A 54,686-nucleotide genomic window follows, 5' to 3' on the forward strand; every position below is an offset into this window, starting at 1 on the left:
ATGCCGCTTTCTTCGCCTCCTCTGCGGCGGCGCATCAGCATGGCGAGTAGGAGCGGGTGCTCGATGCCGCTCTCCTCTTCTTCTCCGCGGCGGCGCATCAGCGCGGCGAGTAGCAGCGGGTGCTCGATTCCGCTCTCTTCGCCTCCTCTGCGGCGGCGCATCAGCATGGCGAGCAGGAGCTGATGCTCGATGCCGCTCTCCTCCCCTTCTCCGCGGCGAGCCGCAAGCGCGGCAAGCAGCAGCGCTTCCAGGGAACGCCCTTCACCTTCGCGCTCGGAGGTCTCGGTACGCTCGGCCTCTGCGGTGGCGGTCATGGGATGTCCTTTCAAGTGCCGGGATAAGCACACCAGGTTCGTGATGGGGATACATCGTCCCGATACCCGAAGCCTTCGATTTAATTCATAAAGAAACGCCCAAGAAAAACTGGTCGAATATCTAAATAGGACCATTTCGAGCCGCTCCCGCCTGCCGTGGAGCATCGCCGTCTCGGCGAATATCTAATTCGCATACCTCGTGGTTTCCGACCTTCCCGCGCCTCGGGGCGGAAGGGTTCGATCCTCTGGCCAGCCCGCCGCGGGTGTCCCGGCCGCTGAGGTCAAATGCGGCCCGTCGTGGCGTTCAGGGCGTACACCTTGTCGTCGCTGCTGCCGATGTACACGGTCCCGTCGGCCAGCGCCGGGCTGGAGATGATGTAATCGCCGGTGGTGTAGGTCAGCCGATCGCGCGGGTCAGTGCGGTGGAAGCGCCAGGTGGGGCAGGCGTACCGCTGACGGAGCCGGCGGTGTCGGTGCCCCGCTGGTTGGGCTCAGGCAGCCCCCGGCTGTGGAGACGGTGGCGCAGATGCGGGTAGATCAGGTCCAGGGTGAGCCACTCCGGCCCGTCGGGCAGGCCGGTGCGGACCAGATCCAGAAGCTCGCCGGTGAACGAAGTACAGGCGTTGGCCTGCTGGTCCAGCGGAGGAACATGAGCGGCGTGGTCGCTGGCGGTCAGCGTGTAGGCGCCCCGGATGCCCGCGCTGTCGGCCACACCCTCGGCGGACAGCGCCTGGACGGCCCGGCCGGAGTAGCAGCAGTCCTGCCAGCGCCCGCTCGTCGGCCAGCCATTGCCACAACGCGGTGAACTCAGCTATCTCATCGCCACCCGTGAGCTGAATCTGCGCCTCCACCAGCCACCCCACACCGATGGGACCATCGCTCCAAGAAAAGCCGGAGAGCGAGCCTTTCGCCTGCTGATTGCAGCAAAGCGTGACCAACTGACAACAAGCCGTCAATAGACGCAGGCTCTCTGGCAAAGCCCGGGCCGCCCATGGAGAGGCATTGGCCGAAGCGGACGGGTGGCGGCCAAGGCCCTTCCACGCCGTACAACCACAGCGGGGCGCTCGGCGCGCAGCCGGGGAGCTTGGCCGGGGCTTGGCGAGCGAACGGCGGCGGAGGGAGCCGGTCAGCGTCGTGAAGCTCCGATCTAAGTGGCGAACACGCTGGCAAAAAACCCGATCACCGCGAATACCACTGCGAGCACGATCGCCCAAATCAAGGTGATGCCCATCAGGGACAGTACGAAGGTATGCATTCCCGCGATAGCTGCGTTGATGAGGACCACGATAAAGTCAGAGATTACTAGCTCTTCCCAGGACTTGAAGACCAGAAAGCTGGAGATCAGGCCAGTGATTATGGTTAGAGCCACCACTCCGGCCGTGCCCCAAAAGCCGGACGAAGAAGAGTCGGCCTCGGCGGTTTCTTGGCTGCCGACCTTTGGCGAGTAGTGCGTGGCCGTGGCCACCGTATTGGCCCCTTGGCCGCCATCGGCGACTTCCTTGTCGTGCTCGAACGCGAAAACGGCAACGACAACGCCGACAATCGCCACGACAAGGGCCAGGATGGCGGCGACTTCAGCGTAGACAGTGAGCCGTCGTGGCTTGGCAGGTTCGTCCGCCATGCTTGTCCTCGCATCGGGGGAGAGCGATCCGGAGCTAACACTCTAACGAGGCGCCGGGCCGAGATGCCCTGTTGGCAGGCGACGCAGGGTTGGCGGCACTCAGGCGTCCGTCGCGTACGACCGCCGTGGTGATCGCCCTGACGCCCGTCGCTCTCGCGCCTGCGTACGGCTGACTGACCGCACTGCGCCCGCCGGGCAGCTCGGCCCGACCTGCCTCGCTGTGACCATCTGGACGGTAAAACTTGTCATCCCACTAACTTTTGACAGTCATGTGACAGAATGTTCGGCATGAAGGAGAGCGTTCCACAGCTGCTGCAAGACGCACGCCGCACCAGAAGGCGCCACGAGTGGGCGACAGTCCAGCGACGGCGGCTCGCCGAGATCGTCGAGCACGCCCGCACCCACTCGCCCTACTATCGGGATCTCTACAGCGACCTGCCTCCCCGCGTCGACGACTCGGCATCGCTGCCGGTCACCGATAAGACCGCGCTGATGGCGCACTACGACCATTGGGCCACCGACCGCGAAGTAACGATGGCTCGGGCACGCGCCTTCGCCGCAGACCCGCAACTGGTAGGCGGACGGTTCCTCGACCGATACCTGGTGGTCACCACCTCGGGCACCACAGGAAACCCCGCGATCTTCGTCAAGGACGATCGGGACATCGCCGTCAACTACGCCCTCAGCATGCGGATGATGGGCTCCTGGCTGGACCTCGCCGATGCCACCCGGATCGTGGCAGGTGGCGGGCGGATGGCCATCGTGGCCGCGACGAACGGCCATTTCCTGGTCTCGGCCGGCGCCGCCCGCATGCGCGCACACCGGCTACAGCGCAAGACCATCCGCCTCTTCTCCGTGCACACCCCGCTCGACGCACTGGTCGAGGCGCTCAACGAGTTCCGCCCCGCCCTCCTGCTCGGGTACGGCAGCGTCCTCAACATGCTCGCCGCCGAGCAAGAGTCTGGACGGCTGCACATCGCGCCGGTGGTGGTCGAACCCGCCGGCGAGACGCTGACCAGCGGCGACTACGCGCGGATGGCCCGCGCCTTCGATGCCAAGGTGCGCGACACCTACGGTGCCAGCGAGTGTCCCTTCCTCACCGAGGGCTGCGCGTACGGCTGGTATCACGTCAACAGCGACTGGGCCCTGGTCGAACCGGTCGAAGCCGACCATTCCCCGACCCCGCCGGGCAGGCGATCCCACACCGTTCTGGTGACCAATCTGGCCAACCGCGTACAACCGATCCTGCGCTACGACCTCGGCGACAGCGTCTTGCAACGGCCTGACCCGTGCCCATGCGGCAACCCCCTGCCGGCCATACAGGTACAGGGACGCGTGGCCAACGTGCTCACGTTCGCCACCGGGCGGGGCGAGGTCGTCATCGCGCCGCTGATGCTCAACACGCTCGTGGATCGTACGCCTGGCGTACAGCTGTATCAGATCGTCCAAACCAGCCCGGCGAGCCTGCGCATACGACTGCGGCCCTCGCCTGGGGCGGACCCGGAAACGGTGTGGCAGGCGGTGCGTGACGGGATCGGCGGTCTGCTGGCCGACCACAAGCTGGACCATGTCATCCTGGAACGCGCTGAGGAGCCGCCGCAGCAATCCCCCGGCGGAAAGTATCGGGCGGTCATCCCGCTGAAGGATTTCGCATGATGTCAGATTCCGAGCAGCCCGGACTGCGGGAGCGCAAGAAGGCCGGCACTCGCGCCGCCATTCAGCGGCACGCGCTGCGCCTGTTCCGTGAGCAGGGTTACGACGCCACCAGCGTCGAGCAGATCGCCCAGGCGGCCGACGTCTCGCACCGGACGGTGTTCCGCTACTTCCCGACCAAGGAAGCGCTGGTCACCCTCGACGACTACGACACCCTCATCGCCGAGGCGTACGCGGCCCAGCCGCTCGAACTCGGCCCGGTGCCGGCGCTGCGTAACGCCTTCCGAGCCGTGTTCACTGACCTGACCGACGCGGACGTGACCGCGAAGCGGGAGCGCCAGGCGCTGGTGCTCAGCGTCCCCTCGCTGTGGGCGGCCAGCCTCGCCAACATCACCAGAACCAAACAGACGCTCACCGAACTGGTCGCAGCCAGGCTAGATCGTCCGCAACACGACGACCGAGTACGGGCCGTCGCAGGCGCGGTGTTCGGCATCCTGCTGTCGGTCTGGCTGGACTGGGCCAAGAACCCGGAGCTGGACGCCCCGGCGGCGTTGGACAGCGCGCTCGCCCATCTAGAGAGCTCTCGGACTCCTGACAATCGGTGAGATCAGGGCCTGGATTGGGTGTGTCCGTTAGAAGCGTGAACGCGTCCGGCTCGCGGCAGCCGACCAGGCCGGCTCGATGTGAGGATCGAGACATCCGCTCGCGGCAGTCGCCGCCCCCAATCAGGAGGTCCTCGTGATCATTGCCATTGTCGACTTCGACACCGCCGCCGCTGACCGCGCGGCAGCCCTGGCCCAGCTCGACAGCGTACGCGAGGAGGTACGCGCGATGCCGGGTAACGTTGCCTATCGGGTGTACGCCTCCCGGGAGGACGAGACCCGGGTGACCATAATCCACGAGTGGGAGGACGAGGAGTCGTTCGCCGGCTACCAGAAGTCGGACTCCTTCGCACGCTCTGGCAAGGTGATTCGCCCGATGATGACCGGGTCGCCAGTGAGCCGGCGCTTCCGCGCGGAGTTGCTGGAGACCGTCGCCTGACCGGCGTCATGGCGGCTCCCTACGATTGGTTCATGCGAGGCTGTGGATGACCCGGAAGGCGTACAGCTTCGTCCGTACGTTCCCGCGGGAGCCCGCCCGCGAGCTCAAGGTGGACCGCCACTACCTGCTCTGCGCCTCGACCGGTGCCCTCCGGCTCGAGGCGCAGGGCCAGTCGTGGCTCCTACCGCCGGCCCGGGCGGCCCTGATCGAGGCGGGCCACGCGATACAGGTGAGCATCCCGCAGCCGGTCACGACCGCGTCGGTACTGTTCGACACCAGATTCACCCCGGCCCCGCCGGCACCGTTGACCGTATTCGACCTCAGTCCCCTGGCACGCGCCTTGGTGACCGAGTGCGGCACCTGGGGCGAGAGCGACGAACCTCTAACGGCGTACGCAGAGACGCTTTTCACCGCGCTCGCCGCAGTGACCTGGCGGCTCGCCGAGCAGCCGAGCCCCGTCGTCGTGCCGGTGGGACGCTCACCGGAACTACGCCGAGCCCTGCGGCTGACCGAGCAGCGACTCGGCGTCGAGATCCGCTTCGAGGACGTGGCAGACAAGGTGGGCCTGGCACCACGATCGCTGGCCCGGCGCTTCGAGGACGAGACGGGCATGACGTGGCGGGCAGTCCTCCGCCGGATGCGGGTGCTACGCGCGATCGAAGAACTGGCTGCGGGGGATACTCCGATCACCGAGATCGCGTTCATGGTCGGCTACACATCATTGTCGGCGTTCAACGCCGCGTTCCGACAGCTGACCGCCCGCACGCCGACGGAGTACCGCGCCAGCTTCCGGCCCTGACCGGGCGGGGGCAATCCCACACGCTTTGGGGAACGTAGCACTAGTGAGGGCAGAGGGAGGATGGCGTTACATCACCACGATTGGCATACACACCACTGCCTTCTGCTCGTTGATCCACTTCGTGTATGCGTGGGCGGCTCCGGCCGCCGCATCGGCCAGGGTTGGCCATCGCGCTTCGCTCAGCTTGCGGTCGGGCAGAAATCCCACGGCTGTGAACCGATAGCACCCCAGATCAGCGACATATCCGGCAGTCGCAACCAGCTTCTTGTCGTTGATATACACCTGGGCGCCATGCTGGTCGTAGTGGATCGAGTAGGGGTTGCTCCCCAGCGTGCTGGTGACCTTGATGCCCCGCGCTACCCCTTGCGCGTCCCACCAGATCTGGACTGTCTCCACTATCCGACCCCTCCTGATCTTCACTTCATCGTGCTGAGTAACGGAACAGCTCGGATAAACGTTCCGAAAGTCACCGCCTGGGGGACCAACTGCTCGGGCCGCGCCGCCAGTGGCCAAGCAACGATCCCGTCGCGCTGGGCCAGTGGTGTCCCGCCCACTGGTGGATCAACGATCTCGTTGTGCGTTTCCACGTGGGCGAACAGGGCTGAGCGGCTCTACCCGCTGTACCACTTGGTGACCACGCGCAGCCTGCGTCACTGCGCAACCACGATCATGCCGGCGGCCGGCGTCGACATGAAGGTGATCAGGTCCCGATCGGTTCAACCTGGGCCAACGGGCGCGGCCGATGCCACCGTCCATGACGCGCCCTAGAGCTCCAGGTGTTAAACCAAACGAATGTCGCAGCCGACGGCCACCGGGAGGCTGGCGAGCTTCGCATCGCCGGTGATCAGAGTGCAACCCTCAGCCTCGGCCAGCGCCACGTAGGCAGCATCGTAGGCCTTGATGTTGCCGCGCAATTCCCAGATGCGAGGCAGGAGGGGCCGGATGTCCGCCAAATCGATCTCGGCCTGGGTGAGCGCCTCAAAGGCGCTCCACCCACGCGTTTGTGTGATCAGTTCTTGCCTGACGAGGCGGGTGACGACGTGGGCGACTTCGCTGGGCATGTGTGCGGGTGCGATCCAGGCGGGATCGGTCATGATGGCCTTGCGTGCGGCACGGCCAGCCTCTCCGTCATCGGCCAGTGCATTGATCATGACGGAGGCGTCGATCACGAGCATGGACGGTCTCCCGTGGTATCGGCGAGTTGCTCCTCCCGCTCGTTTCGTGCCTGGTGAACGAGTTCTGCGGCCTGTCCTGGAGCGCTGTGCATGCCGTCGTCACGCCCCTCGAACCGGGCGATGAGGTCGACGTTGCGGGAACGGCGTGCATCCGCCGCCAGGAGGCCCAGCATGTAGGCCTGTGCGGACTGCCCATTGGCACGGGCTCGGGCGGCGATCGCGTCGGCGATGTCGTCGGGAACATCGCGGATCTGCATGTTCCTAGGCATGCCTTCATTTTACATGCACATGCTCAGCGCCATGCGGGATTTGCTGCTGCGGCGATTCCACCGGGAGCCAGAACCATCATCACCAGCGGAATGGTCTGGCAATGGTCCGCCCAGGCATGGCTGAAGATCGAAGAGCCCCTCTCCAGATCGGCGCTTTCTAGGGGTTCGTCGCAACACGTCTGATCAATTAGTCGTTGCGAGGAGCATAGCGAGACGCTCGGCTAGGCTGCCCAAGCCGAGCGTCTTTCGCCATATGGCATGGCCAGCCTGACGATTAAGCTGACCTGTCATGTCCGAGAAGATGCGCTTCTTCTACGAAAGCGAGCTCCGGCTCGATCCCCATGCCGAATACTTCGGGTTCGTCAATCGGCCCACCATCACTCTCCATCAACGCGGTCAGCTCAGCTTGACTGTTCTCCGCAGGCCGCACCTGGGGCACGACCGACCGTGTACGGGATGAACCTTCCGTCCGATGGGTTCACTCCCGAGATCGGCGGCAAGGCCAGCTCGCGTCCCCGCGCGGTGACGTAGGGGGCCACGAGCCGGTATGGCTCGTGCAGGATGTACGGGGGGGCAAGGTCGTTCGGGTAGGTCTTGGCCCGCTGCTCGGCTGCCTCCAGAGCACGCCGGAACGGTCCGATGCCCTCGTACGACCTGAGCATCACGGGGGACACAGGTTGGTAGTAGACCTCGACCGCGTCATCCGTAGCGGGTTGCACGATCACCCGCCACTCGCCCGGCAGGAACTCGGGCGCCGCTGTGACGGCGTAGACGGCGAACAGCGCGAAGATCGTCTTCAATCGCATGCGCGATGAGTGTAAGGCACACTCCTCAACATGATCAGTTGTGGGCGGTTGGAGCGGGAGAACGCCGAACTGCGCGAGAAGCTGACTTTTTTGAGGGGATTTGAACCCCGGATGGTGTTACCACCAACCGCATCAGCGGCTCGAAGCAGAGCCGTCCCGATCGTTTAAATCTGGACCAACATGCCGGGTTGGTCTCCCCCGAACGGCATGGGACAGCGGTGAACTCCAACCCAAACCGCAACCCGGTGCGTCACGGGCGCTCGCGGTCGGGCGCATGATCATCTTTGGTGTCGCAACGGGCCTGACCAAGCAGACCGTTGCGTTCGGCGGCCATTTCGGTCCTATTTTTGGCGCTATATCTTCTGGCCGAAATTATGAAAACCTGTACCTCTTGATCATTATTTACGAAAATAATCTCGACCGTTGCGCCGTAATTCGGAAGACCGGATCATCGTGATCATCATCATCTCGCCCCGCAAGGCCAGAGAGGAGACATCATGCTCGGTCTCGTCGACCGCTTGCTGACTCGCGTCGCCCACAAGGTGACCGTGGAGGCCGGCTGCAGCAACTACTACTACTGCAAGGATGGAGTCAAGTACCTCCGTCAGTGCTGCCTGGACCAAGGTTGCCAGACGGTCAAGGTCGGCAAATGCTGATGCGGCTGAAGTAGGCGTCCCGCGGGTGGCGGCCAGCCGCCGCCCGCACGGCGCCCGTCACCTGGTCCGTAACAGCCTGCTGATCATCGCAGCCGCGCTCGGCGTACTGCTGCCGGATGGCCTACCCGCACTCGGCGGGGCGGCCCTGGCAGGTGCCGCGGGGCTCATCGGGGCGAGACTGATCGCCTCCTTCGACGACATCGTCGATCTCTTCGCAAGGAACGCCTGATGCCTTACCTGACCGCCGCCGTCGTGCTCATCGGTCTGCTTTGTGTGTTGAATCTGCTACTCACCCTCACCCTGATCCGCCGGATGAGGCAGATGGGCGGGGGAGGCGTCCAGCACGCCGGGCCTCCCATCGCGTTGCGGCCTGGCTCGCCCGTTGGCGAGTTCGCCGCCGTGACCGTCGACGGCGAGCCGATGTCCCACGATACGGTCGCCGGCCTGGTCGGGTTCTTCTCCGCCGGATGCGAACCCTGCCACAAGCTGCTTCCCCGCTTCACCGAGCATGCCCGCGCCCTCGGACGGGAGAACGTGCTCGCGGTGGTCGCCGGGGACGATGCGGAGGCGGTCGAAGCGCTCGTGCCGGTGGCCCGGGTGATCGTGGAGGATTACGACGGCCCGGTGGCAGACGCGTTCCAGAACACGTGGACCCCGGCGCTCTACCTGCTCGGGTCCGATCACCGCGTCATCGCCACGGGCGGACGCGTGGAGGACCTTTCCGTCGCATCGACGGCATGAGTGACTCGGGTACGAGCCGACGGGCCGGGATCCGGGACTTGGCCTCGTCCGCCGTGGAGGCTATGTCGCTGACCTGGCGGTCGGCGCCAGGAGGGGTCACCGGCTACGTCTTTCTGACACTCGCCGAGGCGGCGGCCCCGATCGCCACCGTATGGCTGACCAAATCGGTCATCGACCGGCTGACGACTCCCGACGGCGCGGTTGCGGGCCTCGCACTCGGGCTGGCCGCGGCCGGTCTGGCCGCCGCCGCGCTCCCGGGGATCGGCCGCTACCTGCGCGCCCAGACCGGGCGCCTCGCGCGAGCCGATGCGATCGACCGGCTGTTCGCGGCGGCCGAGCGGCAGGTCGGTCTGCGGCGTTTCGAGGATCCGGTGTTCCTCGACCGGCTGCGCCTCGCGCAGGAGGGCGCAGGGGGCACCGGCGACCTTGTCAGCGGAGTCTGCGGAAGCCTGAACGGAGTCCTGTCCCTCATCGGCTTCGTGGGCTCCCTGCTGATCCTCAGTCCCGCCATGACCGCCCTGGTACTGCTGGCCGCGGTTCCATCACTGGTCGCCGAACTGCTGCTGTCGCGGAGGCGGGCCACCATGCAGTGGGACATCGAGCAGATCCACCGCCGCGAGTTCTTCTACAGCCGGCTGCTCACCGGCGTCCAGGCCGCCACGGAGATCCGGCTGTTCGGCATCGGCGCGTTCCTTCGTGCACGGATGATGGTCGAGCGGCGCAAGGCCGACACCGCCGAAAGGCAGATGGACCGCCGGGAACTGGTGACTCAGGGCGGCCTGACCACGCTGAGCGCGGCGGTCGCGGGTGCCGGTCTGTGGTGGGCGATCACGGCCGCCCGCCAGAACTCCCTCAGCGTCGGCGACGTCGCCATGTTCGTGGCGGCCGTCGGCGGGGTGCAGGCCGCGCTCAACACGCTCGTCTCCTCGATGGCGTCCATCCACGAGCGGCTCCTCACCTTCTCGCACTTCGTCGCGGTGATCAGGACCGAGCCCGATCTGCCGAGCGTGGGTGAGGGTACGGCCCCCGCGCTGTGCCGGGGTATCGAACTGCAGGACGTCTGGTTCCGCTACAGCGACGACCATCCATGGGTGCTGCGCGGGGTCGATCTGACGATTCCGCACGGCCGTTCGGTTGCCCTTGTGGGATTGAACGGTGCCGGTAAGAGCACCCTCATCAGGTTGCTGTGCAGGATGTACGACCCGACACGCGGCCGGATCCTGTGGGATGGTGTGGATCTGCGGGACATCCCGCCCGCCGATCTTCGCGAGCGGATCAGTGCCGTCTTCCAGGACCACATGAACTACGACATGTCCGCCGCCGAGAACATCGGCCTCGGCGACCTGCCCGCCCTGGACGACCCGGCCCGGATCAAGGAGGCGGGCATCCGCGCGGGCGCGCACGAGACGCTCTCGGGGCTGCCGCGAGGCTACGACACGCTACTCACCCGCATTTTCTTCTCCGAGGCCGACAAGGGCGATCCGGAGACGGGAGTGGTGCTGTCCGGCGGACAGTGGCAACGCCTCGCGCTGGCCAGAGCCCTCGTCCGCGACGGCAGAGACCTGATGATCCTCGACGAGCCCAGCTCCGGCCTGGATCCGGAGGCCGAGCACGAGGTGCACACCAGCATCCGGGAGTATCGGGCCGGTCGTACGAGCCTGCTGATCTCCCACCGGCTCAGCGCCGTACGGGATGCCGACCTCATCGCCGTGCTCCACGACGGGCGGATCGCCGAACAGGGACCGCATGAGAGGCTGCTCGCCGCAGACGGACACTACGCCCGTCTGTTCCGGCTCCAGGCCTCGGGATACCAGGAGGTGCGATGAAAGCAGGCAATCTGCTCCTGTCGGCATCCGGCTTGCTGACATTGGGAATGTCGCTGTGGTGGATTCGTCGGCAGTACCTGGTCGCCACTGTCCGCGGGCCCAGCATGGAACCCACCCTGCACACCGGGGACAGACTGCTCGTCCGCCGGACGAGGCGAGTCCGCGCCGGCCAGATCGTGGTCGTCAGGATCCCGAATCCTCCACCGCTGGACGGTCTGCCGCCGGGCATCGAACCCGGCGATGAGGACAAGGTGCCGGAGGGATCAGATCCTGGCTGGCATTTGCTCGTCAAGCGGGCGGTCGCGGTGGCCGGCGAACCGGTGCCGAGACAGGCCTTCCCGGCGCTCCGCGACGTAACCGAGACCGTCGTGCCCCCTCGCGCCCTGGTCGTGCTGGGTGACAACCCGGACTCCAGCTGGGATTCCCGGGACTTCGGCTTCGTACGGGGCGAGCAGTTCATCGGCGTCATGATGCGCAGCCTGCCATCGCGTTGACCGCCCGCCACGATCGCCGGCTGCAAGATTCTCCTCGACCCGCCCAAGTGCGGGAGCAACTCCAGCTTGTGCTCCGGCGTGAACGGGCGCCGCTTCGGCCGATCCGATCGAGGTCTGTCACCAGGTCTCACGAGAGTCTGACAGGGGGTCTGGCGCTCGGGCTGACGGCAACTATGACCGCACAGATCGGAAAAGGCCCTTCCCGTAAAGCTGGGAAGGGCCTTCGACATGCGGAGGATCGGGGATTTGAACCCCGGATGGTGTTGCCACCAAACCGCATTAGCAGCTTGGATCTTGGCCGTTCCAGGCCGTCTCATGTGGACCGATGCGGCTGGACGGTTTTGGCGGAACGGGATGGTACGGCGGGGAACTGCAACCCAAACTGCAACCCATGGCGATCAAATGGGGGAGCATTCGAGGCGGCGGCCAGGGCCATATGATCATCTTGTGTCCGATCTCTCGCTCCCGGAAATTATCGGCTTCGTTGTGCCCGGACTCTTCATCTGCGGCCTCGTCGTGTGGATGGTGGGCGTGATCCGAGTCTTCAGACAGCGTCGCGTACTCCGATACACAGACCGGTTCAGAGCCGAGGAGCTCACCGGGCGCGTCCGTCAGCTCAAGGTCCGCGGGTATGAGGAGCAAGCAATCCAGCTTGTTCAAGTCGAACTCGGTATGCCGGCGAGAGTGGCCCGCTCCTGGGTCAGGTCCATCTAAGGCAGCCGGCTGTTAATCAGCGGATCGGACGTACAAGATCCTGGCATTTCTCATAACGAGCTTTTTTGTAAAGCTGCTTGGCCCTAGGGCAACGGCACCCGCACCTATGACGGCCAAGAGTCCGGCTGCAACCTGGTGCGCTTCAGGGAAATCGCTGTAGTTGGAGGCGATACTGCACAGTATGGTGAGCGCGGATACGGCTGCCAGAGTGAGACGGGTGCGGCGCACTGGGGTTGTTTGCTGTCGCTGCGAACGCCTCTTCACGCCTTAAGCATATGCGCCTAGGCCAGTTCGCAGGCATACGCCAGGAGCGAGCATTGCAGCGGCGCGCATCTCGACCGAAGGCATGGCAAGAGCTGAAAGCTGTAAAACCGTCGGCTCAGCCTACGCAAGTTCGAACCTTGCACCTGCCACACCAGCAGAAAGAGCCCCTTCACCAGTGGAAACGCGGTAAGAGGGCTCTCTCGTTGATCGCCTCTATGTGCCCTGGTTCTCCGTGTGTTCCCTTGACATCTGGCACGGATCTGGCACGGCGATCACGGACTGTTCCCCGTGCGGACGCACGCCTCCCTCCTGCCGGATCTTCCCGTCGCCGTCGTCCCACCCGTTAGGGGAGCGGGCCAAGGGCTGGAGGTGAAGGTGGAGCTCCCTGCCGGAAGAACGACCTTCGCCTCCAGCCCTTGGTCTGCTCGGCTTGTTCTGGACGACGGTGAGGGGAAGAGCGGGCACCTCAGCCACTGGGAACGCACGGCCTGCCGAGATCATCCCGGAGCCTGAGGCCCCCGCCGGAGGCTCTTTGGAGGTCGTATGCCAACCGTACTAGCGACCACCGTTGGACGGTTTGTGGCAGCAAGACACCAGTGATGACAGCGATCCGGAGTAGAGCCAGCTCATCATTTGCAACTGATGACAAGGCTGGCGTACGGGATGTTACGTAGTGGTGGAGTCACCATTAACCTCATTTAGCCTATCGGCCAGATCTGAACGGTCATAGCTGGTGAACATCGAGCCGAGTTGACTGAGGAGCACCTCGCGATGTTGAGGCCCTAAGGGATCGAGAAATTCCCTTATTAGGTGGGCAATACGCTCCTCTTTTGCGGTCTCCTCTGGCTCCGCGATCATTCCTGCGCCTGATTGGACCAATGCAACGATTTTCTCGAAATCGCTACCCATCCTCAGAAGCTCCGGAAGCTTACCTGACTGGCCGTCGAGCCACCAAAGGCGCGCCATCTGTGCGTCAACAAGGAGATGGTCTCGGATATATCGAGCCTGCTGGGCCCTCATCTGCCAATCTGCTTCAGTTAGAGCGTTCGTTCGCACGATGTCTTCGTAATTTTCGGCATACAGCTTTGTCTTTTCGTCAACGGACAAAATGACTCGTGCCGATACCACATTAGAATCAATTGTGCGGGCCGCCCGACGAGCGGCAAAATCCGCTTGTGCTTGGGCTTCTTCGAGCAAGAGGACGGAGAAGTTCCGAGTGGCTGATTCGATGGCCTTGCGCAGTCCGCGATGAACATCATAAGTGTCTTCACTAGGTGGTTGCCCAGGCCCATCGCTAATCCAAGTAAGTTCGAGCGAAGCCGTAAAATAGGCCTTATCGAGCGAGCTAGCAAGGGAGCGAATAAAAGAACTGGTTGTATGGTAGCTCACTGGTGGCGAGTCATATGCCGGGGCCAGTAACTCTTTAATCCACGTCAGTAGACCCATGCCTCTCCTTGATCTCGCTATAAATCGTGATAGGCGTATTTCCCCACAGGCGTGGGTTTAGTTCAGATATTCTGGCCTCTAGCTGCTCCCGAATCATCTGCCGCGGAATCTCTGTATGACCGCTCGTCTCTCGCTCCCAACGGTGAGCAAGAGGTACTATAATCCCGATGTCATAACTATTGATACATGCCTTCGCGAATACCTCAATGACTACTTGCCTTGGCGCTTGTGCCTGAGCTGTCGCCTCTAACCAGGCGCTCGCGATTTGTGCAGCTCCTAGCTCAGTTTCTTGGTTGCGAAGGGCTGTACGCCAACCCATGGCCACCGCACGAATGGTCTCATCATCTCCGGGTGATTCGGGCACGAGTAGGAACCTATTTGCATCGCGCAGATTGGCCAGAGTGGAGAAAGCAAGGACACCGGTGGTTTGCTCATCGGCACTCTTGTCGAGCCAACTCAGTACTTCAACGAGAACATCCCTAAGCAGCCCTCGATGTCTACCTAACTCGGCGATAGCTGCACATACCGTTCCACGGAGTCGTGTGGATCGCCGGCCTGCCAAGTGTCGTAGGCGTGTGAGAGCAATGCGAGGAAAGACGATGCCGAGAGGTCCTCCGCAAACTTCCGCAACAGCGATTTGGACCTCTTCAGTTGGGGCAGAAATAGACCAGTAATAAAGCTTTTGGCGTATATCGCGTCCTACCCGGTTGCTTAGAGAAGCAGCGGTAAGGAGCTCAACTGCTCTTCGTCTTCCTACTGCATTTGCAGTCCAGCTTGTGACCGCTTCAGTTACGAGCTCTTGGGCATATTGAGATGTAGCAAGATGCAAAAGGGCGCTGCTGGCCTTTTCGCTTTCTGCTCCGAGATGAATCAGCCATTGCCCGAGATGCTTGCGAAGATATATGCGGTCTGTCCACATATGGTCGATAACCGGCAATGCGCAACCCGGTCGCCGAAACGTGACCTCATTATTGCTTAGCTTCGCATCGATCAAAAGCAGCAGCTTCGCAACTCCTGGGCCGAAAATTCCGCGTCCGGGATAAGTCTCGATGTCCAGAAATTGTACGAGCTTGTCGGTGGCGGTGAAGATATCCTCAGGCCTTGAGCCCTCTAGCGTTGCCGTTGCGAAAAGCAATGCTTGGGCATATTCTGAAGCGGATGGGTCGGTGTCGCCGATAGCAGATAGTGAAGCTTCAAGATGCTCTGCAGGGTCGTAGTATGAGGAAAGTACTTCCTCCACTAGCTCAGGCGAGACTACGCCTTCTTCTACCGATTTCTCCTTGATCTTATTTGCGAGTTGTGTGGCCTCACGCGTGCTGGCCACGTCAAGCACTTTCTTAATCTTGGCATATTTAGCCCACTCGGTGGCCTTAGACCTGGAGGTCAGAAATGATAGATGACTCTGGAAGACATCTTCTGAGGCTGGACCGATCATACGCACTACGACATGGTCTTCCAAATCGAGTAGTCGACATTCATTGGGTGTCGCAATAATGATTAGCCTTGATGAGACACCCCAAAGTCGTGCCACATAGTGAGGCAAGACGTTTGAGAATTTAGAGATTGCTTGTTCCTCTATCTCGCTCAAGACGATGAAGTAGCCGCGGTTAGCGTCGGATGCCAAGGATTGATCGATATCATCTGGGTCTATGAGTAGTTCGATAGGGCGCATATTGATATCCATGGCTGCATTTATTGCAGCGATCCGTCGCCCGCTTCCAGACTCTCCGCGCAGGACAACATAAGGTTTTTCCCTAAGAAAGCGGGTTATCTCATCAGCCTTTTTTACGCCCTCTCTGTCTACTCGCACATAGACTTCTCTTAGCTTTCTCAACACGTCTTTGTGTAGTGCGCGGGATGAAACTGTCCGTCGGGTCTCCGACAGGTAGAGGTTGTCTATGCGGGAACCAACGAACGCTGCACCTACGGCCTCATTGAAGATTGCCTGAGACAGAAGAGGTTCTTCCTGCTCGCCCTCCGGTGGTACATCAGCAGGCGGATCGGCGTCCGTTGATTCAAGCCCTGGAGTCGGCTCGTCTTGTTGAGGCTCCTCGCTCAAAGGAACGATGCTGTTGCCCGGCTCTGTCATCAGTCCTCCCTTTCACGTCTGCGGGAGGTATCGAAGAAGCCTTCCGGAAGCTCGATGTGAACACCGTCGGAGATGTGGCCTGCGGTGATGTTCCCACCTACGTTGCCATGGAAAATTGCTGTTGAGCTTGGAATTGAAGGCGTAGTTTGCGTCGTAATTTTCTGATCCCTTGTGGTGGCCTGCCGGTCGTTACCAGACCGGCGTGGTATGTATAGCCATGCTGATTGAGAGAATTCTTTGTCCGGTACTTCTGCAGTGACTTGCTCGAATTCAGTCTCCTTAAGTTGCGTGTAGCCAGCGCTCACGACGTCTTCGAAAACGCGTTGCGAGATGATTGCTCCAACATAAGTGACGTCTGGGTCACTATGCTTGAGGGCGCTCTTGAGACTGGTAGAGTCAAGTAGCCGGCACGCATGAACGGTGGGCTCACTCTTTCGATCTCTTAAGCGATCTCCTGCATCGTAGATCGGGCCGATATGGATGCTTACCCTAAGACGCAGGTTTAGGTTTCGGTCCTTCGCGCGAAATCCAGGCGCCATCTGGAACAGGACGTCCTGTAAGCGCGGTAGCACGCCGTCGATAAAATGAGGAATGTGCCTCGTTTTCACTCCGAAGATGAATCCATCTCCTGTGTCTTGCGAGAAACGACGACTCTCCCAAACTTGAGGTATATCGCAAAGGGCAAGTGCCCTCTCCAGTACCTGCGGGATTGCGGCGCTGAGGTCAGGCAGATGTACGCTGCGGTTCTTGCTGAACTGTATGCAGTCCACCGCAACGAGACCACGATAGGGTGGGAGCTGGGTCGTAGTGTTCCCGGGCGCAGCATCGTGATTCACCGCAACTCCTAAGGTAGGCGTTGAGCGTGCCCTACAGGATCCAGCGGCTCATAGGGAGTCATCTCTCATGCTCCTCCGGGTCCTGCAACCTTCCTACGCCGTCATCCCCACTCTGACAACCCTGAGATTGCATGCCGAAGAGTATCGGATGAGACATATCGGGCGCGAGGACTCGTACAATCGGTATCCATTAATGAAATGCCAAGTTCAGCAGAAAGGCTGATATCGTCGCTATAATCGCAGCCAGCGCCAGCCAGAATGCGGTTCGTATCAGACGATACTTTCGATTCACTATGCTGCTCACCTGTATGAGCTGATCGCAGACTCGTGCGAGGTCGAATGTGCGCGTCCCGATTATGGCCTCACGAGCCTCGGCAACTGAGTCGAACTGCAATATGTCGCCATAGTAGGCGATCGAAGCAGGTTTGCCGACCCTCTTTCTACTTATGCGTGGATATACAGCTCCTGCTAAGCAGATGAGGGCCATGAGGGCGGCGGCTGCGCCCGTCCACCAGAGCCATTCTACTGCGTTAGACAATGAGAATGGTGACCAGCTTCCTGCAATCAAGCCTCCCGTGATGGCGCCTGTGCCAAGTCCAACAATGCCGAGGAGAATCTGAGCCTTGGCGTCCGCTCTATTCAGTTCTTCTCGCGCTTCACTGAGAAGTTGGGCGCCGTATGCATACGCATCGTCTTCGACTAGTTGCTGCTGGCCCGACTCGACTTTCGCGAGGATAGACAGTATTTTTCGGTACATGGCTCTAGGCCTTTCTAGCGAATTCCGCCGGGTCTTTTGGGTACTGTTTCCTGGTATTTCCTGTCCATCGCATGTACTTCGCGAAGTAGCGTCTAGGCATCGCTGACACTCTGCGTCCGCCTCAACGACCGCTCGTGTCCATCATTGTTACGGTTCGAGGTCGCGCCGGCCGGGACCGGCCTCCAGGCCGCATGCCCGGCCGGCGCGGAGCGCCGCCGCTTGATCTCCATAGGAGTAATTCGGCAACGATCTCGGCTGTCACTTGGAAGTGCGTGTACGTCGGGGGTGTGGGCCGGTAGCTTCGCGGTGTGGCTGATGACGCTGAGCTGACGCGCTGGGTGGTGCACGGGGAACGGCTGATCTATGACAACCGGTGGATCCGGCTGGGGATGGCCGATGTGGAGATCCCCGGCGGAGAACGGTTCGAGCATCACGTGGTGCATCTGGATCGGGCCGCCATCGCCGTTGTCGTGGACGAGCGGGAGCGGGTGTTGCTGATGTGGCGGCATCGGTTCGTGTTCGACCGGTGGGGGTGGGAGCTTCCCGGCGGCCTGATCGAGGCCGGTGAGGACCCGATGGCCACGGCTGTGCGGGAGGTGGAGGAGGAGACCGGGTATCGGCCCAAGCAGGTCGAGCAGTTGGTGAGCTATCAGCCGATGGCCGGCATGGTCGACTCCGAGCACATCCTGTTCCTGGCGCGCGGGGCTGAGCTGGTCGGTAAGCCGGAGGGTGAGGTGGAGGCCGACCGGATCGAGTGGATTCCGATGGCCGACATTCCCGCCATGATTGCCCGCGGTGACATCTGGACGTCGGGGACGTTGATCGGGCTGCTTCAGGCGCAACAGCGGCTCAACGGCCAAGGGCGCGGTTGACCGCCTGCGATAGCTCGTCGATGCGTCGCCGCTGACGACGGGAGCCAGTCATGGTGGCCAGTTGTTTGGCGCGGTGGATGTGGGGTTGGGCGGCTTCGGGGTCGCCGGCGGTGAGGAGGGCGTGGCCGAGGTCGCATCGGACGCCTGCTTCGGCGCGGTTGTAGGTGCCGTCCATTCCGGCGAGTGAGGAGCGGAGGTCTTCGACGGTGCCGGGGTCGCCGAAGCGGAGCAGACAGCTTCCGCGCCACCGGGCGAAGTGATGGACGTTGATGGACAGGTAGGGCATGTCCAGGTCGCCATCACCTTCCGGCAATACGGCTGCGGCCTGGTCGAGTGCGCGGCGGCAGGCGGCTTCGTCGCCGAGTACGGCGGCGGCTTCTGCCTCGGCTGCGGCCAGCCATGTTCTGAGGCGGGCCGGTACATGGTTGCGGTGCGTGGCGTGGATGTACTGAAGCAACTCGGCTGCCTCGGCGGGCCGGCCCAAGTCCATGAGTACGTACGCCTGTTCGCCGGCCACGTAGGCGAGCACAGCCGGGTCTTCGGCCTCGCGGGCAGCGGCTTTGGCCCGTTCGTAGTGGTTCCAGGCGTCATTGAGGGCGACAGTGTTGATGGCCTGCCATCCGGCCAGTGAAGCTGTTTCGGCAATCAGGTGGGCGAGTTGGGCGCGGATGTGTGGGCGTACGGCGTGGTGGTGGGCTCGTTCGATCTGGGTCATCTGGGCGCGCATCTTGTCGGCGATGGCGAGGCTGCCGAGTCGGCGGTCTTGGAGGCGGAGGTTGTTGATGTCGGTGCGCAGGATCATGACCAGGGTGTCGTCGACGGCTGCGGCGGCGTCCAGGCGGGCGGTGAGTTCGTCGGTCTGCTCCTGGTGCTCGTCGCCCGAGTCGCTTGTGGGGGATGCGATGTCGAGGGGGGCCAGGCCGAGCAGCATGCGGGCGTGGTCGGGCAGGGCGAGGCCGGTGGCTACGCGCTCGAATACGGCCAGTTCTTGAATGGGGCCGGCGGTGCCGTTGAGGATCTTGTTGACGCGAGGTTGGGACAGGCCGGTTGCCGTTCCGATGCGTACCTGACTGGCTCCGGCGTATTTAGCCGCGAGCCGGAACAGTCCGGCGATGTCGCGTTTCTTGAGGATTTCCCGGCTTTCGTCGCGATCCCAGATGGCGTCTGGTATTTCGATGCGGTCGAAAGCACTCGGGCGCATGCGAACCTCCGGATTTCAGCTCCGAGGTGGTGCACTGCTTTGTCGCGCACTCTATATGCCCTGGCTGCATATCACCGTGGTATATGTATAAACGGTTGGCCCGATCATGCTCTGCCGCATGACAACTCCAGTCAGGTGCACAGAATGCGATGGGCGGGGATGGAAGATCGTCACCCGGCGCGGGAATGTGGCGGCGGTCATGCTCGGCATGGCGTCGAACGCCGTCGCCGAATGTCCTCTCTGCGAAGGGCCTGAGCGCGGCACTACAGGGGGTGAGGCGTTCGAGTGGGAGGTCCGAGTCGGTGACGAGCTGAGGGCGTGCGGGTCGAGCTCGTTCCAGGCCACGGCGATGGACGAACTGCGCAAGGCGATGCGTCGCATGCCGGAGGGGTCGTCCGTCCGGGGGCGGATCACGCACAGCGTCTACGGGCTCGGGGCCGTAGCTGACGAGGCGTCTCGGCGTGAGGTCTTCCGGGCGCATCTCGACCCGGCGGGCTCGGTGCGGTTTAAGCGGGTGGCCGAATGACGCCCCCGCGCGTGGTCGCGATTGACCCGTATCATTCCGCCGAGCTGCTCCGGCAGACGTTGGGCTGGAACGGCATTGCCGCAGATGTCCACGCGGGATACGGGCTTGCCCTTGTATCTGTTTGGGTTGGCCTTGTCGTGTGGTGTGACGGTCAATACTTCTGGTGGCGAACCGGATGGAATGCCGAACGTCACCGCGTCATCTATGCGTGGCATCCGGCGATTGATCCCGAGCGGGCCGCTCGTCGTATCTCCATGTACTACGCGATCCTGCGGGCGATGCAGTCGATTTCCGAGCTGACCTGATCCGGGCGCGAGGTATGCGATGAGTGCAGATGCCTCTTGGGTGTGCGGGGTGGATCCTTCCCGGCGTGATTCCGTTCTGGTGCAGCACGCGGTGCGGACGGATGGAACGACGGCATGGTGCGGTGCGGCGGTGCGTCCGGTGGCGATCGGTGATTGGTATGTTCCGTTCGTCCCGGACGGTACGACATCATGCGAAGTGTGCGGCCGTAGGTGGCGACGCAAGTTCGGAACGGCACGGAACGCTGCCTGAAAGGGCACTGACAGGTTTTGGCTTAGCCGGTACTGTACTTATGCGGTCAAGCGCAAGAGTGAACGGACGGCTGACATGAGTATGGACTTCGCTCCGCCGAAATATGCCCAGGTCATGAGGGCGATTCAGGAGCGGATCGAGTCGGGCGAGTACGCGCCTGGCGACATGCTGCCGTCTGAGACGCAGTTGGTCCGCGAGCTGGGCGTAGGACGTACCACGGTGGTGCGGGCGCTGCAGACGTTGGCCATGCAGGGATGGATCGAGCGCGAGCACGGGCGTGGGTCGTTCGTGAAAGGCCGGCCGGACGGTGAGGCCGAGATGGTGAGGCCAGGCCTGACCGCTGCGGAGCAAGGCGAGAGCGCCGACAGCCTCATTGAGGTGACGCGCGTTCCGGCGTCTCGGCATGTGGCTCGGCTGCTCGGAGTGGCCGAGCGGACCCCGGTGATCGTCCGTAAGCGGGTGGCACGGCAGGCGGACCTCGTTTCAGCGGTGGAAACCGTGTGGATCCCGCTGGAGATCGCGGTCGGCACTGACTTGGAGAAGGCCGAGCCGCTGCGGGGCGGGATCCGGCGGCATCTCCAGGCGGTCAAGCATCTGCGCTTCGATCACATCGCTGAGCGGCTGTCTGCCCGCAAGCCGACCAAGGACGAGGTGGAACTGCTCGGCTCGTCCAACCCGGTGCTCGCTGTGACGGCGACCGTGCACGACCCTGCCGGGTCTGTACTGCTGGCCATGGGCCTGGCGCTGCCCGGAAGCCTGCATGAGCTTGAGGATGTCTACAAGGTCAGGTAGTTCTTACCGCGCCACTCCGGCTCAACCACTTGTGCGGACGAGTGGCCACGGCCTACTCTCGACTCATGCGGACAAGTGGACGAGCGAACAAAGGGCCCGTCGCCGCAGCCGAGAGGAATCACATGGCAATCCAGGGACCCATCCCGATCAGCTTCGAGCAGGTCTTCCCGCACGGCTGTTACCTCGTGGGGCAGGTCGAGCAGGTCAAGGACTTCGACGCCTCGACTAACGGCAGGACCGTCTACGCCAAGGACAAGACGACCGGTGAACTGGTCTGGCAGATCCCGGTCATGGACGGTGACCCGACCGTGAAGGCCTCCCAGAAGACGGTCGCGGTCAAGATCTTGTCCTCGACGGAGCCTCCGGTGCCGCCGGCCGTGCCTGGTCTCCCGATCACTCCGGTGGAGTTCGTCGCTATGACCGTCACGCCATACGTCGGCCAGACCGGGCGGCTGGCCTACTCCATCCGCGCCACGGGGATGCGCCCGCCGCGCACCAAGCAGGCTTCGGCCGGCAAGGAGGCGGCGGCGTGAGCCTCGGACCGTACACCTACGTCACGCTCTCGATGACTCAGGCGCAGACTCCGCGGCTCATCGTCTCCTTCCACACCAGCGGAGTACGGGTAGCCGCCCGTGTGATCGACGAGCGCCGCCCGTACCTGGCATTCAGCACATCGGAGGCGGACGTCTCGGTCTCAACCACGGGTGGCGGCCCGGTCACCGACGCCGACCTGACCCTGGCTCGCGACATCTACAGCGCCGCTGCTCGCTACCTGGCCGACTGCGAGCGCCTGCACGCCGAGCAGCCGGCCACCGGCAAGGCCACCGACCAGACGGCGGCCTGACAGGCAAGGCGGGGCCGCTGGAAGCGGCAACTTCCGGCGGCCCCTGGTTTCTCCCTGATCTCACTCACGAGAGGTTCCAAGCATATGTTCAAGCGGCTGCCTGGGGATGAGGCGCGCAACCTCGTCACCACCACGCCCGACACGGCCGTCGTCTTCCGCCCAGCCGTCATCCGGACTCCCGCCATCCTGACCCTGATCATCTTCACCTGGCGCATCCTCACCGGCTGCGTCCGGCTCGTGTGGCGCCACCCCGTCGCCACCCTCCTCACGTCGACGCCCGTCGCGCTCACCCTGGTCTACGGCTGGCAGACCGCTCTCCTGCTCCTCGCGCCCATCCCAACCGGACTCCTCGCCTGGGCCTTCACCGACCGACTGAGCTTCACCCGCATGATCGGCCTGCGGCTGCTCGCCTGGTGGCGGCTGACCTGGATCTACCGGCGGCACTGGCAACCCGTCATGATCGTCTCCGGCCTGGGACGGCACCTGTGGGGCCGCGACTACCTGCCCCGCCTCGGCAAGCTCACCTGTACGGCATGGGCCGACCTGGTCACCGTACGCATGCTCAAAGGGCAGTCGGTCAAGGACTGGGCCGACCGTCTCGACCACCTCGCTCAGGGCTTCGGCGCGGCATCCTGCCGGGTGGCGGTCACGCGGGGCGGTCACCTTCAGCTCACCTTCCCGCGAACCGATCCGCTCGCCGTACCGCTGGCTGCTTTGCCTCTGCCTGAGGCGCCGACCGTGGGGCCGGTCGAGATCGGCAAGCAGGAGGATGGGCGGCCATGGCTGCTCAAGGTGCACGGCACACACGTCCTGGTCGCGGGCGCCACCGGAGCCGGCAAAGGCTCGATCATCTGGTCCACCATCCGCGGCCTCCTCCCGGCCGTACAGGCTGGCCTGGTCGAGATCTGGGCTCTGGATCCCAAGCTGATGGAGCTGTCCTACGGCCACGCCCTGTTCGGCAACCGGTACGCCGCCACCCCCGACGAGTGCGCAGACCTACTCGACCAGGCCGTCAACGTGATGCAGAACCGCGCCGCCCGCTTCGCCGGCCTCCAGCGCTCCCACACCCCGACCGAGCAGGACCCGTTCGTCCTGGTCGTGGTCGACGAGGTCGCGTTCCTGACCGCCTACCAGTCCGACAGAGAGCTGAGACGCCGGATCTCCGCCGCCCTGGCCACCCTGACCACCCAAGGCCGCGCGGTCGGCATCGGCGTCCTGGCAGCACTTCAGGACCCACGCAAGGAAGTCATGAACATCCGCAACCTGTTCCCCGACAAGATCGCCCTCCGGTTGGACGAGTCGGAGCAGGTGGACATGGTCCTTGGCGACGGCGCGCGGGACCGGGGAGCGCTGGCCGACCACATCTCACCCGTTCCTGAGCTGGGCGCCGGTGTTGGCTACGTCCGGCTGGAGACCTCACCCGACCCGATCCGCGTCCGCTCCGCCTATGTCTCCGACAGCGACATCCGGGACATGGCCGCCACCTTCGCCGCCGGAAAGGACGCTGCCTGATGAAGGTCTGCTTCCACGGCACCGCCGAAGAACTCGAACTCGTCGCGGGCCGCCCCCTCATGGTCCTGCTCACCTCCCGCGACCTTCCCCGGCTGCGCGTCTTCGCCCTGCTCCAAGCCCGCACGCTCAAGCACCCGTACAACGGCCTGTTCCGGCTGTGCGCCGACCTGGCGGAGGAGGAGGGGAGCGCCCATGACTGACCTGCCTCGTGCCGTACGGCAGGCCATGCCGCTGGCTCGCGAGGTGGCGGTGGAGGTCGCCAAGCCGTACGGCGTGTGCATCCGGCCCGTCCCGCTCAAGCGCCTCGACACCCACACCGGCCGCTGGGAGATCGTAGACGTCCCGTGCGGAGCCACCCTGGACGCCAAATGCCCCTCGTGCGCCAAGCGCAACCGGCAGCTCCGGCGGGCTCAGTGCCGGGAGGGCTGGCACCTCGACCATGAGCCGGCCATCACCCCGGATGAGCCGACAGACGATCAGCGGTGGCTGGTCGAGTTCCGCGCCGACCTCCAGGCCCGCCGCGACCAGGCCGCATCCCTCGGCCAGGACACCGCCGACTGGGACGCCGCGATAGAGGGCCTGGACGTCGAGATCAACGAGGCGGGCATGCGTGGCAACGTGCTCGGCCGTACCGCTCCCAAGCGCACCCGTTCGACCAAGCGGCGGCAGGACGCCCCCAACCTGCCCAAACGCAGGATGGCCGCGACCACGCTCGGCCGGACGTTCACCAGCTCGGACGGCAAGGTCTACCGGCCATCGCTGTTCGTCACCCTCACCCTCCCCTCCTACGGCAAGGTGCGTGACGGCGTCCCGGCCGATCCGGAGACCTACGACTACAGGCGAGCCGCTCGGGACGCCCTGCACTTCTCCAAGCTGGTCGACCGGTTCGTGCAGAACCTCCGCCGGGTCGCGGGCTATGACGTGCAGTACTTCGCCACCGTCGAACCTCAGAAGCGGCTCGCGCCGCACCTGCACATGGCCGTGCGCGGCACCCTGGCCCGCGCGGAGGTCAAGCAGATAGCCGCCGCGACCTATCACCAGGTGTGGTGGCCACCGGCCGACGAGGTCATCTTCGACGGGGATCACCTGCCCGTCTGGGAGGACGGCGTCGGCTACCTCGACCCCGACACGGGCCTGGTCCTGCCCACCTGGGACGAGGCGCTCGACCAGCTCGACGCCGACGAGGCGGCCAAACCGCTCCACATGATCCGCTTCGGAGACCAGATCGACGTCAAAGGCGTACTCGCCGGAACCCCGGACGCCGACCAGTGCATCCGCTACCTGTCCAAGTACCTGACCAAATCGCTCTCCGACAGCCTCGACCCGGACAACCCCGCTCAGCGTGATCACGCAGCCCGGATGGTCGAGGCGCTGCGCTTCGAACCGTGCTCACCGGCCTGCCCGAACTGGCTGCGCTATGGAGTGCAGCCCAAGGGAGCCAAGCCGGGGATGACGCCTGGCCGATGCTGCGGCAAGGCCCACAAGCCCGACCACCTCGGCTACGCGGGCCGTCGCGTCCTGGTCTCGCGCAAGTGGTCCAACAAGACCCTCGCCGAACACAGGCAGGACCGCCGCACCTGGGTCCTGGAAGCCCTCGGCCAGCCCAACGAGACACCCGACCCACACCGCTACGTCTGGAAACCCGCCCCGGCCGGAGATGCCAACGTCGCGCCTCTCGCCATACGCCTGCTCCGGTCGGTCGCCGAACGACAACGCTGGCGCGCCCACATGGCCCAACTCCAAGCCCAAGCAGACGGCCAAGAACGTTCGGCAACTGAAAAGGCGGCCTGACATGGACAGACTCTTCTACCGCCCCCGGGACGCCGCCACGGTCCTCGGCATGAGCCGTACGGTCGTCTTCCGCCTCATCAAAACCGGAGAACTCCGCTCGATCAAGCGCGACGGTTACCGCCTCATCCCTACCGCCGCTCTACTCGACTTCGCCCGTGCCCTTGAGGCCAATGCCCAAAAGGAGGCGGTGTGATGGCCGCCAGGAAGCCCAACGGCCGCTCGTCCATCTACCTCGGCAAGGACGGCCTATGGCACGGCTGGGTGACGGTCGGGATCAAGCCGGACGGTTCACCGGACCGACGCCACCGCAAGGCCAAGACAGAACCGGAGGTGACCAGAAAGGTCGCAGAGTTGGAGGGCGAGCGAAAGACAGGCTCCGTCGGCAAGCCCGGTCGGCCGCCGACGGTAGGGGAGTGGATGACGGAGTTCCTCGACGTGATCTGTGAGCGACTCGTCCTCTCCGACAAGATGGCTCCCCGCACCCTGACGGACTACCGCTCCAAGTCGAGGAACTGGATCGTGCCGCTTCTGGGCAAGCATCGCCTCGACCGTCTCGCGCCTGAGCACCTGGACACGGCGTACACGCGGATGCTGGAAGCGGGCCTTTCGACGGGCTCTGTCCTCAAGGTGCATCGCATCCTGTCCCGCGCGCTCACCATCGCGGTACGGCGAGGCCGCATCACGCGCAACGTCGCGACGCTTGTTGACGCTCCCTCGGCCACCGTCACCGAGATCGAACCGCTGACCCGAGACGAGGCCCGGCGCATCCTCGACGTGGCCAAGGTGAGAAGGAACGGGGCGCGCTGGTCGGTCGCTCTGTCGCTCGGCATCCGCCAGGGCGAGGCGCTCGGGCTGCGCTGGTCGTACATCAACCTGACCACGGGCGAGATCAGGGCATGGTTCCAGATCCAGCGGTCCGAATGGTTGCACGGTTGCGCCGATCCACACGCCTGCGGAGAACGGTGGCACCGGAAGGCGTGCAAGAAGAACTGCACTGACCACAAGCACACCCGAGACTGCAAGGCGGACTGCAAGAAGCGCGCCCACACCTGCTACAGGCGTCCGTGCGCCAAGGACTGCACCGGCCACGCGGACAAGTGCCCGAAGCGGGCTGGCGGCGGCCTGGTGTTCCGAAAGCGCAAGGGAAAGGGCAAGCTGACGCTCCAGTGTCCGCCCGCGCTCCTCGCCCTCATCAAGGCGCACAAGAAGACCCAAGCCGCGGAACGCCTGAAGGCGGGGGATCGGTGGACCGATCACGACCTGGTGTTCACCACGCAGACCGGCGGCCCGATCGAACGCACAGAGGACTGGAAGCAGTGGAAGTCCATCCTCAAGCAGGCAGGCGTACGAGACGCCCGAGTCCACGACGCCCGGCACACCGCAGCAACCCTGCTGATCGAGCAAGGCGTCCACATCCGGGTGGTTCAGGAGATCCTCGGCCACACCCGAGTCACCACCACAGAGCGCTACACCCACGTAGCAACCATGCAGATGAGAGACGCGAGCGACCGCATGGACGAGGCGCTCTGGGGCCCTGGCTAGAAGCCAACTGCAACCCAAACTGCAACCCTGAGCCACCCAGAGATCGAAAAAGGCCCTTCCCCAGAAACTGGGAAGGGCCTTCGCCGTGCGGAGGATCGGGGATTTGAACCCCGGATGGTGTTGCCACCAAACCGCATTAGCAGTGCGGCGCCATAGACCTGACTAGGCGAATCCTCCTGGTAGCCACGCGGCTCAGGACAGCGTACCGGCCTTCTGCCAAGGCAGCAAAGCGGTTCCCCGTCCCGGCCTGTCCAAAGGTTATCCACTGCCTGTGAATAACCTCCTGTGGACAACGGGCCGGACAGCAAGCCCGCCCCAAGGCGCGGCCGGGGGCGGGCTCGGCGCACGGACCCGCCACGCGGGTCCGCCGTACAAAACGCGACGTCAAGCGGGTCAGGCCGCTGGGCAAAACGAGCGGTCAGGCGCTGGGCACAGCAAAGACGTCAAGCGGGTCAGGCGGCCGGGTTGGCTTCGCCCTCGATCTCGACCTTGATCTTCTTGCCCACCAGAACGCCGCCCGTCTCCAGGGCCTGGTTCCAGGTCAGCCCGAAGTCCTCGCGGTCGAACTCGCTGCTGATCGAGAAGCCCCATACCGCCTGGCCCCAGGGGTTCGTGCCGGCGCCGCCGTACTCGACCGTGAGCTCGATCTCCTTGGTGACGTCGCGGATGGTCAGGTCGCCCACGACGGTGAACTCGTCGCCCGAGTGGCTCACCACGCGGGTGCTCTTGAAGGTGAGCGTCGGGAACTTCTCGACCGACAGGAAGTCGTCGCCGCGCAGGTGGCCGTCACGATCGGCGACGCCGGTGGTGAGGCTTTCGGTCTTGATCGTGAGCTCGGCCGACGACTCGAGAGGGTTGTCGGCGATCGTCACGGAGCCGGTGAAGTCGCCGAAGCTGCCGCGCACCTTGCTGACCATCATGTGCTTGACCACGAAGCCGATCGTGGTGTGGGCGGCGTCGAGGTTGTAGGTGCCGGCGGCGGGGACGGTCAGGCCTTCCCAGGTGCGGGTCGTCATGGGGTTCTCCTCGGAGGATGATTGCTGTGCGGATGTTTGCGGCAACAAATGTCTACACGAGGAATATTCCTCTCGTCAACAATCGTCGGCTAAGCTATGAACGTGGTCAACATTGATGACCCCCGGTTGACGGCCATGGGCCTGCTGTCGGAGGTGCAAGCAGGTCTCGCGGCCAGGATGCAGCCGGTGTTCGGCGCTGCCGGGCTGTCCGAGATCGATTTCGAGACGTTGCTCCGGCTAGGGCGCTCGCCGCGGCAGAGCCTGCGGATGAGTGATCTGGCCGCGCAGACGGGCCTGTCCACCAGCGGTGTGACCAGGGTCGTCGACCGGCTCGAACGCGACGGTCTGGTGGCCAGGGTGGCCTGCGCCGTCGACCGCCGAGCCTCCTACGCCACGCTCACCGATGCGGGGCGGGAGAAGCTCGACATCGTGCTGCCGCAGCACCTCGAGGACATCGACAAGTCCCTGACCAGCCTGCTCAGCGCGGAGGAGCTGGAAACCTTCCTGGCCACGCTGCGCACGATCCGGGATGTCGTACGGCCCTGCGCTACGGCCGGAGCTGTTGAGGGGGAATGCCCAGCTCAACCCTGAGCTTGGCCATGGCACGTGACATCGTGCTCTTGACCGTGCCGAGGCTGATCCCCAGCGTTCTGGCGATCTCCGGTTCGGTCATGTCCTCGTAGTAACGCAGCACGATCGCGGCCCGCATCCGGGTGGGCAGCCGGATCAGCGCCTGCTCCAGGAGATCGTGCAGGTCGCCGCTGGCTTCCGCTTCCGGGGCGACCTCCGGCAGGTCCTCCGACGGGTACTCCTCCAGCCGCCGCCGCCGCCACTGCGAGATGTTGATGTTGACCATCGCCCGCCGTACATATCCGTCGAGCGCGGCTCTGTCCTGGATGCGGTCCCATGCCAGGTATGTCTTGGTCAGCGCGTTCTGCAGGAGATCCTCCGCGTCCAGCGGATGTCCCGTGAGCTGGTGGGCGGTGCGCAGCAGGGCAGCTCCGCGCGCAACAACGTACTCGCGGAACTCCTCTTCCCAGCTGGCGGTCTGCATCGTGGCCAGAATCGCAGCCAAAGGCCAAGATAGGGCGTAACCGGAATTCAGGATTCGGCCCGCCGACGATAAAGGTAGGTCAAGGTCGGTGGCGGTTTGTACGTCGCTGGGGGTCAACTTCTGCCCCGAGGGGTGCGTATTTTGCTCTCGAAGGCACGAGTACCGCGAAGCACCCCCGGAGCCGTGTGACGCTATTAGCGCGACAAGGGAGGGACTGATGGGGTATCCGAGCGTGGAACGCCGCCGGGTGCTCGCGGCCGCGGCGCTGGGCCGGGAGGCCGGGATCCCGGGCTCCGGCGAGGGGGACCCCTTACGCGCGGTCATAGGGGACATCCTCGACATCAGCCCACATCTCATCACCATCGAGACCCCCGAGGGCGCCGAGGAACGGCTCGTCATCGCGCCCTGGGCCACCGCCTGGCACGGTGGTGACCAGTCGCCGAGTGATCTGCCCGTGGGCTCGACGGTCATCATGCGTACCCTGCGCGACGGCCGGGTGGTCGAGCGCCTCTGGGCCGACATCACGCGGCTGACCGGGACCATCCTGTCCGTGGAGGGACGCAAGGACCTGTCGGTCCAACTCGACTGCGGGCCGCATCGGGGGCGCCGGACCATCGTCATCCCATACCGTGCGACAGGCCGCATCATGGTGCGACATGCGCGGTTCGAGCCGGGGTTCCTGTTCGACGCGATCGGCATCAGAAAGGGCGGGGCGAGTCTGGCCCTGCTGCCCGCGACCTCGCAGCCCGCCTATCCGGCGCGGGCCGTGCCGGCTCCGCCGCCCGCCTACGGGGGCCTGCAGTCACGCGTCTCCGGGACCGCCACCTGGTCCGACGTCTTCGACGAGGAGGATCGGGGGGCCGCGTACCCCATGGTCGAGCGCTCTGACGTGGACTGCCCGGACGCCGAGGTGTCGTGCACGGGCCTGCCGTACCTCGCCATCGGGTCGATGCTGCAGGTACGGAACATCTGCACCGATCGATCCGCTAACGTGCCGATCGTGGCGTGTGGCTGCGTCGCCGGGCGCTTCTGCGACCGCTGCGTCGAGTGCGACACCTCTCCTCGCGGGCGGATCGCCGAGCTGTCGCCCTTCTCGTACGTAGAGCTGGGCGGCGACCTGGTCAAAGGGTGCTTCAACGCGCAGATCGGATTGGGGTGACGCTCGTGCTGGCATCGCAACTGCCCGCGCTGATCGTGCTGCTCGTCTTAGGGGCGGTGGCGAAGGTGTCCACCGTGCGTACGGGCGGGGAGATGGGCACGCTGGCCCGGTTGGGGCCGGCGGCGCTGGTGCCCGCCCGCATCGAGGTGCCGGTGCTGATCGTCTGCGCGGTCGGTGAGCTGGTGATCGCGACCGGGCTGCTGGTGAGCACGTCTCCGATCTTCAGGTGGATGGCGGTCGCGTTCTTCGCCATGTGCACCTATGTCCTGCTGGAGGTACGTCGGCGGCGGCCCGACGCGGGATGCGGATGCTTCGGCGAGGTGAGCGCGGCACCCGTCGGGCTGCGTTCGATCGCCAGGACCATGGTGCTCACCGGGATGGCCGTGCTGTCGATATGGGGTGAAGAGCCCGGCTGGTTGGTCTTCTTGCAGCCGTCGTGGTTCATGGCCGCCGGGGTGATCGTGCTCCTCGTACTGTCGCCCGAGCTTGAGGAGATGGTGGATCGGCTGCGTTATCGCGCGCCGTGCGAGCAGCGCCCCGGACCGGCCACGGAGGTCACACTGGCCAGGCTCCGGTCGAGCGGCCCCTGGCGGCAGCATCGGGAGCAGCTCGCCGCGGTCGAGCCGTACGACAGCTGGCGTGAGTTGTGCTGGCGCTTCTTCGCCTTCGAGCGGCGGGATGGGGCCGATGTCGTGTTCGCGGTCTATCTCAGCGGGCGGCGTCCGGCCGTACGGGTGGCCGTGGTCGAGCACGAGGGCAGCGGCGCTCTGCCGGTTTATACGCCTGTATCGGCCTGACGCTAGACAGCGCTATAGAACCCTCGACAACAAGATATGACTCTATTGGGCTATCTAGCTTCCCCACTAGACAGCCCAATAGAGGACTAGGGGTGTCGCCTAGATCGGTTGGGCACGCAGGAACCTCCCGAAATGCGGCACGGTGAACGCGATCAGGCCGCGCTCAGCGCTGTAGATAAGCCCCTTCTTGATGAGGCTGTCGCGCGCGGGTGACAGGCTGGACGGCTTGCGCCCCAGCGCGTCGGCCACGTCCGCGGTGGCGACCGGCTCGTCGCCGATCTGCGCCATGGCGTGCATGTAGTCGCGCTCCGCCGGGGTGGCCCGCTCGTAGCGGCTGCCGAAGAAGCCCACCGCGAGCTCCTCCTCGGCCTCGGGCGCGGACACCTTGACGTCGTCGAGAGTGATCGGGCTGCGCGGCGCCAGATCCCAGGCGACCTTGCCGTAAGCCTGGACGAAGTAGGGGTAACCGTCGGCCGCCTCGTACAAGGCGTCGAGGGCGTCCTGCGTGAACTCGACCTCTTCCTCCTGCGCCGGCAGCATCAGCGCGAGGTCGGCCGCCTCGCGGTCGAGCTTGTCGATGCGGGCGTAGCGGAAGAGCCGCTCGGAGTAGCTCTTGCTGGCCGACAGCACGCTGGGCAGGTGCGGCAGGCCCGCGCCGACCACGATCAGCGGCCCACCGGACTGCGACAGCTCGTGGCAGGCGGCGCACAGCGCCGAAACGTCGGCGGGCTGCACGTCCTGCATCTCGTCGATGAAGAGCGCGATGCCGACGCCCAGGTCGGTGGCGACGCTCGCGGCGTCGACAAACAGCTCGGTGAGGTCGATCTCGAGGTCGCCAGAGTCGGCCCGGCCACGGCTGGCCGGCACCTCGATGCCGGGTGACCAGTGCGAGGTGCCCTTGGCGGCGGCCGGATCGCGCATCGCGAACGCCTTGAGCACGCCCAGGAACGCCTCGATGCGCTCCGGCGCGCGATGCCGGGGAGCCAGCTCGCGGATCGCCATGTGCAGCGCGGCCGAGACGGGACGGCGGATCGACTGGTCGGGCCGGGCCTCGATCTTGCCCGTGCCCCACAGCCGCTGCATCGCCATGGACTTGAACGTGTTGAGGAGCACGGTCTTGCCGACGCCGCGCAGACCGGTGACGACCATGCTGCGCTCGGGACGGCCACGGGCCACCCGCTCCAGCACGACCTCGAACTGCTGCAGCTCGCGGTCGCGCCCGGCGAGCTCCGGCGGGCGCTGTCCGGCTCCGGGGGCGTAAGGATTGCGCACGGGGTCCACGCTCTCGGACTTTATTGCGGGATATAGCGGCCGTCTTAGATTTGGGAAGAAAGCGCTACGGCGTGTCCGAGCAGGGGCCGTCGCCAGTATTGTCATCGGACGCACCCCCTCCCACCAGGCCGAACCCTTGTTCGAGTCGGTCCCTAGAACTGTAGCGCGCACTCGAACACGTGCGCGATGGTTTCGAGTAAAGATCTTTGCAACAGAGCGAGCGGCTCGCGCGTCCCGGTGATGTGGAGTTCGAGGATTTCGTCCGAGCCAGGGGCGCGGCGCTGGTCAGGTACGGCTACGTGCTCACCGGCAACGCCGAGGACGCCGCGGATCTGGCCCAGGAGGCGCTGCTCAAGCTGAGCGACAACTGGAGCCGGGTCCGCAACAAGGACAGCCCCGAGGGGTACGTACGCACGACCATGGCCCGCCAGCACATCAGCTGGTGGCGCAGGCGGCGCAGAGAGCAGCCGACCGACGACGTCCCCGAAGGCGTCCACCACGACACGCATTCCTTCGGCGAGCTCTGGAAGGAGCTCGCGACGCTGCCCAGGAAGCAGCGGACCGTGCTGGTCCTGCGCTACTACGAGGACCTGCCGGATGAGGAGATCGCCGCGATCCTCGGCATCTCACGTGGAACTGTGCGCAGCCAGGCGTTCCGGGCGCTCGCCACGCTCCGGGTTCGGCCCGCTGTACTGGAGAGGGGACGGGCATGAGGACAGAGGACGAATTGAGCGGCGCGCTGCGCGATGCGGCGGACCGGGCTCCCGAGCTCGACCTGCTCGCCGGGGTCGGCGCGCGCAGGCGGCGGCGCATCAGGCGGCGCGCGCAACTGCTCGCGGCGGCCGCGGTGGCGGCGGTGGCCGGGGTGGTGAGCACAAGTACGGTCGTCGCCCAGGGCGCCTTCTCCAGCGGGGGCGGAGACGAGATGGCCGTCAAGCCGACCAGTGTGGCCATCACGACCGTGACCCCTTCGCCACTCCCGGCAAAGACATCGCGGCCGCACCCAGGCCCGACCGTGACCAGGACCGTGACCCCGACCCCCCTGGTCGAGGGGACGCCGGTCCGCAAGCTCTGGCCGAAGGCGGTCTTCCAGATGCCTGCGAAGAACGCCGACGGCTGGCTTTATCGCCCGATCACCAGCATCGGCGCCACCGAGGTGCTGCTCAAGGCGGAGCCCTTGCCCGGGAAGGCCGGAAAGCTCGAGGTGTACGACGCCAAGACCGGTAAGTCCCGGGTGGTGACAGAGATCCCGGTGACTCCGGGACTGAAGCAGAACTTCCAGGGAGCCATCTCCACCGATGGCACGAACGTCGTCTGGTACAACAACGCGAGGAAGGACGGGACCTGGATCGCCGAGCTCTGGTGGGCCCCGCTGCCCGGCGGCAAAGCCAAGCTGGCCGTCACGTTGACCGGCGCGGACGCGGACGTCGATGCCATCGGGTCGGACGGCGAGAACATCGTCTGGTCGACGAAGAAGGGTGGCGTGTACCGGGTGCCGTTCGCCGGCGGTACTCCTGCGCGTGTGCCGAAGGGTGATGGGCTGCACCTGATCGACTGGCCGTGGGCGGGCGATGCCGGGAACGTGTTCCTAGGGGCTGGCCGCAACCAGTCCAAGATCGTCAATTTGGCCGACGGGACTGTGACCAAGATCGCGATCAAGGACAAGACGAAGGACTTGCGATGCGGGCCGGTCTGGTGCCTTGGCCGCCGGGGCGGTACTGCTTTCGTCCAGCGCCTCGACGGGACCAGAGCCGGGAAGGTGCCGGGAGCCAAATCTCTCGGAGGGCCCAATCCATACCCTCTTCTCGACCGTTTCGCGGTGTCGGCCCTTGCCGTATACGACATCAACACCGGCAGGGTGGCGAGTGTCTTGGAGCCCGGTAGCGTGATCGGCATCTCGATCTTGTCGCGGCCCAGCAAGACCGTTTACTGGAGGGGACCGGGCAACCCCGACAAGTACTGGGTGCTCAACTTGGCAGCCGTCCCGCCCGCGCAATAGCGTTCGGAGCCATGCGGACCTTCGCGAACGTACAGGAACTCAAGGCGGCCGTCGGCGAGAAGTTCGGCCCGACCGAGTGGCGCACAGTCACTCAGGAGCAGGTCAATCTCTTCGCCGACGCGACCGACGACCACCAGTGGATCCACATCGACGTGGAGAGGGCCAAGGAAGGACCGTTCGGCGGCACGATCGCGCACGGCTACCTGAGCCTGTCGCTGCTGCCGTCGTTCATGATGGAGCTGGTACGCGTCGAGAGCATCCAGATGGGCGTCAACTACGGCCTGAACAAGGTGCGTTTCCCCAGGCCGGTGCCGGTGGGCGCGCGGGTCAGGGCGCTGGGGGAGCTGAGCGACGTCAAGGGCACGCCCGCCGGCTACCTGGCCAACCTGAAGATGACGATCGAGGTCGAGGGCGAGAAGCGCCCGGCCTGCATCGCCGAGACGCTCAGCCTGTACATCCCTGTGGAGCTCACGGCAGGGAGTGGATGATCGCCGCCGCCGCGACGAGCACCAGTAACCCGAGATAGGCCAGGACGAGCCGGGTGTCCTTGAGCAAGCACTTGCTACGGGTCAGCCCGGCCCGCCACGCCTTCCAGTACCCGGCGAACCCGAGGACCGCGAACCCCAGCACCGCCCACGGCCCCAGCAGCCAGGCCAGCAGCGCGACGGTCGCGTACACGCACAACCGGAGCGGATCCTTCACCTGATCACCTTGAGCTGGGATGTGGTTGCGGCCGGTCGTTGCCCCGAGAGCTGGGATGTGGCGGAGACCGCCGACAGCCGTTGTCCCGAGAGCTGGGGCCACGCCTGAACCGCGCAGAACGGCGCGCACTGGTCCTGCTCGGCCCGCGTGCCGACGTGCACGCAGCACTGCGTGAGCCGCTCCTCGATCATGGTTGATATGTCCATGAACGGCTTGACCGTCACCCGCACCACCCGCTCGCCGAGCAGTTTGCGAAGCCTCTTCCGCCGGCCGGGCAGCGCCGAGGAGGCCAAGGTGAGCAGTGTGGACACGCCGAGGTCGCAGTTCTCGCAAATGTCGCGCCACAGGTCGCCGATCTGCGGGTGTGACAACGACGACTGCTCCGACAGCAGTCCGAGCAGCGATTCCTGTACGGCCAGGCGCAGCTCGCGGGGGATCTCGGTGTCGGCGATGCGATTGGAGACCAGGCCCAGGTTCGCTTTGAGCCGGTCATGTCCGATCAGCGCGACCAGCGAACGCCACTGCTGCGAGTCGTCGCGGATCAGGTAGCCGACCGAGCAGCAGTGCGGGTGTGAGCAGGGCAGCGCGGTGAGGTCGCGCCAGGTCACCAGGCCGTCGGTCTGCGGGCCGAGCCGCTTGAGCACGCCGGTGTGGGTGAGGCGGTTCATCGGGTCGATCGGCCCCGACCTGCCCGAGCCGAACTGCGGCTGCAGCGACACCCCGCCGACGAACGGCGTGTCGAGCGCCAGCCGTACGACGTCGCCGATCTCCCCGTCGTTGACGTTCAGTGCGGCGGTCATCACCAGCGTGGTGAAGATCTCCCGCTCCGACAGCCGTTGTACGGCCTGCGCTTTGAGCTGCCTGAGGTCACCGCCCCGGTGGTGCTTCGACGCCTCGGCCGAACCGCCGTCGTACTGGAGATAGACCTCCACCCGCTCGCGGTGCTCGGTGAGCAGGTCGAGCAGGGCGTCGTCCCTGGCGATGAGGACGCCGTTGGTGTTGATCAGGATGCGGGTGACAGGGCGCTGGTGGAGCTCGGCGAGCAGTTGGGCGAGCTCGGGGTGAAGGGTGGGCTCGCCGCCGCTCAGCATGAGGACGTCGAGCTTGCCGTTCTCGCGGGACAGGCGCTGGTCGACGTTCGCCAGGATGTCGGTGATGGGGACGATGCCGGTCAGATCGGGGGAGCTGCCGGCGAAGCAGGTGGGGCAGCGCAGGTTGCAGGCTTCGACGATGTCTTCGAGCAGGATGCAGGTGTGCTGGGTCTGCATCTCGGGCAGCCCTTGGAGGTAGGCCGCAGGGATGGGGTCGAAATTCCCCGAAATATCCGGCATGTGGAGCTTTGTGGGAGCGGTCCACTCTTCCAGATAGGTCAGGATTTCTGGGTCTTCGTCGTACAAAGTCCTGATCAGGCCGTGTTCGCGGCAGCCGCGCTCCAGCCACACACGCTCGTCGCGGACGGTCAGGTAGCCGCTCAGCCGTTCGACCCGCTCCAGGTCCTGGCCGTGGCAGTGGGGACAGAAGGCGTTGACGTACCTGAGGATGCGGTCACCCCGCAGGCCCATTCCGGTGCTCATGTCATGACCTTCCGCTTGAAGAGGGGATCGGAGTGGCCGCGCCGCCAGCCGTACCGCAGCCTCAGGGCGAGCAGCAGCAGGCCGGGGATCAGGAACCACTGCGGCCTGGTGAGCTCGAGCCAGACGGTCTCGTTGGCGCGGGTGAACTCGACGAGGAAGCGGAAGACGGCGTACGCGGCCAGGTACAGCGTGAACAGCTCGCCCGGCTCGGTGAGCCGCCTGCGCGCCCAGAGCAGCGCGGCGAACACGGCGAGCTGGAAGACGATCTCATAGACGAACGACGGGTGCATGGCCTGGCCACTCAGGCAGCCGGGGCACTCGGGCGTTGTCGGGGGAGCGTGTACGCCCCAGGGCAACTCGGTCGGACGGCCCGGCGCCTCGGTCAGATGGCAGCCGATCCGGCCCACCGCCATGCCCAGCGCCACCGCCGGGGCGAACAGGTCGCCGGTCCGCTGCTTGTAGCCGATGATCCTTTTGGCGATCAGTACGCCTATGTAGGCGCCGGTCAGGCCGCCGAGGATGCTCCGCGAGCCGTACAGCCAGAGGTCGGAGAGGTTCAGCGTCTCCAGCCAGCCCGCCAGCCGCATGCCGATCGCGCCGCCGACCAGCGCACCGGTCACGGCCACCAGCGACTGCTCGTTGAGCGCGCCGCGGCGGCGGGCCTCGTGCACGAAGACCACGGACGCGACGAGCACTCCCAGGCCGACGAAGATCTCGTGGAGCGGCATGTCAGGCGTACAGGTCCGGGCTGATGCCGGTGCAGATCCCGGCGGACAGGATCGACCACAACGCCCAGCCGACAAGGAACCCCAGGCCCAGACCGGTGGCCCACGGCTTGCGCAGGAACTGCAGCCCCGCCCCGGCCCCGAGACCGAAGAGGGCGAGGAAGATCGTGCAGGAGATGATGATGGGGTAGTTAGTGCCGTTCTGGTCGAGGGTGCTGACGAAGATCAGGATGCCGAGGATGGCGTTGACGATGCTGTAGGCGACCAGCCCTGCGAACGCTAGTCCGATGATCAGCCCGACGGACTTGCCCTTGGGCCTGCTGTTGGACTTGCCATTGGGTGGCGGCTTTGGCTCGCCGGGGGACGGCGGGATGCTGGTTTGCGCGGATGGCGGGGGAGCGGATTGTCCGGACGGAGGGGGAGCGGATTGTCCGGGAGACGGGTCGCCGCTCCCCTCCACCCGCGTCGGGGTGCTCCCTCCCTGAGGAGGCGTCCCCCCGTCACGATCGCCCGGTGCGGGCCCGGTCATGTGAACATGCCCGGATCCGGCGTTGGCCCGGTCATGCGTACATGCCCGGACTCGATGTAGGCCCAGTCCGTGTGTACATGCCTGGACTCGATGTTGGCCCGGTCATGCGTACATGCCCGGATTCAGTCCCGTGCAATAGCCGGCCGAGACGATGGAGGCGAGCGCCCACCCGATCATCAGCCCCAGCCCCAGCCCCAGCGCCCACGGCTTACGCAGCACCACGAGCACGATCCCCGCACCGATCCCGACCACGGCCAGGAGCCCCGCGGCGACCCCGATCGCGACCGTCGACGACATGCTCAGGACGATGAGTCCGACGATCACATTGAGGATCCAGTAACCAAAGGCCCCGGCGAACGCCAAGCCAACGATCAAGCCCGTCGGCCGTGGCGGCGGGGGAGGAGAAGGCATGGTCACGACCTTCAGACTAGCGGGGGCCTTCTGAGTAATAAATCGCCGCTTGGACCCGGCTTTTGAGACCCAGTTTGTTCAACACCCGGCTCACATGCGTCTTCGTTGTCGCCTCAGCCATATCGAGCTCCTTGGCGATCTCGGCATTGGACAGCCCGCGACCGATCCCGGCCAACACCTCCTGCTCACGCGGCGTCAACCCCTCCACCTGCTGCTCTTTGCGTATGGGCTGCTCGGCGAAGGCCGAGATCAACCGCCGCGTGACCGTAGGAGAGATCAGCCCATCCCCTCTGGCCACCAGCCGTACGGCCGCGACCAGCGACTCCGCGTCGGTGTTCTTCAACAGGAACCCCGCCGCCCCCGCCCGCAACGCCCCGAACACATACTCATCCACATCGAACGTGGTCAAGATCAACACATCGGCCACCCCGACGAGCTGCCTGGTCGCCGAGATGCCGTCGAGCTTCGGCATCCGCACATCCATCAACACCACATCGGGCCGGGTCTCGCGGGCCAACTCCACCGCCTGCTCCCCATCGGCCGCCTCCCCGACGACCTCGATGTCTTGGGCCCCACCGAGAATCAGCACCAGCCCCGCCCTGACAGCCGCATGATCGTCCGCGACCAGTACCTTGATCGTCATCCCGCCTCCCACTGCCCCTTCCTGTCCTTCGGCATGGGCAGCACGGCCTTGACCCGCCACAAACCCCCGTCCACCCCGGCCTCGAACGACCCCCCGACCAACACGGCCCGCTCCCTCATCCCCACCAGCCCAGCCCCCGCCCCGGGAACCAGCCCAGCCCCCGCCCCGGGAACCAGCCCAGCCCCCGCCCCGGGAACCAGCCCAGCCCCCGCCCCGGGAACCAGCCCAGCCCCGAGAAGCAGAGCGGGAGGTCCATCCACAGAGTTACCCACAGGCTTATCCACAGGGTTGTCCACAGCCACCGTCACTTGCCCCGACTCATAAACGACCTTGACCACAGCCGATCGCCCGCCATGCTTGAGTGCATTGGTCAGCGCCTCCTGCAAGATCCGATAGCCGGCCAGATCCACCCCAGGAGACAGCTCCCGCGGCTCCCCCTCGACGCGGAAATCAGCCGCCATCCCCGCCCGCCGCGACCGTTCGACCAGAACCTCCGCATCAGCCAGTCGCGGCCGGGTGGCTTCGGCCTCATCCCCCTCCTGTCGCAACAGCCCGATCATGGTCCGCATCTCGGCCAGCCCTTTCAGACTGTTCTCCCGAACGGACTCCATGATCTTCCGTACGGCCGCCGCGCTCAGGTCCGTACGCGACAGCGCGCCCGTCGACTGGATGGCGATCGCGCTGAAGTGGTTGGCGATCATGTCATGCAACTCCCGAGCCATCCGCGTACGCTCCGTCGCGATGGCCGCCTCCCGGTCAAGCTCCGCCAGCCGCGCCACCTGCTCCGCCCTGGCACGCTCGGCCGCAGCCTGCTCACGCTGCTGGCGTAACACCATCGCCGTGGTCACCGGCGTAACCAGCACGAGTCCCGCCTGAATCCCGTTGACCGCCAGCGCCCGCCAGTCACCCGACAGGACCCCCGTCACACCCCCGGCCAATACCGACAGCACAGTGGCGCCCCCCAGCAGCCACCGCGAAAAAGACGCCGGCCCGTACAACGCCGCCGCATACACGTTGTCAGTAAATATCAGGACAGTCGGCAACGACGGCCCCACGAACAGATCAACGCCGATCCCCACGGTCCCCAGGGCCAGCCCCACCAACGGCGCCCGCTGCCGTACCACCACCCCCAGGCACACGAACGCCAGCGGCACCGCGAGCCACCCCTCGGGAACCTCGCGATGAGTGTAGGCTCCGCCCACGATCAGGAGCAGGCCCCCGACGAAGGCCAGCCCGGCCCACGACGCCTCGCGTTGCATGCCCCCATCCCACCACCGTCCGGACCCGGCTCACTCCTTCGTGGGTCTGCCTGTGGATAAACACTTCGATGTATCCACAGGCTCGTCTTCACTGACGATGCGCCGGCCAGAGGAGCCCTCAAGGATGGGATACGTGATTGTCGCCATCCTGATCGGCTGCGAAGTCGGCTTCTGGCTCCTGCTCGGACTCGGCCTCGCGAGCCGCTACCTCTGGAACCGCCGCCGACTCAGCACCGCCCTCCTCATCTGCGTACCGCTCCTGGACCTGATCCTCCTGGCGGCATCCGTCATGGACATGCGCAGTGGCGCCACGGCCGACCTGAGGCACGGCATAGCGGCCGCGTACCTGGCGTACTCCATCGTCTTCGGCCACAGCACGATCCGCTGGGCCGACGCCAAGTTCCGCCACCGCTTCGCCGACGGCCCACCTCCGTGGAAGCCACCCGAGGGCGGCATGGCCCGCGCCCGCTACGAGTGGGCCTTCTGGCTCCGCATCGTCCTCGCGTACGCCATAGCCTGCGCCCTCCTGCTCGGCCTGATCTGGCTCGTCAACGAACCGTCTCGCACAGGCGAACTGATCAATTTCATGCGCGACATGCTGAAGGTGCCGCTGATCGCCCTGCTCTGGCCCCTGGGGTACACCCTTTGGCCGAAGAAGGTGGAATCTAGTGGGGCGTGAGGGCGGTATCTGGTTCGAGGCACGGCTCTGGACCCGCTATGCTGGCTTACGCAGCGAGCGGCCGTAGCTCAATGGATAGAGCATCTGACTACGGATCAGAAGGTTGGGGTTTCGAGTACCTCCGGCCGCACACAGCATCAAGGCCCGTTATCAGGGAAAACCTGGAACGGGCCTTTGTGTTTGTCAGGACAATCTCGGGATCTTGCTAACGCCGCTGCTAACAGGGGGCTCTCACTCGTTGATCGCTTGGGCGAAGACGTCGGCTGCGGAGGCTTCTGCTGCGCGGATCACGTGGGCGTAGACCCGGAGAGTGATTGAGGGGTCGGCGTGGCCGAGCCGGGCCGCGACGATGTGGGCGGGAACGCCCGCCAGGAGCAGGGTCGTCGCGTGAATGTGGCGGAGGTCGTGGAGGCGGGCTTTGGGCAGTGGGGTGTTCGGGTTCTGGGCGTTGTTGCGCTTGATCAGGATCGGGAACAGTGAGCTGACAGTGTCCGGGTGGACCGGCTCACCCCAGCCGGTCGTGAACACGTACTCGCCGCGGCCCCGCCAGTCGGCCCCAACTCTCAGCTTGTCCTCTGCCTGCATCTTCCGCTGGTTGCGGAGGACCTGAAGCGTCTGTTCGTCGAGGCTGACTATGCGCTTCCGGCCGCTCTTCGTGGTTCCCTCGATGCGCTCGCCGTCGATGAAGGCCGCCGAGCCGGTGATCGTGAGTTGCGCGCCGTCGAGATCAATGTCTGACCAGCGCAAGTTCAGCAGCTCACCGCGACGAGCTCCTGTGTATGCGGCCAGGTGGAAGAAGGCCCACAGCCGGTGCTCACGAGCAGCGGTGAGGAAGGACTTGAGCTGGACAGTCGTCCATACCGCTCCAGGCTCGTCGGTCTCGCGGCGTGGCCGCTTCGCCTTCTCGATGGGGCTCGAGGAAAGGATCTCGTCTACCTCCACGGCGTCTCTGAATGCCTTTCGGAGAACGGCGTGGACGTACTCCATGGTGCGAGCTGACAGAGGTCGGCCGCTCCTTCCACCATGGGCCATCAGGTCCCGGTACAGCTTCGTCACGGCCGAGGGGCGTACAGCCTGCACCCGGAGAGCGCCGATGTGGGGATTGATATACAGCGCGATGATGTTCCGGTAGTCCTTGAGGGTCTTCGGTTTGATCTCGACCGCGTGAGCCTCGATCCACTCATCCAGGTACTGGCCCACCGTGATGGTGTTCCGGTCCACGTACTCCCCGCGTCGGGCTTTGACCCGCGCCTCGTCACGGGCTTCTTTGGCGTCGTCCTCGGTGGCGAAGCCGCCGACCCATCTGGGCTTGCTCTCGCCGGTCTCGGGGTTCTTCACGCGGATGACGTACGACCACGTGTTCCCGCGCTTGACGACGCCGTCGCGCAGCTTGGGCGGCTTCTTCTTGCGGGGCTGCTCGTCGGGAGGGGGCCTTCCAACGCCTGAGCCAGGGCCTTGAGTCCGTCGGACGTGGACGTAAGATCTGAGGAAATCTGGATAGGGCGATCAGAGCACCTGATCTTCTTAAGCGGCTGATCCGCCGGCATGCATGCAAGCGAATCAATGGGCGAAGCGTTCTCACTGTAGGTGGTCGAAGCGATCGGCTGTCGCGGCCCTTGCTTGTCAGGCTTTGCCACCGGGCAGCTCGGCCTGACGATGACGTGGGCCACCACCAGCGGGCAGTGGCCAACGCACAGTATCGCTGACTTTGGAAGGGCACCGCGTATGTAGATCATGAGCGGCGCACCGCTGGGACACGGCGTCTGCGGTAGGCCTTCTGGCGGCATGCGTTGGAGCAGTAATAGCGCGGACGGCCCAGTTCCCGCTCAAGGTCGAAGAGCATCGGGTCCCCGCAGTCTTGGCAGGGACGGACTTCATTGCCGACGAACAACTCCAGGGACCAGGCGATGAAGGGAGCCAAGGCGATCTCGATGTGGAATTCCTCGGCTAACCAAGTGATCAGAGGACAAGCCGCAGCGTGAGCTGCGGTGAAGTGGCCTGGAACCAGGACATCGTCGACTGGAACGCGGAGGTTGCGCGTACGGATCATGGTCCGCATCTCCCGCACCGCGCAGGAAGCGAGGCGCTGAGCCTGTTTGGGTGATATGCCGAGGTAGGCGGCGACCTTCATATAGGAGACGCCCAGGGCGAAGTGCGCGCCGACGGCGATTGCCTCCTCGGCGCTCAGATTGCTGATCAACTTGTTGAACTGCTCGGCGACGTACGGCCAGACACGTCGGGCCTGGTGGCGGGCAGCCCGGTCTCGGGGCGCACCCAGGCTCATGACCGCTTCCGCCGATTGCCCACGGCTGCTCGCCGTCGCCGTGCTGAAACGCGCTTGGCTCTGCCATGTCGGAGAGCGGGAAGGCGGAGTCTGGTGAGTTCACGGATGACCATCGGGAGGTTCTCGGGGGTCGCCTTGCGGATCGCTGCCTTGATGATGCTGTACATCGCAGCAATGCACAGGGCATAGCTCAGGACATATAGGGCAGCCAGCCCTAACAGGACCGGCCAAGGAACCGCTTGCGTGATGGGCGTGAGCATCGGTGACAAACTCCTTTGCGTGCGGACATGACAAAGCCCCCGGCACACTAGTGCAGGGGGCTAAGTGGAAGGCGGATCGATTCGGAACGCAAGAAAGCCCTCGCCGCGAACGGCGAGGGCTTTTCATCAGATCCTGTTGCGAGCATGCGGGATTCCGCTTCACCCACGCTACAGATTCCGGTGAGAAACGCAACTTGGCTGGTCAAAGGGCGGGTCGCTGCATCAGCGGATACCTGTGACTTGGAACTTTCGTAACAAGTGATATCACTTACTTTAAGTGTCGGGCAAATTGCAATCCGTATTCTTGATGGCCGGACGTGCCGTTGGGGTGCCACGGCCTCGGCAAACGTGCGACGGCAGGTGAATGTCTCCTTCGCGCCGAAGGTCTGGCGGAACGTGATCGCCAACAGGCGCCACCCCTGGCAAGCCGATGCGGCGCCAGTTCGAAGTCTGCGTGGTCTCCTGCCTGGCCAATGAGTTGGTCCGTAGCGATGTCGACACGGTGGGCATCGGCGGCCAGTCTCGGCAAGTAAGCGGCATACGTGCGTCTCCTTTCACGAGTGCTTGGTCGTGAAAGGTCGGCGCGGTCGACACCGGCGATGCGAGCGGCGCGGGCGTAGGCGGCGGTGGTTTGGTGACTCCGGGTGACGCTAGAGATGGTGATGTTCACCGACACGGTATGGCTGGCGAGTCCAACGGGGCCGAGCGCGGCGGGTGCGTATATCCGTGGCTTCGACCACGAGGTGGTGATGAGCTTGTACGGCAGCGACGGGCCGCGGCCGAGGGTGCTCGACTCCGTCCCCGAGGTCTTCCGCCATTGTGTGGAGGAGTCGGCGTTCTGTCATGAGGACGGCATGCCCATTCGTCAGCGCCCCGACGAGGCGCCCGTTGCCGAGGGGGATACAGCGGGGTGAGGCCGCGTTGGCCCTGCCCTCCGGGTCCGCTTGCCAGCGAGTCGTTTGGTTGGCCGCAGGCGGTAGCGTGATGATTCGGTCGGTTGTACTGACCTGTAATGATCGGGTCTTATCTGGTAATCGCTCCTGAGGTTCGGGCTTTGGTTCATCATGAGGACATGGGTCGCGGATGGCGGGTGCTTGCGTGGCTCGGCGGGGCGTTGGCTGGGGTTTGTTGCACGGCGGTGGGCGTGCTGCTCTTTCGGGCTGGGCTGGATGATGCCGACAAATGGGCGAGCGTCATCGCGGTGGCAGTGGCGGTGGCGGGTCTCCCGCTGACGATCTACGGCATCGTGTTGGCCCGCCGCTCTCTCAATACAGCTCCGACTGCGCCAATGAGCCCCATGCCGCCGGTGTCACCGCCAGCGCAGGCGAAGGACAGTCAGGTTGTCTCGGGTGGATCCATCCAGGGCGACAACATCCAGATCGGCCGCGCGAGGGATGTGGACATCCGTCGTGACCGCTGATCCCGTCCCCGCCGACTCACTCGGCACGGGGGTGCTGCCGGGCGGGCAGAGGGTGTCTGGTTCGCTGATTGGCGGGCACAACATCCAGATCGGTACTACGGCTGGTGACGTGCTGATCGCGTTGGATCGGCCTGATTACCGGTTGGAGATGCTGCAGCCGGCCCCGCCGCAGCGGTTGCCGCGCTCCCGCCGCGGCCCGAGCTATCTGCTGGACGTACAGCGTGAGGTGGTTCCGTATCGGCCGCGCCTGACAGAGCAGGAAGCCTTGCGGGCGTGGCGTGACGACCTTGACGAACCCTTATCGGTGATCTTGCTGTATGCGGCGGGCGGTCAGGGCAAGACCCGGTTGGCTGGGCATTTCGCCTCCGAGTCACACGCTCAGGGATGGGCGGTGGCCCAAGCGGTGGAGAAGGCTCCGCGGTTACGCCCCGGTGCCGGGTTAGTCGACCTGGAAGATGAGCGGCCCCTGTTGGTGGTGGCCGACTACGCCGAACGATGGCACCTGGCCACGTTGGCTCAGATGATCGACGGCCTGGTCTGGGATCTACCCGGTCGCAGGCTCCGGCTGTTGTTGCTGGCACGCCCTGGGGAGCAACTGTGGGGAAACGTGCGCGCTCAGCTGGACCGCACCAGCGCTGACCTGGCCAGCCCGATCCCGTTGGGAGATTTCGCCTCCACCAGGGACCGGCCGCAGGCCTACCAACAGGCTGCCCAGACTTTTGCCGACCACCTCGGCCTCGCGGGGCCTCTTCCGCAAGTGCCGGCCGACCTTGATCACCCCGACTACGCCTCCGTGCTGACCTTGCATATGGCGGCTCTGGCCGCCGTCTGCACCGCGCAGGAGGGCACCGCGTCCCCACAACGTTCGGGCCTATCGGACTACTTGCTCGGTCACGAACGCCGCTACTGGCAGGCGTTGACGCCCAAGCCGTGGCCGGTGGAGCTGACTGAACGCTTGGTCTTCCTAGCCACCGTGTTCGGCCCGGCGGACAGCACCGCCCAGGCCCGTGCTCTGTTGCGCCATGCCAACCTTGCCACTGACCCCACCCACGCGTGGGTGCTGCTGGAGATGCACCGGCAGATGTATCCACCCAATAGGCAGGACAGGGCCAAGATCACATGGGCCGACCCCACCCGTGAGGGCGATGCCCAGCACCTGCTTCCGCTGCGCCCTGACCGGTTCGGTGAGGACTTCATCGCCGCCTATCTCCGCCGGCATGCTGTAGACGCCACCGAGATGTTGACCGCTCTCCTGGACGGTCGAGATGAGGCTGCTCCTGAAGGGGTTCATCAAACACTCATACGGCGCTGCCTGATCGTACTCACCGCCGCCGCTGCCCGTCATCCCTGCGTCCGCAACCTGCTCTTCAATCTGTTGTACACGCGGCCTGTGCTGGCCCGGCATGCGACCACCGATCTTATCCGGCTCGTCATCGACCACGCGGACTACGCGCTTGCCACCCGCATCTATGACGGGCTCCCGTCCTACAACACGGATCTGCTTCAGGCCAGCTGCGATCTCGCCCTTCAGCTGCTGGAGAAGCTGCCGACCGGCGGATCTGCAGCCACCCGCGCCTACCGGCTAGCGGCGGTGGGGATCCGGTTGTGGGGGGTGGGTGACAGGCGTGCGGCGTTGGAGCCGACGCGGGAGGCGGTGGACATCTACCGTCGGTTGGCGGAGGTGGAGCCGGGCGCCTATCTGCCCAATCTCGCGGGGAGCTTGAACAATCTTGGGACCCGGTTGTCGGAGGTGGGTGACAGGCGTGCGGCGTTGGAGCCGACGCGGGAGGCGGTGGGCATTCACCGTCGGTTGGCGGAGGTGGAGCCGGATGCTTATCTGCCCAATCTCGCGGGGAGCTTGAACAATCTTGGGACCCGGTTGTCGGAGGTGGGTGAGAAGCGTGCGGCGTTGGAGCCGACGCGGGAGGCGGTGGACATCTACCGTCGGTTGGCGGAGGTGGAGCCGGATGCTTATCTGCCCAATCTCGCGATGAGCTTGAACAATCTCGGGATCTGGTTGTCGGGGGTGGGTGAGAAGCGTGCGGCGTTGGAGCCGACGCGGGAGGCGGTGGACATCCGGCGTCGGTTGGCGGAGGTGGAGCCGGGCGCCTATCTGCCCAATCTCGCGATGAGCTTGAACAATCTCGGGGTCCGGTTGTCGGGGGTGGGTGAGAAGCGTGCGGCGTTGGAGCCGACGCGGGAGGCGGTGGACATCTACCGTCGGTTGGCGGAGGTGGAGCCGGGCGCCTATCTGCCCAATCTCGCGGGGAGCTTGAACAACCTGGGAGCGTTGTTGTCGGGGGTGGGTGACAGGCGTGCGGCGTTGGAGCCGACGCGGGAGGCGGTGGACATCCGGCGTCGGTTGGCGGAGGTGGAGCCGGATGCTTATCTGCCCAATCTCGCGGGGAGCTTGAACAATCTTGGGACCCGGTTGTCGGAGGTGGGTGAGAAGCGTGCGGCGTTGGAGCCGACGCGGGAGGCGGTGGACATTCACCGTCGGTTGGCGGAGGTGGAGCCGGATGCTTATCTGCCCAATCTCGCGATGAGCTTGAACAATCTCGGGATCCGGTTGTCGGAGGTGGGTGAGAAGCGTGCGGCGTTGGAGCCGACGCGGGAGGCGGTGGACATTCACCGTCGGTTGGCGGAGGTCGAGCCGGACGCCTATCTGCGGGAGCTCGCGGGGAGCTTGAACAATCTCGGGGCGTTGTTGTGGGGGGTGGGTGAGAAGCGTGCGGCGTTGGTGCCTTCTCGGGAGGCGGTGGACATCTACCGTCGGTTGGCGGAGGTGGAGCCGGGCGCCTATCTGCCCAATCTCGCGGGGAGCTTGAACAATCTCGGGATCTGGTTGTCGGGGGCGGGTGAGAAGCGTGCGGCGTTGGAGCCTTCTCGGGAGGCGGTGGACATCTACCGTCGGTTGGCGGAGGTCGAGCCGGACGCCTATCTGCGGGAGCTCGCGGGGAGCTTGAACAATCTCGGGGTCCGGTTGTCGGGGGCGGGTGAGAAGCGTGCGGCGTTGGAGCCTTCTCGGGAGGCGGTGGACATTCACCGTCGGTTGGCGGAGGTGGAGCCGGGCGCCTATCTGCCGGATCTCGCGAGGAGCTTGTGGGGATATGCATGGATATGCAACAAGGGCGATGCAGACCTTTCAGGGGGACTTTTCGCCGTTGAGGAGGCCATCAGCTACTATCACCTACTTTTCAGCGTACTTCCCGAGGCATTCAGTAACCTGATGAGCGCTGCACAAGGTACAGCAGGAGAGCTCCGGGCCAAACTCGCATCGGTCACTCATCGAAAGGGGGACGGGGATCTTAAAAGCAATGCGCCCTGTTCGTGCGGTTCTGGGAGGAAGTACAAGCGCTGCCACGGCAAGGCGGCGACACCAGAATGAGGCAGAGAACCCCGCCTGAATGCCGCGTAGGCGGGGTGTGTGGTGGCGACTGAGGCGATGGGCAGCGCTGACTGCGGCGTTGTCTTACATGATTACACGCCACCGGGCCCCGCCATGATCGGCTCTCTTTTGCAAGCAGGGTCTCAAGGTGGCGACGGTTCCGTTGGCAGTCCGAGATCGCTACACATCGAGTTCCTGGACATCAGCTGCCGCTGCCTGAGCAAAGTCGAGAAGGGCCCGACGGGCCTTTCGACCGCGGTCAGTTCGATTCTGTTCATCTGTAGCTTCGTGGATTTCCTCGGTCAGCCTCAACGCCAACGGTGCCAAGCCGTCGAGTTCCTGGTTCGTCGTGACCAGTCGCAGCCTGAAGAGAGCAGCCGTCGCGTTGGCGCGCTGACGGTAGGAATCATCGCGTGCCGTAGCGTACGCAGCACTCTGTGAGTCTTCCTGTTCCCTGTGCCATCGGTCGTTCTGGCTCTTCCGAAAGTCCGTAAGCGCGCCCGCGAACGCGCTGTATGCGGCCAGACGTTCCTGCCACAGTCGTTCTTCCCGCGCGGACTGGCGTGCTTGCCTGGCGGTCCGCGTCTGGAAGACATATGTGGCGGTGGCTCCCAAGAGTGTCCCCAGGATTGCGACGAGACTCGTTACCACGCTCCCCATCTGGCTAGTGGATCACGCGCACGTGCCGCCGTCTGGCGCTATTACGTTCTGGCACTACGGTTGACAACCGTCTCATGTGGTGATCTTGCTAACGCACCTGCTAACAGCGACCTTGGACTGACCTGGACGGCTGTGGGCTTTCCGTTCGCTCGACCGCGCCGTAAGCAGGGACTTCGGCTGCTCGCGTACAGACGTGGACACTTTTGACCTTGCTACGGATCAGAAGGTTGGGGTTTCGAGTACCTCCGGCCGCACAGCGTGTCAAAGGCCCTTCGGCTTAGGTTCCAGTGAACCCATTTCAGGCTCCCCGGCGAGCGCCCTGGTCACAGCGTGATCGCGATGCCGGTGTTCGGTCGGTGACGTACAGAAGCTCCTGGTAGACGGGTTGATCACCACAACCCACACCGTCGCAACCAGGAGCTTCAGGTGCTGTTTTACCGTGCTGCCGTTGATTTGTCGCATCAGACCCTGAACTACGTCGCCGGGGTGATCCGGCGTCACCGTAAGTCCATGAGGTCGATCTGGCGGCGGCTCAACCCCGGTCGGCAGGCCCTGCTGGTGCTGGTCTACCTGCGCAAGGGCGAGACCTACACCGAGCTCGCGGCCGGTTTCGGGGTGTCGACGGCAACCGCATGGCGGTACGTGAGGAGACGGTGGCACTGTTGTCATCTCGCTCGCCCAAGCTCACGGCGGCGTTGCGGAAGGCCAAGCGGGACGGGCTGCACTACCTGGTGCTGGACGGCACGCTGATCCGCACCGACCGCATCGCAGCCGACCGGCCCTACTTCTCCGGCAAGCACCGGGTGCACGGCATGAACGTGCAGGTTATCGCCTCCCCGGACGGCACCATCCTGTGGACGTCCGGAGCCCTGCCCGGCAAGGCTCACGACCTGAGCGCCGCCCGCATCTGGGGCATCCTGCGCGCCTTGGAGCAGGCGGGCATCGTCACCCTGGCAGATAAGGCGTATCAAGGGACCGAAGGCCCGGTTCGCACCCCATACAAGGGCAAGGACAAGCCCGAGCCCCAGAAGCGGGCCAACCACGCCCATGCCAAGCTTCGCGGACCCGGCGAACGCGCGAACGCCCAGTTGAAGAGCAGGAAGATTCTCCGCAAGCTACGCTGCAGCCCATCCAAGGCCGGCCACCTCTGTAAGGCCATTGCCGTCCTTCAAAAGCATCGCGTCGCCCAGACCGCGTGAGGTTGAAATGGGTTCAGTGATCGCTGCAATATCTGATCCACTCAGGGGTTGCAGTGTTCGAGATCCGGCAGGTTCGGTCGCCGCAGGGGCGGAAGACACTCCACGCTGAGCGCAGGACATATTTGGATCTTGTGGCTCAGGGAGTAAGTACCGCAGAAGCGTGTCGGATCGTCGGGATCAACCGGCGGACGGGCCACCGATGGCGGCACGGCCGGGCGAGTCAGGCCGGGCGGAAGGCACCACGACAGCCTCCCGCCCTACGCCGTCCTCGGGCCGGTTCCTGACGATCGATGATCGGATCGTGGTCGCCGATCTGCTGCGGGAGGGCCGGTCGGTCCGATCGGTCGCCGCTGAGATGGGCCGCAGCCCGTCCACCATCAGCTGCGAGGTCAACCGCAACGCTAGGTGCAGAGGGTGGGAAGGGTGTTCAGCCAGGTCTGTACGTCGCGGACGGTCAGCTTGTCCAGGCGCTTCGTGTCCAGGCCGGGGACGATGTACGGCTGGGGTGGTGCGGCGCACCACAGGCCAGCTCCGTCCGGTGATGAGACCGTGATCCCTTTATGACGGAACCGATCGCTCCTCTGTGGACAATGCCTTGGTGATCCGTCAACGCCTGACCGTCTTGTCCCTGCTCCTGTTCCTGGTGCCAGCCGCTGGTTGCGAGCCCGTCGACAAGGCCCTCGGCAGGCTCACCCTCACCTTGTCGAGCGAGTCCATGGAGCCGACCATCAAGAAGGGCGCGCGTGTGTCGGCGCGGCGGACCGATGACGACTACGTCCCACGCCGCGGCGACATCGTCGTCTATCGCGCGCCTGGTGACTGGTCCCAACTCACCCCGGGTAACACCTACATCTCGCGGGCTATCGGCGTGCCGGGAGACAGGGTGGCGTGCTGCGATGACCCAAAGGCACGGCTTCAGGTGAACGGCGCTCCGCTGGACGAGCCGTTCGTGACGCGCGGTCCGGCCTCGGACCGGTGGTTCGACATCCAGGTGCCGCAGGACCGCATCTGGATCATGAGCGACAACCGGCGTGTTTCTCTCGATTCCCGGGCCCAGAGGGACAAGGCTGGCGGTGGCACCATCGAGCGCAAGGACGTCATCGCCGTGGTGGAGGATTGGGAGGAGCCATAGGCTCCGCCAGGCTCGCCGTCAAACTGTGAGCTCTTTCATCGTGACGGCGCTGGTCAGGATGGGTTTGCGGAGAGTGGTGGCGGATGAGAGGAAGCTCCCAATAAGACACACCCGCTGGGCCTGCCGCCGCATGAGCAGGCCCTTCACCATCCTCGGCAGCTGTCGCGAACCGACTTCGTCGGTCCTTGCCACAGATTCCGAGGGTTGAGGGCGCTGTACAGCAACCGGTACAGCAACGCCGCCAGACTCAACCGTACGGCAGCGGTCCAAGCCTGCTGCTCAGGCCAACGGAAAGATGCTCGACAAGTCGTCTGCCCTTCCCTGCGGATCAGAAGGTTGGGGTTTCGAGTACCTCCGGCCGCACACAGCATCAGGGCCCGTTACCAGGGAAAACCTGGAACGGGCCTTTGTGTTTGTCAGGACAATCTCGGGATCTTGCTAACACCGCTGCTAACAGGGGGCCCTCACTCGTTGATCGCTTGGGCGAAGACGTCGGCTGCGGAGGCTTCTGCTGCGCGGATCACGTGGGCGTAGACCCGGAGAGTGATTGAGGGGTCGGCGTGGCCGAGCCGGGCCGCGACGATGTGGACGGGAACGCCCGCCAGGAGCAGGGTCGTCGCGTGAATATGGCGCAGATCGTGGAGGCGGGCTTTGGGCAGCGGGGTATTCGGGTTCTGGGCGTTGTTGCGCTTGATCAGGATCGGGAAAAGTGAGCTGACACGGGAGCGCGCAGCCGGTCGGATTGGTGCTCGACCACGCAGTCCGAGCGGTAGAGCCGCCGGATAAAGTGCAGGCCGCCTGCTCATAGGCGGTTTGAGGTACAGCCGGATGGACCCCGTGGTACGGATCGTCGAGATCGCCATGGTCCGACCTCAGCGCGGTCTGGTAACCAGGCCCGGAGCTCCAGCCGCCTTGATCACGAACGACGTTTGGTACCGCACCGTCGATGAGCTGGACTGCGTCAGCCTGCCAGTCGGGCGAGGGCCAGTGCGTGTGCCTGGTCGAGGGATTCCGCGGCAGCGCAAGGGACGTCCGGCTGCACGCCGGTGCCCTCCCAGTTCGCGCCAGAGACGGGGTTGATGGCGCGGCCGATGGGGACGGTGGTTTCCAGGTGGGGGTGGACGGTCCAGCCCTCGCACGGGTGTGCGCCGCCGCGGGTGCGCTCGCCGACGACAACGGCGCGGCCGAGCTGTTGCAGGTCGTAGGCCAGTTCCTCAGCGGCGGAGAAGGTGCTGTCACTGGACAACACGTACACCGGCTTGCTGCCGCCGAAACGCGCGCCGGGAACGTGCGGCAGGCTCCAGGACTGCTCGCTGCGCTCGCCGCTGCGCCAGTACATGGTGTTGAGGTGGGTGCGCTCGTCCAGGAGGTAACTGCAGACGAAGGCGACGGTGTCCGGGTCGCCGCCCCGGTTGTTGCGAAGGTCCACGATCAGCGCCTGGGCGCGGGAGGCCAGGGTGAGCGCGGCGCTCAGCGGTTCGGCGGCCCACTCCAGCGGAAACAGCATCGGCGCCAGCTCCACCACGGCGACCCCTCCCTTGAGCAACTCCACCCGGGGCGCACCGCCCAGCGAGGTGTCGAAGTCCCGGCGGATGGAGTCCAGGGTTGCCGCGCCCTGCTTGGGGGGCACCGGCTCGACATGGTGCTTCAGTCTCAGGTGTTTGTCGTTGTTGACGGACTGCAGGTCCGCAGTGACCAGACGGGCGAGTTCCTCGGCACCGTCGACGTCATAGGCGCCCTGGGCGAGGCGTCGTTGTAGCAGGTCGGCGAGCTGCTCGGCTATCTCAGGGAAAACGTAGTGCTCGGTCAGCAGTCGGGCTGTCTCGTCGATGACAGGGGCGGGCTGAAGGTTCGTCAGAGTCGTCATGGCAGGGAGTAGATCACTGCCCTGACGAAAGCGTCAAAGACGTTGAGAAACCCTCCGGTATGCGTGATCAGCCTTCACACTTGCCACCTCCTGAGGAGGCTGAGCGGTTCGCGGCGCTCGCCTACCCGTCGCGTCAGCGGTCGCTCTTCACCCCTGGACCATCCGCAGCCCGGCGATGCCCTCGCTGGACCGGGGCGGGGCAGTGGCGGAGACCTCTGCCACCCTGATCACGGAGTTATGCTCTTCAGTATCGGGGTGCTGCGTCGGAACGCCCCGTCGGCCGATCAGGGTCTCCGTGGCGCGTAGTCACTGCGTGCATGGGAGCCCGTCATGGCAAGCCTTCATCGCAAGCCCACCCTGGTCATGGGAGCGCGCGGGAGCATCGGCAAGTTCGTCATGAAGCGGCTGCTGGCCGAAGGCGTCCCCGTCCGCGCGTCCGCCCGCCGTCCGGCGCCCGGTCAGTTCCCGGACGGCGTCGAGGTGTTCGCCGCGGACCTGACCGACCGGGCCAGTCTTCTCCCAGCGTTCGAGGGTGCCAGGCAGGTGTTCCTCTATGCCAACCACCAGAGCGTCCACGGTGTCATCGGGGCCGCCCGTGCCGCCGGGTTGGAGCGCATCGTGCTGATGTCCTCAGGGAGCGTGATCCACCCCTCCTCGGCAGGCAACGCCATCGCTGAGAAGCATCGTGAGGTCGAGGCCGCGTTTGCCGTCGCCTCGGACGTGCTGATGGTGCCGGTCCGTCCGCTCGTGCTCGCCACCAACGCTCTGGGCTGGGCGTACCAGATCCGGGCCAACGGAAGTGTGGCGCTGTACCAGCCGGATGCGCTGACCGCTCCGATCCACGAGCGGGATGTCGCCGCCGTCGTCTGCGCGGCGCTGACCGATGCCACCACACGGGCTGTGAGCGGGCTGCTCACCGGCCCGGCTCGGATCTCCCAGCGTGACCAGGTCGCCGCGATCGGCCGCGCCGTGGGCAGGGAGATCCCGGTGCGGGAGTTGTCCCGCGATGCCGCGATGCGACAGTTCTCGCAATTCATGTTGGCGGGGGAAGCCGAAGCGGTGCTGCGGTTCCTCGACGATGCTGCTGCCGGAAACTCGCCTTCGGAGCCCACCGTCGAGGAAGTCCTGGGCCGTTCGGCGATCACATTCGACGAATGGGCGCTCGACCACGCACGCGACTTCCGGTGAGATGACCCGTGCACTTCAGCAGCACTCTGTATTCCGTGTGCTCGACCCAGGGCCGCGGTCGTTCCGGTCACCGCTCAGTGGCGAGTGTGAGGCCGACAAGCTTGGTCAGGAAACGATCGACCTGCTCCTCCAGCGGCGGCCATGGCAGATCGGGCTGATTGACCCGCATCGACACGGTCCCGTGAACCGCCGCCCTCAGGTCCAGTGAGACCGCTGCGGCGTCGTCGGTCGGGGCGAGCCCGGCGTCCATGCACCGCTGCACCGCGGCGGTGGTGCGCTCGGCCAGCTCCTGCTTGAACGACATGGCCGCCCGCTGGTTGAGCGTGCTCTCGT

63 protein-coding genes, 2 tRNA genes and 1 pseudogene (1 of these 66 only partly in view) are annotated in these 54,686 nt (G+C 65.1%); 37 read left to right on the forward strand and 29 right to left on the reverse strand.

Translation table 11 applies throughout. The features are described 5' to 3' along the window. The 4 genes from AB0L53_RS09265 to AB0L53_RS09280 form a co-directional block, all read right to left on the reverse strand. Positions 1-314: hypothetical protein (locus tag AB0L53_RS09265; RefSeq protein WP_363992363.1), on the reverse strand; the 314-nt coding region annotated here is incomplete at its 3' end. Between the two features lie 281 nt (positions 315-595). After that, positions 596-715 (reverse strand): PQQ-binding-like beta-propeller repeat protein, encoded by a 120-nt coding sequence (locus AB0L53_RS09270; RefSeq protein ID WP_363992809.1) that lies wholly within the window; start codon positions 713-715, stop codon positions 596-598. Continuing rightward, positions 712-1,026, reverse strand: a complete 315-nt coding sequence (locus AB0L53_RS09275; protein ID WP_363992365.1) for a hypothetical protein — start codon at positions 1,024-1,026, stop codon at positions 712-714. The genes AB0L53_RS09270 and AB0L53_RS09275 overlap by 4 nt, the downstream gene beginning before the upstream one ends. 435 nt (positions 1,027-1,461) lie before the next feature. Continuing rightward, positions 1,462-1,935 carry a hypothetical protein gene (locus AB0L53_RS09280; RefSeq protein WP_363992367.1) on the reverse strand — a complete coding sequence of 158 codons (474 nt, stop codon included), beginning with the start codon at positions 1,933-1,935 and terminating at the stop codon, positions 1,462-1,464. Between the two features lie 288 nt (positions 1,936-2,223). Between AB0L53_RS09280 and AB0L53_RS09285 the strand changes: the two genes are divergently transcribed. The 4 genes from AB0L53_RS09285 (at position 2,224) to AB0L53_RS09300 (ending at position 5,428) form a co-directional block, all read left to right on the forward strand. Then, complete coding sequence (locus tag AB0L53_RS09285) at positions 2,224-3,591, forward strand: hypothetical protein (RefSeq protein ID WP_363992369.1); 1,368 nt, start codon at positions 2,224-2,226, stop codon at positions 3,589-3,591. Then, positions 3,588-4,193, forward strand: coding sequence for a TetR family transcriptional regulator (locus tag AB0L53_RS09290; protein ID WP_363992371.1), 606 nt, complete (start codon positions 3,588-3,590; stop codon positions 4,191-4,193). The genes AB0L53_RS09285 and AB0L53_RS09290 overlap by 4 nt, the downstream gene beginning before the upstream one ends. Before the next feature lie 133 nt (positions 4,194-4,326). After that, a complete protein-coding gene (locus tag AB0L53_RS09295; protein ID WP_363992373.1) occupies positions 4,327-4,629 on the forward strand; it encodes an antibiotic biosynthesis monooxygenase in 303 nt (100 codons plus the stop codon). A 46-nt stretch (positions 4,630-4,675) separates the two neighbouring features. Continuing rightward, positions 4,676-5,428, forward strand: coding sequence for an AraC family transcriptional regulator (locus tag AB0L53_RS09300; protein ID WP_363992374.1), 753 nt, complete (start codon positions 4,676-4,678; stop codon positions 5,426-5,428). Positions 5,429-5,494: 66 nt separating this feature from the next. On the opposite strand, the gene AB0L53_RS09305 is transcribed toward AB0L53_RS09300, so the two are convergent. The 4 genes from AB0L53_RS09305 to AB0L53_RS09320 all read right to left on the reverse strand — a co-directional run bounded on the left by AB0L53_RS09305 (position 5,495) and on the right by AB0L53_RS09320 (position 7,678). Further along, complete coding sequence (locus tag AB0L53_RS09305; protein ID WP_363992376.1) at positions 5,495-5,824, reverse strand: hypothetical protein; 330 nt, start codon at positions 5,822-5,824, stop codon at positions 5,495-5,497. A gap of 383 nt (positions 5,825-6,207) precedes the next feature. Next, the gene (locus AB0L53_RS09310; protein WP_363992378.1) at positions 6,208-6,603 is read right to left on the reverse strand and encodes a type II toxin-antitoxin system VapC family toxin; all 396 of its coding nucleotides are present in this window, start codon (positions 6,601-6,603) and stop codon (positions 6,208-6,210) included. Beyond that, a complete protein-coding gene (locus AB0L53_RS09315; protein ID WP_363992380.1) occupies positions 6,594-6,872 on the reverse strand; it encodes a hypothetical protein in 279 nt (92 codons plus the stop codon). Before AB0L53_RS09315 ends, AB0L53_RS09310 begins: the two co-directional genes overlap by 10 nt. A gap of 401 nt (positions 6,873-7,273) precedes the next feature. Next, positions 7,274-7,678 carry a hypothetical protein gene (locus tag AB0L53_RS09320; RefSeq protein ID WP_363992382.1) on the reverse strand — a complete coding sequence of 135 codons (405 nt, stop codon included), beginning with the start codon at positions 7,676-7,678 and terminating at the stop codon, positions 7,274-7,276. Positions 7,679-8,175: 497 nt separating this feature from the next. Here AB0L53_RS09320 and AB0L53_RS09325 point away from each other — a divergent pair, with 497 nt between their 5' ends. From AB0L53_RS09325 to AB0L53_RS09350, 6 genes are all read left to right on the forward strand, one after another. After that, entirely contained in the window at positions 8,176-8,334 is a 159-nt protein-coding gene (locus tag AB0L53_RS09325; protein WP_363992384.1) for a hypothetical protein, read from the forward strand. Between the two features lie 25 nt (positions 8,335-8,359). Further along, positions 8,360-8,563 (forward strand): hypothetical protein, encoded by a 204-nt coding sequence (locus AB0L53_RS09330; protein WP_363992385.1) that lies wholly within the window; start codon positions 8,360-8,362, stop codon positions 8,561-8,563. Next, positions 8,563-9,075 (forward strand): hypothetical protein, encoded by a 513-nt coding sequence (locus AB0L53_RS09335; RefSeq protein WP_363992386.1) that lies wholly within the window; start codon positions 8,563-8,565, stop codon positions 9,073-9,075. Before AB0L53_RS09330 ends, AB0L53_RS09335 begins: the two co-directional genes overlap by 1 nt. Then, entirely contained in the window at positions 9,072-10,901 is a 1,830-nt protein-coding gene (locus AB0L53_RS09340) for an ABC transporter ATP-binding protein (protein ID WP_363992388.1), read from the forward strand. Before AB0L53_RS09335 ends, AB0L53_RS09340 begins: the two co-directional genes overlap by 4 nt. Beyond that, complete coding sequence (locus AB0L53_RS09345; RefSeq protein WP_363992389.1) at positions 10,898-11,395, forward strand: S26 family signal peptidase; 498 nt, start codon at positions 10,898-10,900, stop codon at positions 11,393-11,395. Before AB0L53_RS09340 ends, AB0L53_RS09345 begins: the two co-directional genes overlap by 4 nt. Before the next feature lie 447 nt (positions 11,396-11,842). Next, positions 11,843-12,109, forward strand: a complete 267-nt coding sequence (locus AB0L53_RS09350; protein ID WP_363992391.1) for a hypothetical protein — start codon at positions 11,843-11,845, stop codon at positions 12,107-12,109. A gap of 930 nt (positions 12,110-13,039) precedes the next feature. On the opposite strand, the gene AB0L53_RS09355 is transcribed toward AB0L53_RS09350, so the two are convergent. The 4 genes from AB0L53_RS09355 to AB0L53_RS09370 all read right to left on the reverse strand — a co-directional run bounded on the left by AB0L53_RS09355 (position 13,040) and on the right by AB0L53_RS09370 (position 17,501). Beyond that, a complete protein-coding gene (locus tag AB0L53_RS09355) occupies positions 13,040-13,819 on the reverse strand; it encodes a hypothetical protein (protein ID WP_363992393.1) in 780 nt (259 codons plus the stop codon). Continuing rightward, a complete protein-coding gene (locus AB0L53_RS09360; protein ID WP_363992395.1) occupies positions 13,797-15,908 on the reverse strand; it encodes a hypothetical protein in 2,112 nt (703 codons plus the stop codon). The genes AB0L53_RS09355 and AB0L53_RS09360 overlap by 23 nt, the downstream gene beginning before the upstream one ends. Then, complete coding sequence (locus tag AB0L53_RS09365) at positions 15,908-16,744, reverse strand: hypothetical protein (protein ID WP_363992397.1); 837 nt, start codon at positions 16,742-16,744, stop codon at positions 15,908-15,910. Before AB0L53_RS09365 ends, AB0L53_RS09360 begins: the two co-directional genes overlap by 1 nt. Before the next feature lie 190 nt (positions 16,745-16,934). Beyond that, the gene (locus tag AB0L53_RS09370) at positions 16,935-17,501 is read right to left on the reverse strand and encodes a Pycsar system effector family protein (RefSeq protein WP_363992399.1); all 567 of its coding nucleotides are present in this window, start codon (positions 17,499-17,501) and stop codon (positions 16,935-16,937) included. A gap of 308 nt (positions 17,502-17,809) precedes the next feature. Between AB0L53_RS09370 and AB0L53_RS09375 the strand changes: the two genes are divergently transcribed. Then, on the forward strand, positions 17,810-18,373 hold the full coding sequence (locus AB0L53_RS09375) for an NUDIX hydrolase (protein WP_363992400.1): 564 nt from the start codon (positions 17,810-17,812) through the stop codon (positions 18,371-18,373). Here the strand turns inward: AB0L53_RS09375 and AB0L53_RS09380 are convergent. After that, on the reverse strand, positions 18,351-19,574 hold the full coding sequence (locus AB0L53_RS09380; RefSeq protein WP_363992402.1) for an XRE family transcriptional regulator: 1,224 nt from the start codon (positions 19,572-19,574) through the stop codon (positions 18,351-18,353). The two genes, AB0L53_RS09375 and AB0L53_RS09380, sit on opposite strands and share 23 nt — an antisense overlap. 118 nt (positions 19,575-19,692) lie before the next feature. Between AB0L53_RS09380 and AB0L53_RS09385 the strand changes: the two genes are divergently transcribed. From AB0L53_RS09385 to AB0L53_RS09430, 10 genes are all read left to right on the forward strand, one after another. Next, the gene (locus AB0L53_RS09385; RefSeq protein ID WP_363992403.1) at positions 19,693-20,100 is read left to right on the forward strand and encodes a hypothetical protein; all 408 of its coding nucleotides are present in this window, start codon (positions 19,693-19,695) and stop codon (positions 20,098-20,100) included. Positions 20,101-20,111: 11 nt separating this feature from the next. Further along, positions 20,112-20,405, forward strand: a complete 294-nt coding sequence (locus AB0L53_RS09390) for a hypothetical protein (protein WP_363992405.1) — start codon at positions 20,112-20,114, stop codon at positions 20,403-20,405. Between the two features lie 325 nt (positions 20,406-20,730). Then, entirely contained in the window at positions 20,731-21,447 is a 717-nt protein-coding gene (locus AB0L53_RS09395; RefSeq protein WP_363992407.1) for a GntR family transcriptional regulator, read from the forward strand. 122 nt (positions 21,448-21,569) lie between these two features. Then, positions 21,570-21,980, forward strand: a complete 411-nt coding sequence (locus AB0L53_RS09400) for a plasmid replication, integration and excision activator (protein ID WP_363992409.1) — start codon at positions 21,570-21,572, stop codon at positions 21,978-21,980. Next, positions 21,977-22,291, forward strand: coding sequence for a hypothetical protein (locus AB0L53_RS09405; RefSeq protein ID WP_363992411.1), 315 nt, complete (start codon positions 21,977-21,979; stop codon positions 22,289-22,291). The genes AB0L53_RS09400 and AB0L53_RS09405 overlap by 4 nt, the downstream gene beginning before the upstream one ends. An 84-nt stretch (positions 22,292-22,375) precedes the next feature. Next, on the forward strand, positions 22,376-23,803 hold the full coding sequence (locus AB0L53_RS09410) for an FtsK/SpoIIIE domain-containing protein (protein WP_363992413.1): 1,428 nt from the start codon (positions 22,376-22,378) through the stop codon (positions 23,801-23,803). After that, positions 23,803-24,003 carry a hypothetical protein gene (locus AB0L53_RS09415; protein ID WP_363992415.1) on the forward strand — a complete coding sequence of 67 codons (201 nt, stop codon included), beginning with the start codon at positions 23,803-23,805 and terminating at the stop codon, positions 24,001-24,003. The genes AB0L53_RS09410 and AB0L53_RS09415 overlap by 1 nt, the downstream gene beginning before the upstream one ends. Next, complete coding sequence (locus AB0L53_RS09420) at positions 23,996-25,594, forward strand: replication initiator (RefSeq protein WP_363992417.1); 1,599 nt, start codon at positions 23,996-23,998, stop codon at positions 25,592-25,594. Before AB0L53_RS09415 ends, AB0L53_RS09420 begins: the two co-directional genes overlap by 8 nt. A gap of 1 nt (position 25,595) precedes the next feature. Then, positions 25,596-25,787 (forward strand): helix-turn-helix domain-containing protein, encoded by a 192-nt coding sequence (locus AB0L53_RS09425; protein WP_363992419.1) that lies wholly within the window; start codon positions 25,596-25,598, stop codon positions 25,785-25,787. After that, positions 25,787-27,136, forward strand: a complete 1,350-nt coding sequence (locus tag AB0L53_RS09430; protein ID WP_363992421.1) for a site-specific integrase — start codon at positions 25,787-25,789, stop codon at positions 27,134-27,136. The genes AB0L53_RS09425 and AB0L53_RS09430 overlap by 1 nt, the downstream gene beginning before the upstream one ends. Before the next feature lie 88 nt (positions 27,137-27,224). Here AB0L53_RS09430 and AB0L53_RS09435 read toward each other — a convergent pair. Next, positions 27,225-27,313: transfer RNA gene (locus AB0L53_RS09435), tRNA-Ser, on the reverse strand. 275 nt (positions 27,314-27,588) lie between these two features. Further along, positions 27,589-28,152, reverse strand: a complete 564-nt coding sequence (locus AB0L53_RS09440; RefSeq protein WP_363992423.1) for a YceI family protein — start codon at positions 28,150-28,152, stop codon at positions 27,589-27,591. Between the two features lie 96 nt (positions 28,153-28,248). Here AB0L53_RS09440 and AB0L53_RS09445 point away from each other — a divergent pair, with 96 nt between their 5' ends. Beyond that, positions 28,249-28,743, forward strand: coding sequence for a MarR family transcriptional regulator (locus AB0L53_RS09445; protein WP_357957670.1), 495 nt, complete (start codon positions 28,249-28,251; stop codon positions 28,741-28,743). Here the strand turns inward: AB0L53_RS09445 and AB0L53_RS09450 are convergent. Next, the gene (locus AB0L53_RS09450; protein ID WP_358534729.1) at positions 28,700-29,206 is read right to left on the reverse strand and encodes a SigE family RNA polymerase sigma factor; all 507 of its coding nucleotides are present in this window, start codon (positions 29,204-29,206) and stop codon (positions 28,700-28,702) included. The two genes, AB0L53_RS09445 and AB0L53_RS09450, sit on opposite strands and share 44 nt — an antisense overlap. Before the next feature lie 217 nt (positions 29,207-29,423). Between AB0L53_RS09450 and AB0L53_RS09455 the strand changes: the two genes are divergently transcribed. Both AB0L53_RS09455 and AB0L53_RS09460 read left to right on the forward strand, forming a co-directional pair. Then, entirely contained in the window at positions 29,424-30,365 is a 942-nt protein-coding gene (locus tag AB0L53_RS09455; RefSeq protein WP_363992425.1) for a hypothetical protein, read from the forward strand. A 5-nt stretch (positions 30,366-30,370) separates the two neighbouring features. Further along, the gene (locus tag AB0L53_RS09460) at positions 30,371-31,162 is read left to right on the forward strand and encodes a MauE/DoxX family redox-associated membrane protein (protein WP_363992426.1); all 792 of its coding nucleotides are present in this window, start codon (positions 30,371-30,373) and stop codon (positions 31,160-31,162) included. Positions 31,163-31,261: 99 nt separating this feature from the next. On the opposite strand, the gene AB0L53_RS09465 is transcribed toward AB0L53_RS09460, so the two are convergent. Then, complete coding sequence (locus tag AB0L53_RS09465; protein ID WP_363992428.1) at positions 31,262-32,443, reverse strand: ATP-binding protein; 1,182 nt, start codon at positions 32,441-32,443, stop codon at positions 31,262-31,264. Positions 32,444-32,640: 197 nt separating this feature from the next. Here AB0L53_RS09465 and AB0L53_RS09470 point away from each other — a divergent pair, with 197 nt between their 5' ends. From AB0L53_RS09470 to AB0L53_RS09480, 3 genes are read left to right on the forward strand one after another with little or no spacing between them, the layout of a single operon-like run. Then, the gene (locus AB0L53_RS09470) at positions 32,641-33,147 is read left to right on the forward strand and encodes a SigE family RNA polymerase sigma factor (protein WP_363992429.1); all 507 of its coding nucleotides are present in this window, start codon (positions 32,641-32,643) and stop codon (positions 33,145-33,147) included. After that, positions 33,144-34,433, forward strand: a complete 1,290-nt coding sequence (locus AB0L53_RS09475; RefSeq protein ID WP_363992431.1) for a hypothetical protein — start codon at positions 33,144-33,146, stop codon at positions 34,431-34,433. The genes AB0L53_RS09470 and AB0L53_RS09475 overlap by 4 nt, the downstream gene beginning before the upstream one ends. A gap of 11 nt (positions 34,434-34,444) precedes the next feature. Beyond that, positions 34,445-34,921: a MaoC family dehydratase gene (locus AB0L53_RS09480; RefSeq protein ID WP_358437377.1), complete on the forward strand. Its 477-nt coding sequence runs from the start codon at positions 34,445-34,447 to the stop codon at positions 34,919-34,921. Here AB0L53_RS09480 and AB0L53_RS09485 read toward each other — a convergent pair. The 7 genes from AB0L53_RS09485 to AB0L53_RS09515 form a co-directional block, all read right to left on the reverse strand. Continuing rightward, a complete protein-coding gene (locus AB0L53_RS09485; RefSeq protein WP_363992433.1) occupies positions 34,902-35,135 on the reverse strand; it encodes a hypothetical protein in 234 nt (77 codons plus the stop codon). The genes AB0L53_RS09480 and AB0L53_RS09485 overlap by 20 nt on opposite strands. Next, positions 35,132-36,709, reverse strand: coding sequence for a radical SAM protein (locus AB0L53_RS09490; protein WP_363992434.1), 1,578 nt, complete (start codon positions 36,707-36,709; stop codon positions 35,132-35,134). The genes AB0L53_RS09485 and AB0L53_RS09490 overlap by 4 nt, the downstream gene beginning before the upstream one ends. Further along, positions 36,706-37,437 carry a prolipoprotein diacylglyceryl transferase family protein gene (locus tag AB0L53_RS09495; protein ID WP_363992435.1) on the reverse strand — a complete coding sequence of 244 codons (732 nt, stop codon included), beginning with the start codon at positions 37,435-37,437 and terminating at the stop codon, positions 36,706-36,708. The genes AB0L53_RS09490 and AB0L53_RS09495 overlap by 4 nt, the downstream gene beginning before the upstream one ends. 1 nt (position 37,438) lies before the next feature. Next, entirely contained in the window at positions 37,439-37,963 is a 525-nt protein-coding gene (locus AB0L53_RS09500; protein ID WP_363992436.1) for a hypothetical protein, read from the reverse strand. A 102-nt stretch (positions 37,964-38,065) separates the two neighbouring features. Beyond that, positions 38,066-38,338, reverse strand: a complete 273-nt coding sequence (locus tag AB0L53_RS09505) for a hypothetical protein (protein WP_363992438.1) — start codon at positions 38,336-38,338, stop codon at positions 38,066-38,068. Between the two features lie 52 nt (positions 38,339-38,390). Further along, entirely contained in the window at positions 38,391-39,017 is a 627-nt protein-coding gene (locus tag AB0L53_RS09510; RefSeq protein WP_363992440.1) for a response regulator transcription factor, read from the reverse strand. Then, positions 39,014-40,276 carry a histidine kinase gene (locus tag AB0L53_RS09515; RefSeq protein WP_363992441.1) on the reverse strand — a complete coding sequence of 421 codons (1,263 nt, stop codon included), beginning with the start codon at positions 40,274-40,276 and terminating at the stop codon, positions 39,014-39,016. The genes AB0L53_RS09510 and AB0L53_RS09515 overlap by 4 nt, the downstream gene beginning before the upstream one ends. Before the next feature lie 133 nt (positions 40,277-40,409). On the opposite strand from AB0L53_RS09515, the gene AB0L53_RS09520 reads away from it, so the two are divergent. Further along, a complete protein-coding gene (locus AB0L53_RS09520; protein WP_363992443.1) occupies positions 40,410-40,955 on the forward strand; it encodes a hypothetical protein in 546 nt (181 codons plus the stop codon). Positions 40,956-41,012: 57 nt separating this feature from the next. Further along, positions 41,013-41,085, forward strand: a tRNA-Arg gene (locus tag AB0L53_RS09525). Positions 41,086-41,186: 101 nt separating this feature from the next. On the opposite strand, the gene AB0L53_RS09530 is transcribed toward AB0L53_RS09525, so the two are convergent. Then, on the reverse strand, positions 41,187-42,293 hold the full coding sequence (locus tag AB0L53_RS09530) for a site-specific integrase (RefSeq protein WP_363992444.1): 1,107 nt from the start codon (positions 42,291-42,293) through the stop codon (positions 41,187-41,189). Positions 42,294-42,687: 394 nt separating this feature from the next. After that, positions 42,688-43,239, reverse strand: coding sequence for a hypothetical protein (locus AB0L53_RS09535; protein ID WP_363992446.1), 552 nt, complete (start codon positions 43,237-43,239; stop codon positions 42,688-42,690). A gap of 904 nt (positions 43,240-44,143) precedes the next feature. On the opposite strand from AB0L53_RS09535, the gene AB0L53_RS09540 reads away from it, so the two are divergent. From AB0L53_RS09540 to lepB, 7 genes and pseudogenes are all read left to right on the forward strand, one after another. Next, positions 44,144-44,413, forward strand: coding sequence for a hypothetical protein (locus AB0L53_RS09540; RefSeq protein WP_363992448.1), 270 nt, complete (start codon positions 44,144-44,146; stop codon positions 44,411-44,413). Positions 44,414-44,511: 98 nt separating this feature from the next. Further along, positions 44,512-44,919, forward strand: a complete 408-nt coding sequence (locus tag AB0L53_RS09545; protein ID WP_363992450.1) for a hypothetical protein — start codon at positions 44,512-44,514, stop codon at positions 44,917-44,919. Between the two features lie 109 nt (positions 44,920-45,028). Next, positions 45,029-48,307 (forward strand): tetratricopeptide repeat protein, encoded by a 3,279-nt coding sequence (locus AB0L53_RS09550; RefSeq protein ID WP_363992452.1) that lies wholly within the window; start codon positions 45,029-45,031, stop codon positions 48,305-48,307. A 1,086-nt stretch (positions 48,308-49,393) separates the two neighbouring features. Then, positions 49,394-50,166: pseudogene (locus tag AB0L53_RS09555) on the forward strand (transposase family protein). 53 nt (positions 50,167-50,219) lie between these two features. Beyond that, positions 50,220-50,450 (forward strand): helix-turn-helix domain-containing protein, encoded by a 231-nt coding sequence (locus AB0L53_RS09560; protein ID WP_363992454.1) that lies wholly within the window; start codon positions 50,220-50,222, stop codon positions 50,448-50,450. Beyond that, complete coding sequence (locus AB0L53_RS09565; RefSeq protein ID WP_363992455.1) at positions 50,366-50,719, forward strand: helix-turn-helix domain-containing protein; 354 nt, start codon at positions 50,366-50,368, stop codon at positions 50,717-50,719. Before AB0L53_RS09560 ends, AB0L53_RS09565 begins: the two co-directional genes overlap by 85 nt. Before the next feature lie 69 nt (positions 50,720-50,788). Then, positions 50,789-51,298: a signal peptidase I gene (lepB, locus tag AB0L53_RS09570; RefSeq protein ID WP_363992456.1), complete on the forward strand. Its 510-nt coding sequence runs from the start codon at positions 50,789-50,791 to the stop codon at positions 51,296-51,298. A 464-nt stretch (positions 51,299-51,762) separates the two neighbouring features. Here the strand turns inward: lepB and AB0L53_RS09575 are convergent, their stop codons facing one another. Continuing rightward, positions 51,763-52,161, reverse strand: coding sequence for a tyrosine-type recombinase/integrase (locus AB0L53_RS09575; protein ID WP_363992457.1), 399 nt, complete (start codon positions 52,159-52,161; stop codon positions 51,763-51,765). A gap of 98 nt (positions 52,162-52,259) precedes the next feature. Next, positions 52,260-53,165, reverse strand: a complete 906-nt coding sequence (locus AB0L53_RS09580) for a S41 family peptidase (RefSeq protein ID WP_363992458.1) — start codon at positions 53,163-53,165, stop codon at positions 52,260-52,262. A 330-nt stretch (positions 53,166-53,495) separates the two neighbouring features. Here AB0L53_RS09580 and AB0L53_RS09585 point away from each other — a divergent pair, with 330 nt between their 5' ends. Beyond that, positions 53,496-54,353 carry an NAD(P)H-binding protein gene (locus AB0L53_RS09585; protein ID WP_363992460.1) on the forward strand — a complete coding sequence of 286 codons (858 nt, stop codon included), beginning with the start codon at positions 53,496-53,498 and terminating at the stop codon, positions 54,351-54,353. A 67-nt stretch (positions 54,354-54,420) separates the two neighbouring features. On the opposite strand, the gene AB0L53_RS09590 is transcribed toward AB0L53_RS09585, so the two are convergent. After that, on the reverse strand, positions 54,421-54,686 hold the 3' portion of the coding sequence (locus AB0L53_RS09590) for a TetR/AcrR family transcriptional regulator (protein WP_363992461.1). It continues 376 nt past the right edge of the window; the window shows 266 of its 642 coding nt (coding positions 377-642); its start codon lies beyond the right edge, outside the window; its stop codon occupies positions 54,421-54,423.

The organism is Nonomuraea sp. NPDC052129 (genome assembly GCF_040680095.1).
Taxonomy (GTDB): Bacteria; Actinomycetota; Actinomycetes; order Streptosporangiales; family Streptosporangiaceae; genus Nonomuraea.

Coding starts and splice junctions, on each gene's coding strand:
- AB0L53_RS09280 (WP_363992367.1), bottom strand. CDS start 1,935: ATGGCGGACGAACCTGCCAAGCCACGACGGCTCACTGTCTACGCTGAA.
- AB0L53_RS09285 (WP_363992369.1), top strand. CDS start 2,224: ATGAAGGAGAGCGTTCCACAGCTGCTGCAAGACGCACGCCGCACCAGA.
- AB0L53_RS09290 (WP_363992371.1), top strand. CDS start 3,588: ATGATGTCAGATTCCGAGCAGCCCGGACTGCGGGAGCGCAAGAAGGCC.
- AB0L53_RS09300 (WP_363992374.1), top strand. CDS start 4,676: ATGACCCGGAAGGCGTACAGCTTCGTCCGTACGTTCCCGCGGGAGCCC.
- AB0L53_RS09310 (WP_363992378.1), bottom strand. CDS start 6,603: ATGCTCGTGATCGACGCCTCCGTCATGATCAATGCACTGGCCGATGAC.
- AB0L53_RS09315 (WP_363992380.1), bottom strand. CDS start 6,872: ATGCCTAGGAACATGCAGATCCGCGATGTTCCCGACGACATCGCCGAC.
- AB0L53_RS09320 (WP_363992382.1), bottom strand. CDS start 7,678: ATGCGATTGAAGACGATCTTCGCGCTGTTCGCCGTCTACGCCGTCACA.
- AB0L53_RS09325 (WP_363992384.1), top strand. CDS start 8,176: ATGCTCGGTCTCGTCGACCGCTTGCTGACTCGCGTCGCCCACAAGGTG.
- AB0L53_RS09335 (WP_363992386.1), top strand. CDS start 8,563: ATGCCTTACCTGACCGCCGCCGTCGTGCTCATCGGTCTGCTTTGTGTG.
- AB0L53_RS09340 (WP_363992388.1), top strand. CDS start 9,072: ATGAGTGACTCGGGTACGAGCCGACGGGCCGGGATCCGGGACTTGGCC.
- AB0L53_RS09345 (WP_363992389.1), top strand. CDS start 10,898: ATGAAAGCAGGCAATCTGCTCCTGTCGGCATCCGGCTTGCTGACATTG.
- AB0L53_RS09355 (WP_363992393.1), bottom strand. CDS start 13,819: ATGGGTCTACTGACGTGGATTAAAGAGTTACTGGCCCCGGCATATGAC.
- AB0L53_RS09360 (WP_363992395.1), bottom strand. CDS start 15,908: ATGACAGAGCCGGGCAACAGCATCGTTCCTTTGAGCGAGGAGCCTCAA.
- AB0L53_RS09370 (WP_363992399.1), bottom strand. CDS start 17,501: ATGTACCGAAAAATACTGTCTATCCTCGCGAAAGTCGAGTCGGGCCAG.
- AB0L53_RS09380 (WP_363992402.1), bottom strand. CDS start 19,574: ATGCGCCCGAGTGCTTTCGACCGCATCGAAATACCAGACGCCATCTGG.
- AB0L53_RS09385 (WP_363992403.1), top strand. CDS start 19,693: ATGACAACTCCAGTCAGGTGCACAGAATGCGATGGGCGGGGATGGAAG.
- AB0L53_RS09395 (WP_363992407.1), top strand. CDS start 20,731: ATGAGTATGGACTTCGCTCCGCCGAAATATGCCCAGGTCATGAGGGCG.
- AB0L53_RS09400 (WP_363992409.1), top strand. CDS start 21,570: ATGGCAATCCAGGGACCCATCCCGATCAGCTTCGAGCAGGTCTTCCCG.
- AB0L53_RS09410 (WP_363992413.1), top strand. CDS start 22,376: ATGTTCAAGCGGCTGCCTGGGGATGAGGCGCGCAACCTCGTCACCACC.
- AB0L53_RS09415 (WP_363992415.1), top strand. CDS start 23,803: ATGAAGGTCTGCTTCCACGGCACCGCCGAAGAACTCGAACTCGTCGCG.
- AB0L53_RS09420 (WP_363992417.1), top strand. CDS start 23,996: ATGACTGACCTGCCTCGTGCCGTACGGCAGGCCATGCCGCTGGCTCGC.
- AB0L53_RS09425 (WP_363992419.1), top strand. CDS start 25,596: ATGGACAGACTCTTCTACCGCCCCCGGGACGCCGCCACGGTCCTCGGC.
- AB0L53_RS09430 (WP_363992421.1), top strand. CDS start 25,787: ATGGCCGCCAGGAAGCCCAACGGCCGCTCGTCCATCTACCTCGGCAAG.
- AB0L53_RS09440 (WP_363992423.1), bottom strand. CDS start 28,152: ATGACGACCCGCACCTGGGAAGGCCTGACCGTCCCCGCCGCCGGCACC.
- AB0L53_RS09445 (WP_357957670.1), top strand. CDS start 28,249: ATGAACGTGGTCAACATTGATGACCCCCGGTTGACGGCCATGGGCCTG.
- AB0L53_RS09450 (WP_358534729.1), bottom strand. CDS start 29,206: ATGCAGACCGCCAGCTGGGAAGAGGAGTTCCGCGAGTACGTTGTTGCG.
- AB0L53_RS09455 (WP_363992425.1), top strand. CDS start 29,424: ATGGGGTATCCGAGCGTGGAACGCCGCCGGGTGCTCGCGGCCGCGGCG.
- AB0L53_RS09475 (WP_363992431.1), top strand. CDS start 33,144: ATGAGGACAGAGGACGAATTGAGCGGCGCGCTGCGCGATGCGGCGGAC.
- AB0L53_RS09480 (WP_358437377.1), top strand. CDS start 34,445: ATGCGGACCTTCGCGAACGTACAGGAACTCAAGGCGGCCGTCGGCGAG.
- AB0L53_RS09490 (WP_363992434.1), bottom strand. CDS start 36,709: ATGAGCACCGGAATGGGCCTGCGGGGTGACCGCATCCTCAGGTACGTC.
- AB0L53_RS09495 (WP_363992435.1), bottom strand. CDS start 37,437: ATGCCGCTCCACGAGATCTTCGTCGGCCTGGGAGTGCTCGTCGCGTCC.
- AB0L53_RS09500 (WP_363992436.1), bottom strand. CDS start 37,963: ATGACCGGGCCCGCACCGGGCGATCGTGACGGGGGGACGCCTCCTCAG.
- AB0L53_RS09510 (WP_363992440.1), bottom strand. CDS start 39,017: ATGACGATCAAGGTACTGGTCGCGGACGATCATGCGGCTGTCAGGGCG.
- AB0L53_RS09515 (WP_363992441.1), bottom strand. CDS start 40,276: ATGCAACGCGAGGCGTCGTGGGCCGGGCTGGCCTTCGTCGGGGGCCTG.
- AB0L53_RS09535 (WP_363992446.1), bottom strand. CDS start 43,239: ATGAGCCTGGGTGCGCCCCGAGACCGGGCTGCCCGCCACCAGGCCCGA.
- AB0L53_RS09545 (WP_363992450.1), top strand. CDS start 44,512: ATGATCGGGTCTTATCTGGTAATCGCTCCTGAGGTTCGGGCTTTGGTT.
- AB0L53_RS09565 (WP_363992455.1), top strand. CDS start 50,366: ATGGCGGCACGGCCGGGCGAGTCAGGCCGGGCGGAAGGCACCACGACA.
- AB0L53_RS09575 (WP_363992457.1), bottom strand. CDS start 52,161: ATGGCGATCTCGACGATCCGTACCACGGGGTCCATCCGGCTGTACCTC.
- AB0L53_RS09580 (WP_363992458.1), bottom strand. CDS start 53,165: ATGACGACTCTGACGAACCTTCAGCCCGCCCCTGTCATCGACGAGACA.
- AB0L53_RS09585 (WP_363992460.1), top strand. CDS start 53,496: ATGGCAAGCCTTCATCGCAAGCCCACCCTGGTCATGGGAGCGCGCGGG.